We start from the raw sequence: 56,339 nt of genomic DNA on the forward strand, positions 1-56,339 counted from the left end.
GCGAACGGAGCACCGAGCACACTCTGGCGCCTTTGGACTTGAGGCGTGGCGCAGGGATAGCGAGTACGCACATACCCCCGCGGCCCCGCCCCACAGACGAACAGCAGGCGCAGACCCCAGGCGAGCTCGCACAAACCCCGCGGCCCCGCCCCCCAGACGAGCGCTAGGCGCAGACCCCCCGGCGAGCTCGCGCACACCCCGCGGCCCGCCCCACAGACGAAGCAAAGGCGCAGCACCGCCCCACCGGCAGGCGGCGCTCAGCCGTGGAGGCGGCGGCCGCAGTGGGGCCACGGGCTGGCCCCACGCTGGACGTACAGCTTCTTCGCGCGGTACGTCTGCTCCGCCGCCGGCGCGTCCTGCGGCCGCCCCGCCCCGCCCAGCCCCTGCCAGGTCCGCGTGTCGAACTGGTAGAGCCCTCCGTACGTACCGGAGGGATCCACCGCCCCGGGCCGCCCACCCGACTCGCACCGGGCGAGCGCCCCCCAGTCGAGGCCGTCCGCCCCCGCCACCGCCATGGGCCTCTGCTTCGTGCCGACCTTCACGATCCGCTTCTGCGGCTCCCGCACCACCTCGGACCCGACCCGCCGCGGCTTCTGCTTGACGCCGTTGACGCTCCGCACGGTGTACGTGACCCGCCGAACCCCCTGCCGCCCCGCCTGCGCCACGACCTCCGTGCCGCGGAACAGCGACGGGTCCTCCGTCCGCTCCACCTCGAAGGGGATCGCCTCCTCCCGCACCTCTTTCGTCCCCGTGACCCGCATGACGGTCACGGTCTGCCCGTCGCGCGGAAAGCTGTCGGGATGGACCGATGTGGTGTCCTGCCCGCGCAACGTCACCCCGGACTCGGCGACGGCCTCCCGCACGGTCGCCGCGTTCGTGCGGATGGTCCGCTCCCGCCCGTCCGCCATGATCGTGACGGTGCGTTCCGTGCGGACGTCGAGAGCGAGCCCGTCCCGGCCGATGCGGCTGCTGCGCGAGGCCGACAGGTGCGCCCCCTCCGCCCGCACCCCGAGCTGCCGCAGCGCCCCGTCCACGGTCCGCGCCGTGGTCCACACCCGGCGGCGCTGCCCGTCGAGGGTGAGGTGGACGGGCCGGCCGTAGCGGACGGCGACCTCGTCGCCGCTGGCGAGGGCGGTCCCGGAGGCGGGCGCGACGATGTCGTGGGCGCCGACGTCCACGCCCTCGTCGGCGAGGAGTTCACCGACGTCGTCGGCGAAGGTGTGCAGCGTGCGGGGCTTGCCGTCGACGATGAGCCGCACGGCCTTGTCGTTGGCGACGAACGCGGAGGTGCCGCCCGCGAGGAAGGCGACGACGAGGGCCTGCGGCAGCAGCCGCCGGATCACCTCGGGCCGCTCGGCGGCAGGCGCGGACGCGGACGCGGGCGCGGGCCCGGACGCCCTGGGCCCCTTCTTGCCGCGTGCGGCCCGCCGCGCCCCCGCGCGCCCCCCACCGGGCGCGGACGCGAGGGAGGACACAGACACCTGCCGCGGCAGCGTGGCGGCTTCCGCATACGCCACGTCCGACACCTGCGACACCTGCGGCACCTGCGAGACTTGTGAGACCTGTGAGACCTGTGACACGTCGTACGACGCGTCCTGCCACACTTCGCACTGCGGCTCGCCATACGGCTCGTAGGACGCATACGTCTCGTAGGTCTCGTACGGCTCGTACGTCTCGTACTGCGAGTTGCTCACGCCGACGCTCCAGGGGTACGTACCGGGCGCACAGAACCTAGCGGAGCCTTCGTCACTCTCCAAAGCAGCGCGACTACTCAACGTCGCCGCGTTGACTCCCGGAGTGGAGAGCCTCAGTACGCGAACGCGCGCGCGGTGTTCGCGGCGACCGCCGTGGCCATGGCGTCCTCGTCGATGCCGCGCACCTCGGCCATGGCCCGCAGCGTGACGGGGACGAGATACGGCGCGTTGGGCCGTCCGCGGTAGGGGGCGGGCGTCAGGAACGGCGCGTCGGTCTCGACGAGAACCAGGTCGAGGGGGGCGACGGCCAGCGCGTCCCTGAGCCCCTGCGCGTTCTTGAAGGTGACGTTGCCGGCGAAGGACATGAAGTAGCCGTGCTCCGCGCAGACGCGGGCCATCTCGGCGTCGCCGGAGTAGCAGTGGAAGACGGTGCGCTCGGGGGCGCCCTCCTCCTTCAGGACGCGCAGCACGTCGTCGTGGGCCTCGCGATCGTGGATGACGAGCGCCTTGCCGTGCCGCTTGGCGATCTCGATGTGCGCGCGGAAGGAGCGCTCCTGGGCGGCCATGCCCTCGGGCCCGGTGCGGAAATAGTCGAGGCCGGTCTCGCCGACGCCGAGCACGTGCGGCAGCGCGGCGAGGCGGTCGATCTCGGCGAGCGCCTCGTCGAGGGCGGCGTCGCCGCCGGGCTCGCGCGCGCCCTGCCGGGACCAGCCGTCGGGGTCGCCGAGGACGATGCGGGGCGCTTCGTTGGGGTGGAGGGCGACGGCGGCGTGCACGCTGTCGTGCGCGGCGGCGGTGTCGGCCGCCCACTGGGACCCGCGCACGTCGCAGCCGACCTGCACGACCGTCGTGACGCCGACGGACGCGGCCTTGGCGAGGCCCTCCTCCACCGTGCCCGACTGCATGTCGAGGTGGGTGTGGGAGTCGGCGACCGCCACCCGGAGCGGTTCGGGCAGGGGCGGCGGCGCGTCGGCGTTCTTCGAAGGCATGCTCCGATCCTACGAACTGCCCGAGCGAACCGGCCCGGGCCCTCAAGCCGTCAGGCGCACCAGGCACCAGGCACCAGGCACCAGCTACTGCCCCTTGCGGTGCTGGAAGGGATGCAGCAGATCCGCGAGGTGCCAGTGATGCCGCGCCTGCCCGTCCCCGCCGTCCCCGCCGTCCACCGGCCCGACCGGGTCCACCGGCCCGGCCGGCTTGCCCACGCCCCTGGCCGTGTCCTCGCGCTGCCGCCGCATCATGTCCAGCACGGACGACACCTGCCCCGCCCGCATGATCCGCACGACGTGCCCTCCGCAGTTCAGGCACGTGGGCCGGGTCAGCGGCGAGGGCACGCGGGCGCCGTCCGCGAGGTACGTCACGAATTCCTGGCCCGCGGCGTCGACGTGGTGCTCGATCTCGTAGGACTGTTCCCAGCCGTGTCCGCAACGCATGCAGGCGAATGCGTAGGACTCATGCACGACGTTCATCGCCGTGGGCGAGGCATTCATCGCTGTGGTGGGGTGGCCGGTGTCTGCGATCTCACTCATGCCAGCTGCTCCTCTTGCCCGGGGGACAAGCACTGCCGGTGCGTCCCTGCAACCAGTGGACGCCTTTACCGGAGCGAGCGCATCAGACCTGTCGAGCATTGGAGCCGATTTGGCCTCCTCTTAGGAAAGAGGCCCGAAAACAGCCTGGTGCGCGGTCCGCGCTTTGCTTTTCACGATAGTCCTTTGCCTGCCGATGGGCTGCCCCGCTCCGCATTCTTTGCCGCGACGACGGCATCGAACACCTCGCGTTTGGGCAGGCCCACTTCGGCGGCGACCGCGGCGATCGCCTCCTTGCGCCGCTCGCCCGCCTCCTCGCGCACCCGCACCCTGCGCACCAGCTCCTCGGGGCCGAGATCCCCGGCACTCTTCTCCGGGGCGCCCTCCACGACGACGGTGATCTCGCCGCGTACACCGTCCGCCGCCCACTCGGCGAGCTCCTTCAGCGAGCCGCGCTTGACCTCTTCGTACGTCTTGGTCAGCTCGCGGCAGACCGCGGCCCTGCGCTCCTCGCCGAACGCCTCGGCCATCGCGGCGAGCGTGTCGTCGATGCGGTGCGGGGCCTCGAAGTAGACGAGCGTGCGCCGGTCATCGGCCACCTCCCGCAGCCGCGAGAGGCGCTCGCCCGCCTTGCGCGGCAGGAAGCCCTCGAAGCAGAAGCGGTCCACGGGCAGCCCGGACAGGGCGAGGGCGGTGAGCACGGCGGAGGGTCCCGGCACGGCCGTCACCCGCACGTCACGCTCCACGGCCGCGGCGACGAGGCGGTAGCCGGGGTCGGAGACGGACGGCATGCCCGCGTCCGTCACGAGCAGCACCCGCGCGCCGCCCGTCAGCGCCTCGACCAGCTCGGGCGTGCGCGCGGTTTCGTTGCCCTCGAAGTACGAGACGACCCGGCCGCCGACCTGCACGCCGAGCGCCTGGGTGAGCCTGCGGAGGCGCCGGGTGTCCTCGGCGGCGACGACGTCGGCCGCCTCCAGTTCGGCGGCGAGCCGCGGCGGGGCGTCGGCGACATCGCCGATGGGGGTGCCCGCGAGGACCAGGGTTCCGGGGGAATCTGCGCTTCCTGTCACGGATCCATCCTCGCAGGGCCGCCGACGGATCCATCCTCGCAGGGCCCACGGACGGGACTCGCACAGTCTGGTTCCCTACGATGGCGCGGTGACCAGTACCGCGTCTTCCCCGGACACCCGCGGGGGCCAGGCAGCCGAGGAGCAGCAGCCCCCGTGGCAGCGGCGGCTGCGCAGATTCGGCCATGCGGCGCGGCCCAGAGCGGACGTCGGGGCACGCCTCGTGCCGCCGTACACGGAGCCGAGCCCCCGCCTGTGGATGACGCTCGGTCTGTCGAGGACGGCCGCGGGCCAGGTCGTGCGCTGGTCAGGCTGGGTCGGTCCGCTGCTGATCACGCTCGTCGCCGGGGTGACCCGGTTCTGGAACCTCGGCAGTCCGAAGGCCGTGATATTCGACGAGACGTATTACGCGAAGGACGCCTGGGCGCTCGTCCACCGCGGCTTCGAGGTCAACTGGCCGGAGAAGATCAACGACGACGTGCTGCGGCAGGGCGGCTCCATCGCGATCCCGCACGACGCGGCGTACGTGGTGCATCCGCCGGTCGGCAAGTACGTGATCGGGCTCGGCGAATGGCTGTTCGGCTTCGACCCGTTCGGCTGGCGGTTCATGACGGCGGTGCTCGGCACGCTGTCGGTGCTGATGCTCTGCCGGATCGGGCGGCGGCTGTTCCGCTCGACGTTCCTGGGGTGTCTGGCGGGCGCGCTGCTCGCGGTGGACGGCCTGCACTTCGTGATGAGCAGGACCGCGCTGCTCGACCAGGTCCTGATGTTCTTCGTGCTCGCCGCGTTCGGGTGCTTCCTGATCGACCGGGACAGGGCGCGGGCGAGGCTGGCGGCGGCGCTGCCGGCGGACCCCGACAGCGCGGACGGGATCGTACGACCGGACGCGCACGTCGCGGAGACGACCCGCCTGGGGTGGCGGCCGTGGCGGTGGGCGGCCGGGCTCTGTCTCGGCCTCGCCTTCGGCACGAAGTGGAACGGCCTGTACGTGATGGTCTTCCTCTGTCTGATGACCGTGTTCTGGGACGTGGGCGCGCGCCGGGTGGCGGGGGCGGCCCGGCCCTACCGCGCGGTCCTGCGGCGGGACGTGCTCCCTGCGTTCGTGTCGACGGTGCCGGTGGCGCTGTGCACGTACGTCGTGTCGTGGCTCGGCTGGATCCTTTCGCCGACGGACGGCAGCGGCGGCTACTACCGCAACTGGGCGGCCACCGCAGGGAAGGGCGGCAACTGGACCTGGCTGCCGGACTGGCTGCGCAGCCTGTGGCACTACGAGCACGCGGTGTACGAGTTCCACGTGGGGCTTTCGTCGCCGCACACCTACCAGTCCAACCCGTGGAGCTGGATCGTCGACGGCCGCCCCGTCTCGTACTTCTACGAGTCGCCGCTGCCCGGCAAGGACGGCTGTCCGGCCGACACCACGGAGAAGTGCGCCCGCGAGGTCCTCGCGCTCGGCACGCCGATGCTGTGGTGGGTGGCGGCCTTCGCGCTGGTGTACGTCCTGTGGCGGTGGGTGTTCCGCCGCGACTGGCGGGCGGGCGCGATCCTCTGCGGCGTCCTGGCCGGCTATCTGCCCTGGTTCTTCTACCAGGAGCGGACGATCTTCTACTTCTACGCGGTCGTCTTCGTGCCGTTCCTGTGTCTCGCGGTGGCGATGCTGATCGGCGCGATGCTGGGCCCGCCGGGGTCGAGCGAACGGCGCAGGACGGTGGGCGCCGCCGCTTCCGGTGTCGTCGTTCTGCTCATCCTCTGGAATTTCATCTACTTCTGGCCGATCTACACCGGCACCGCGATCCCCATCGATTCCTGGCGTTCCCGAATGTGGCTGGATACCTGGGTGTAATGGACACCCTCGGATACCTTCGGATAACGAGAGTCCCCTTCACCACTCCATTCCCTTAGGGTTCATGGCGAACCTGGGGAGGGGAGCGCACCGTGCGCAAAGGGGCAAAGGTCGCGTTGGTCGGCGGGGTATTCACGGCCATGGTGGGGGGCGCCGGATATGGCGCGTACAGCCTCGTCAACGACGTCACCGGGGACGGCGGCTCGTCGAGATCCGGTCCGGCGGCCGTGAGGACGGGGCCACCGACGAGCGACGAGGTCCGGCAGACCACGCGGAAGTTCCTCGCGGCGTGGTCCGCCGGAGACGCCCGCGAGGCCGCGGCGTACACGAACAACAGGGACGCGGCCGCGAAGGCGCTGACCGGCTACCGCGAGGACGCGCACCTGACGAAGGTGAAGCTGACGCCGAAGCGGGCGTCGGGCGCCCGCGTGCCGTTCTCCGTGTCGGCGACGGTCTCGTACAAGGGGAAGAGCAAGCCCTTCGCGTACGACTCTCAGCTCACCGTCGTCCGCGGCAGGACCACGGGGCGCGCGCTCGTCGACTGGTCGGCGGCTGTCGTCCACCCCTCTCTGGAGAAGGGCGACACGCTCGTGACGGGTGAGGCCACCGCCCCGCCCATCCAGGCCGTGGACCGCGCGGGCACCGTCCTGCGCCCGAAGGACTATCCCTCGCTCGCCCCGCTCCTGGACAAGCTGCGCGCCAAGTACGGCGAGCGGGCAGGCGGCAAGCCGGGCGTGGAGCTGTACGTCCGGCGCGAGGACGAGAGCGCGGGGACCCGCGCTCTGCTCACCCTCGCCAAGGGCAAGCCGGGCAAACTGCCCACGACGCTCAGCGCGGGCGTGCAGAAGGCGGCGGAGCAGGCGGTGCTGCGGAGCGACGAGTCGTCCGTGGTGGCGGTGAAGCCGAGCACCGGCGAGATACTCGCGGTCGCCAACAACCGCAAGGACGCGTTCAACGCGGCGTTCGAGGGCCGGGTGATGCCCGGTTCGACGATGAAGATCCTCACGGCGGCGATGTTCCTCGACAAGGGCGTCACCAAGGCGGACGGTCCCGCGCCGTGCCCGGCCACCGCGACCTGGCAGAGCCAGACCATCAGCAACCTGAAGGGCATGGTCCCGAACGAGTCCGCGACGTTCTCGGAGAGCTTCGCGCGCTCCTGCAACACGGCGTTCGTGAAGCTCATCGACGAGAAGGGCATCACGGACGCGTCCCTCACCGAGGAGGCGCGGAACAACTTCGGCCTGGGCGGCGACGACTGGCAGGTCGGCGTCACCTCCTTCGACGGCTCCGTCCCGGCGTCGGGCGGCCCCAACCGCGCGGCGAACGCCATCGGCCAGGGGGAGGTCCAGATGAACCCCCTGAACATGGCGTCGGTCACGGCGACGGCGATGACCGGCACCTTCCGGCAGCCCGTGATCGTGCCGAAGTCCCTCGACGACCGTGAACTGGCCACCGCCCAGGGGCTGCGCGCCTCCACCGTCCAGCAGCTGCGCCAGATGATGCACCGCACGGCGGTGAGCGGCACCGGCGCGCGGGCCATGGCGGGCCTCGGCAGCGACGTCGGCGCGAAGACCGGGTCGGCCGAGGTCGACGGCCAGGAGAAGTCGGACAGCTGGTTCACCGGCTACCGGGGCGATGTCGCGGCGGCCGCGATGTCGCAGCGGGGCGGGCACGGCGGCGACGCGGCGGGGCCGATCGTGGCGGCGGTGCTGGGCGCAGGGTAATCGGTCGGGTGGCGCGTCGCCCGGCCGGGCGAGGAAGTGGTCGAGGGCTTCTCCGTACGCCTCTAAGGTGGCCTTCCGGTGACGAGCCGGGGGTTCTGGTGAAGAGCCGGGGGTTCTGGGGAACTGCGGAGGGTTTGTGGGCAAGCGAAGGCGCGCCACCGAGCGCAAGAGCGTCGGCGTCGGGAGCGTGCGCATCGGAAACACGCGCAACAGGAACATGCGCATCGGGAACGTCAAGCTGCACCCGGGGGTGCTCGGCGGGGCGGCGGCGGTGATCGTGTGCGGTGTGGGGGCGGCCGCGTTCGCACTGTCCGGCGGCTCCGGTTCCGGTTCCGGCTCCGGTGGGGACGGCTCGACCGTCGACGAGAAGCCGGTCGCCTCGGGACCGCCGACGGCCGCCGAAGTCCGCACCACCGCGCGGGCGTTCCTCGCGGCATGGGCCGAGGGCGACGCGGCGCGTGCGGCCGCGCTCACGGACGACCGCGCGGCGGCGGAGAAGGCCCTGACGTCCTACCGCAAGGACGGCCACCTCACGAAGACCCGTCTGACGCCGGGCAAGCGGTCGGGCGCCGAGGTGCCCTTCAAGGCGGCCACCACCGTCTCGTACAAGGGAAAGAGCAAGCCCCTCGCGTACGAGTCCGAACTCACCGTCGTCCGCAGGAAGAGCGACGGCAGGACGCTGGTCGGCTGGCGCCCCTCGGTGCTGCACCCGGAGCTGAAGCAGCCGGGCGACCGGCTGGTCACCGGCGAGGCGGGCGACCCGCCGATCAAGGCGGTGGACCGGGACGGCGCCGAGCTGACGGCGGCGAAGTACCCGTCGCTGGGCACGGTCCTCGACGGGCTGCGGGAGAAGTACGGGAAGAAGGCGGGCGGCAAGGCGGGCGTGGAGCTGCGGGTGGTCCGGGCGGACGGCGCGAAGTCGTCGAAGTCGTCGGTGTCGTCGAAGAAGGACGACGCCAAGTCGACGCCCGACAAGACGCTGCTCACGCTCTCCCCCGGCACGCCGGGCACACTGAAGACGACGTTCAGCGGCTCGCTCCAGGCCGCCGCCGAGCGGGAGACCGCCAAGCGGAACCGGGCGTCCGTCGTCGTGCTCAAGCCGAGCACCGGCGAGATCCTGGCCGCCGCGAACTCGAACCCCACGGGCTTCAACACGGCCTTCCAGGGCTCGCTCGCCCCCGGCTCCACGATGAAGGTCGTCAGCGCCTCGCTGCTCCTGGAGAAGAAGCTCGCCGAGGTCGACAAGAAGCACCCGTGCCCCAAGTACGAGACGTACGGCGGCTGGAAGTTCCAGAACGACGACAAGTTCCAGATCAAGAACGGCACGTTCAGGGCGAGCTTCGCGCGGTCCTGCAACACGGCCTTCATCAGCCAGGCGAAGAAGCTCGACGACGACTCCCTGACCGAGCAGGCCCAGGAGGTCTTCGGGCTCGGCCGCGACAACTGGTCGATCGGCGTGCCGTCCTTCGACGGCGCGGTGCCGGTACAGAGCGACGCCCAGATGGCGGCCTCGCTGATCGGCCAGGGCGGGGTGCGCATGAACCCCCTCAACATGGCGTCGGTCGCGGCGACGGTGAAGTCGGGCACGTTCAGGCAGCCGTACCTGGTCTCCCCCGACGTCGACGACCGCACGCTCGCGACGGCGCCGCGCAGGATGTCGGGCGCGACGGCGGCGGCGCTGCGGGAACTGATGCACTACACGGCGGTGGCGGGCACGGCGGTGAAGCCCATGCAGGGCCTCGGCTCCGACATGGGCGCGAAGACCGGCTCGGCGGAGGTCGACGGCCAGAAGAAGCCCAACGGCTGGTTCACCGCGTACCGGGGCGACCTCGCGTCGGCGGCGGTGGTCCAGCAGGGCGGACACGGTGGGGACTCGGCGGGGCCGGTGGTACGGGCGATGCTGCGGGCGGGGGCCTGAGCCCCGCGCATCCGGCACGTCCGGCACGTCCGGCACGTCCGGCACGTCCGGCACTCGTTACGGTCTGTCCGCCATCCGGATACGTGGTCGCGTGCCCTGTACACGGGCCGCTAGCGTGCGGGGCATGAGCGCAACAGCACCCGAGCCGTCCGAGTCGTCCGGCGCGTCCGGCGCGTCCGACGCCCACCCGCGATTCGCCGAGGCCCTGCGTGAACTGGGCCTCGGCGAACTGCTGCCCCAGGTCCGCTGCTTCCCGGAGCAGACCCGTACGGCGGTCGAGGCCGCGGCGGCGATCGGCTGTGAGCTGAGCCAGATCTGCAAGTCGCTGATCTTCGCGGCGGACGGCGTGCCGGTCCTGGTCCTCATGGACGGCGCGTCGCGGGTCGACCTGGACCTCGTGCGGCGGGAGCTGGGCGCGGAGAAGGTGACCCGCGCCAAGGCCGACGTCGTCCGGCAGACGACGGGCTACGCGATCGGCGGCGTGCCGCCCTTCGGCCACGCCACGCGCACCCGCGTCCTCGCCGACCGCTCCCTCCTCGACCACGACGTGGTGTGGGCGGCGGCCGGCACGCCCTACGCGGTGTTCCCGATGGCCCCCAAGACGCTGGTGGCCCACGCGGGCGGCACGCTGGTGGACGTGCGCGAGCCCGCGAAGTGACCCCGCTCGTCGCGTCGGCGGTGCTGCTCGCCGCCGTCACGCACGCCAGCTGGAACGCGATAGCCCACCACATCACGGACAAGCTGGTCGGCTTCACGCTCATATCCGGCGGCGGCACGCTGATCGGCCTGCTCCTGGCCCCCTTCGTGGCGCTCCCGGACCCCGAGGCCTGGCCGTACCTGCTCCTCTCCGCCGCGATCCACGTCGGCTACTACGCCCTGCTCATGCAGTCGTTCAAGCTCGGCGACTTCGGCCAGGCGTACCCGATCGCGCGCGGCACGGCGCCGCTGGTGGTCACCGTCCTCGCGGCGGTCTTCGCCGGCGAGGTCCCCGACGGCTGGCAGGCGGCGGGCGTCGCGGTGTCGTGCGCGGGCCTGACGGGCCTCGCGCTGTGGGGCATACGGGGTTCGGGGCGCCGCCCGGACTGGGCGGCGATCGGCGCGGCCCTCGCGACGGGCGTCTCCATCGCGGCGTACACGGTGGTGGACGGCCTGGGCGTCCGCGCCTCCGGCTCCTCCATGGGCTACGTCGCCTGGCTGATGATCCTGGAGGGCATCGCGGTCCCGCTGTACGCCGCGTACCGCTGGCGCGGCGAACTCCTCCCGCGCCTACGCCCCTTCGCCCTCGTCGGCCTCCTCGGCGCGGCCCTCTCGGTCTCGGCGTACGGCCTGGTCCTCTGGGCCCAGACCCGCGCGGAACTGGCGCCCATCTCCGCCCTCCGCGAATCCTCGATCATCGTCGGCGCGGCGATCGGAGCGGTCTTCTTCAAGGAACGGTTCGGGGCGCCGCGGTTGGTGGCGGCGGGGTTGATGGTGGCGGGGATCGGATTGATGCTGCACGCGGGGTAGTTCCGTCGGCGGTACGCGGTTCGGTGAGCCGCCGCCTGCCGCCCGGCCGGGGCGGTGGCGGTGGCGGTGACGCGCCATGAGCCGTTACCGAGCCGCACCACCGCCGAACTCAGGACATCCTGGCTCCGCATCGCAAGAGATGGATGAGATCCCCTGAACCCCGAAATCGTCACCGAGTTCCGTAAGTCGTCACACCGTGACAGCAAGAACCCGGCGGGACCGACCCTAATTTTCCGCCCAGAGACATGGGACGGCTTCGTCGCGGGGATCAAGTCGGTCAACACCAGGTAGACCGAGGCAAGCCCCCGCCGACGCCGTCCGCGTCGCCACTTCGTTCTGGAGCTCCGTGAACCGCCGCGACTTCCTGGCCCGAGCCGGATCCGGCTTCGCTGCCTCCGCCTTCACCACCCCCGTGACCCGCTGGTTGGTCGCCCCGGCCGATGCCACCGCGGAACGCCGTGGCCGCGGGCAGGTCGGCCGGGCAGACCTCGACGAACTGCGCGAGGCCGCCGCCGACGCCCGTCGCTGGGACTCCAGATTCGGTGGAGGCAACTGGAGAGCCGGCTCCATCACCGACTGCCTCGACCGGCGTGCGACTCCGTTGCTCGAAGGGTCGTTCTCCGACAAGATCGGCCGTGAGCTCTTCTCCGTGACCGCCGAGCTGTCCCGGATGGCGGGCTGGACGGCATTCGACGTCGGTCGGCACGAGGCCGCTCAGCGGCACTTCATCCAGGCCCTCCGCCTCGCTCGCGCCGGTGGCGATGTGCCGGTCCGTGGACATCCTGGCGCGCGTCCGGTCGAGCCGGGCCAAAGACTACGTCCGCGAGTTCAACACGGCCCTCGCCCCCTGGCGACGCGAGCCGGCGGTCCGCGACTTCTTCCACCGGACGCGCCAGGAGCTCGGCATCGCCCCTTGAGCCCTCATCAAGTGAGTACGGGGACGGTCGACACGTACGCGGCGTAAACCAAGTCGACGGGACGGCTGGTCACGCGAGGGCGGGCAGGGTCGCGCAGCGGCGGCAGGCTCGGGCCGAGGTGGCCACGACGGCGTGGGAGGCGGCTGCCAGGGCTCCCGCGGCCGTGAGCAGGGGCCAGTTCGTGGTCAGGGCGGCGGCCGTGGCGAGGGCGAGGGTCGCGACGGCCATCGCGGCGCTCGCAGTGGTGCCGGACCAGGCGACGACGAGGGGCAGCCGGTCCGGGGTCCGGTTCGAGGCGGGCAGTCGACGGGCCAGGGGGCCGGTCGCGGCCAGTGTCGCCGCGGCGAGCAGTGCGGCGAGGGTCGCGACGAAGGCGAGGTGGACGGCCAGCAGCTGGGGCGTGTGCGCGAGTTGCCAGGGCGCCGGCCCGCCGCCCGCCGTGCGGGCCAGGTACCAGCAGGCGACCAGGAACGGTGCGGTGAGCGCGACCGTGCGGGCGGTGTGCCTGGCCTGTGCGATGGTCAGCTCGCGCTGACAGGCGGGGACGAGTTCGTCGACCGTGCCGAACTCCCGGATCGCCCGGCGGGCGGCCTCCTCGTCGTCCGCACCCGCGTCCGCGTGGGCGGCGGCCGTGTCGACGAGGCCGGCGCGCATCTCCTCGGCCAGCCGGGACTTGGCCTTGGCGGGGCCGTGCAGGGCGGCGGTCAGCGCCGCGATGTGGTCGTCGATGGGGTCGGCGGCCCGCGAGCGGCCTGCGGCGGGGCTCATGTGGCGAGCCCGGGAGCCGTGCCGGGGTTCAGGACCGCGCCGATCGCCGCCGTGAACTCGCTCCACGCCGCCCGTTCGCCGGCGAGCGTGGCGCGTCCGGCGTCGGTGAGTTCGTACGCCCTGCGGCGGCGCTCACCCGCCGCCGACTCCCAGCTGCTGCTCAGCAGGCCGAGGCGCTCCAGGCGGTTCAGCGCCGGATAGATCGTGCCCGTACGCAGCTCAAGCGCGCCCCCGCTGCGGCGCTGCACCGCCGCGATGATCGCGTACCCGTGCAGCGGGCCCGGTTCCAGCACAGCCAGCAGCAGTCCGTCGAGGTGCCCTCGCACCGCATCCGCCTTCATGAGTAGGCAGCCTACCCAAAGAAGGCGTTGGCAGTGTATATATTGGCAGCCAACATAATTGCGTTGGCAGCCAATACATGGGGTGGCGGCTTGGCGGCGTGCGTGTCCATGCAGCCCCGAGTCAGTAGTCAGTCGTGAGTCCTGGAGGCCCGTCGTGACCAAGTTCCTGCTGTCCGTGCACGTCCTCGTGGCGATCCTGGCCGTCGGGTCGATCACCGTCGCCGCGTCGATGTTCCCGCGCTATGCGCTGCGGGCGCTCGGAGGAACGGGGGACGGTGGGGAGGCGGGCTACGGCGAGGGACGGGCCGGTGGTGGCGAGCGGGGCGGTGGCAGTGGCAGTGGCAGTGGCGGTGGCGGGGAGCAGGGTGACAGCGGTCGGGCCGCAGGGATCGCCGCGCTCCTGCACCGCGTCTGCCGCGCCTACGCCGTCGCCGGTCTCGCCGTCCCGGTCTTCGGCATCGCCACCGCGGCCCAGCTCGGCGTCCTCACCGACGCGTGGCTAATCGCGTCGCTCCTGCTGACGGCGGCCGCCGCGGGGCTTCTGGCGCTGGTCATCCTGCCGGGGCAGCGGAGTCTGCTGGAGCTCGCGGACGGTGCGCCCCGGTCCGCCGCTCCGGAGTCGGCGCGCCCCGCCACGGCCCGGCTCGCGATGCTCACCGGCATCTTCAACGTCCTCTGGGCGACGGTCACCGTCCTGATGATCGTCCGCCCCGGCTCCACGACGGGGGCGTGACCAGCATGCTCACCCTGCGCACGCTCCGCATCGCGGCAGCCGCGGAGGCCGTATCCCTGGCCCTCCTCCTCACCAACCTGTTCACCGTCCACGCCGGGCCGCTCTCGTCGCTCCTCGGTCCGCTGCACGGCACGGCATATCTCGTCGTGATCGCGGCCACGTGGATGCTCCCGGCGGGCGTCGCGCGGGACGCGGGCGCCTCCCGGTGGCGCGCCCTGGTCCCGGGCATCGGCGGTCTGCTCGCCCTGCGTCGGCTGACGGGCCCCCGAACACCTGCGGAGGGCTGATCTGAGGCAAGGGGAGTTGGCGGTGTCGTGCGAGGGACGATGCGGTGGGGCATGGCCGCGCGCGAGCGGTGACGCTGCGGCGCGGTGCGGTGCGGTGCAGCGACGTGAGCCAGCGTGCCGCTGGGTGCCACTGGGCGCTGCGGCAACGCGCCGTCGTCCCGGCCCGGGGCCTGCCCACAGGCTCGGTGGGAGCTGACGGGGCCGGACAGGGGGCGGTGCGGTGGGGCACTGGCGGTGCTCGGTGAGGTTGCGGTGCGCCAAGTGCCGCTGGGTGTTGCGGGACCGCTTCGTCGCCCGGGCGGGAGGGCAGGCGCCGACTGCTGTCGTGGGCCGCGTCGCCCTGGCCCGGGGCCGGCCTGTCCGAAGGCTCGGTGGGGGCGGGCGGGTGGGGAGCTGGCGGGGCCGGACGGGGGCGGTGCGGTGGGCACTGGCAGTGCCCGGCCGGGGGGCGGTGTCACAGGAGCTGGCGGGGCCGGACCGGGGGCGGTGCGAAAGGGAGTCCGTGGCGCCCCGCGCCGAGTGCGGGAACGAGTACGGGGCCAGGGACGAGCACGGCGCCGGGTACGCGAACGCGAACGGCGCCGGGTATGCGTACGCGAACGGCGCCGAATACCCGTACGGGAACCGCGCCGTCCCGGAGGTCACCCCGCTGCACGCAACGCGCGGACCAAGGACTGGGCCCGGGGATCCGCCGTAACCCCCTTGTTCATGCCGTTCGTGACGTAGCCGAAGGCGAGGCCCGACTCCGGGTCGGCGAAGCCGAGGGCGCCGCCCCGGCCGGGGTGCCCGAAGGAGCCGGGGCCGAGGAGCGGCGAGGCCGCGCCGTGCAGCATGTAGCCGAGGCCGAACCGTGTACCGACGACCAGGACCCGGTCGGGCCCCGCCGATGCCTCCCCCCGCGCCAGCGAGACCGTGGAGGGGTCGAACAGCCGCCGCCCACCGTCGACTTCGCCGATCAGCGCGGCGTAGAAGCGGGCAAGCCCGTCCGCCGTCGCGATGCCGTTGGAGGCGGGCAGGGCCGCCGCCCGGTAGGCCGGGTCGTTCTCGTCCGGCAGAGGGTCGATGGCCCCGAACGCGCGACGGGTGAGTGAGTCGGGGTCCGCGTACGCCTCCGCCACATTCCGCTTGGGGCGCACGCGGAGGCCGCCCGCACCGCCCGGCGGCGGTGGCGGCTCGATGGGGCCGAGGCGGCCCGCCCGCCCCACCTCCGCCTCCGGCAGCCCGACCCACAGGTCGGCACCGAGCGGCCGCGCGATCTCGTCCGCGATCCACTCCCCGACGGGCCGGCCCGTCACGCGCCGCACCAGTTCGCCGGTGAGCCAGCTGTACGTCTGCGCGTGGTAGCCGTGGTCCTCGCCGGGCTCCCAGAACGGCGCCTGCGCCGCGACGACGGCGGCGGCGAGGTCCGGGTCGAGCGCCTCGGCGGGGGTCAGCGGACGGTCCAGGGCGGGCACCCCGGCGCGGTGCGCGAGCACGTGCCGGACCAGGACGCGCTCCTTGCCGCGCGCCTTGAACTCCGGCCAGTAGGAGCCGACCGGCGCGTCCAGGTCCAGCTGCCCGCGCTGGTGGAGGAGGAGCAGCGCGGCCGCGGCCACCCCCTTCGTCGCCGAGCGGACGATCTGCGCGGTGCCGGGCTCCCACGGCGCGTCGCCCGCGGCGAGCTCCCCGTCGACGTCCTTCGTCCCGCCCCACAGGTTCACGACCCGACGCCCGTCGCGGTACACGGCCACCGCCGCGCCCCGCTCGCCGCCCTCGCCGAAGTTGCGTGCGAACGCGTCCCGCACCGGCTCGAAACCGGCCGCCACCGTGCCGTGCACTGTGCCGTGCACCGGGACAGGACCAGCCTCGGCCCCGTCTCGCACCGGACCGGCCCCACCTATGACGTCATCACTCATGACAAGGTCAACCGTCGCCCATACCCAACGATTCCCTAGCCGCCCACCCTCACCGTCTTCGGATCGAAGCCGAAAGGCAGCTCCAGGCGGTGTGCGCTCATCAGGTCCTCGTCGCCGAGGAGCTCACCCGTCGGCCCGTCCGCCGCGATGACGCCCTCGCTGAGGATCAGGGCGCGGGGGCAGAGCTCCAGGGCGTACGGCAGGTCGTGCGTGACCATCAGGACCGTCACGTCCAAGGAGCGCAGGATGTCGGCCAGTTCGCGGCGCGACGCGGGGTCGAGGTTCGAGGACGGTTCGTCCAGGACCAGGATCTCCGGCTCCATCGCGAGGACCGTGGCCACCGCCACCCTCCTGCGCTGCCCGAAGGAGAGGTGGTGCGGCGGGCGGTCCGCGAACTCCGCCATGCCCACCTGCGACAGCGCCTTGTGCACCCGGTCCGCCAGCTCCGGCCCCCGCATCCCCGCCGCCGCGGGCCCGAACGCCACGTCCTCCCGGACCGTCGGCATGAACAGCTGGTCGTCCGGGTCCTGGAAGACGATGCCGACCCTGCGCCTGATCTCCGCCATGTGCTCCTTGCCGACGGGCAGCCCGGCCACGGTGACCGTGCCCGCGCCGCCGGTCAGGATGCCGTTCAGGTGCAGGACGAGGGTCGTCTTGCCCGCGCCGTTCGGTCCGAGCAGGGCGACGCGTTCGCCGCGCGCGACGGTGAAGTCGACGCCGAAGAGCGCCTGGTGCCCGTCGGGGTAGGCGTAGGCGAGGCCGGAGACCTCCAGCGAGGCGGCGGCGGCAGTAGTCACAGGGTCCATCCCAGTAGGCATACGGCAAGTGCGGTCAGCGGCAGGGTCAGCGCGTACGTCCACTGCGCCCGCGAGGCGGTCACCTCGTCGATGACCGGCATCGAACCGGCGTAGCCCCGGCTGACCATGGCCAGGTGCACCCGCTCCCCCCTCTCGTACGAGCGGATGAAGAGCGCCCCCGCGGACTTGGCGAGGACGCCCCACTGGCGTACACCCCGCGCCTCGAAACCGCGCGACTCCCGGGCGATCCTCATGCGGCGCATCTCATCCGTGATCACGTCGCCGTAGCGGATCATGAAGGAGGCGATCTGGACCAGCAGCGGGGGCAGCTTCAGGCGCTGGAGGCCGAGGAGCAGGGAGCGCAGCTCGGTCGTGGCGGCGAGGAGTACGGACGCGGCGACGCCCAGCGTTCCCTTCGCGAGGACGTTCCAGGCGCCCCAGAGTCCGTTGACGCTCAGGGAGAGGCCGAGTACGTCGACGCGCTCGCCCTGCGCGACGAACGGAAGCAGCACGGCGAACGCCACGAACGGGACCTCGATCAGCAGCCGCTTCAGCAGGAAGCCGGCCGGGACGCGCGCGGCGTACGCGACCACGCCGAGCAGCACCGCGTAGAGCCCGAAGGCCCACATCGCCTCGCGCGGCGTGGACACCACGACGATCACGAAGCAGAAGACCGCCGCGAGCTTGGTGTGCGGAGGCAGCGCGTGCACCGGCGAGTGACCGCGCCGGTAGAGCCGGTGGGCATGCCCCGCACCCACGTCAGGCCCGCTCGGAGGGCGCGGAGGTCTCGGGTGACGCGGAGATCCCGGGCGACGCGGAGATCCCGGGCGACGCCGAGGCCTCGGGTACGGCCACCGGAGACGCATCCGTCGTACGACGCCTCCGCAGCGCCCAGAACACCCCCGTCCCCGCGACCACCGTGACGCCCACGCCGATCACGCCCGCGAGGCCGCCGGAGAGGCGGGAGTCGGTGATGTCCTTGACGCCGTAGTCGGCGAGCGGGGAGTCCGCGGTGGCGTGCTCCTCCGCCTTCTTGTCGATGCCCTTGTCGTGGGCGACCTTCTCCAGGCCGTCCGGGTCGGCCGAGGCGTAGAAGCTGACGAAGCCCGCGAGGACGAGGGAGGCGACGATGCCCGCGATCCAGACCGGGCGGGTCGAGCGGGAGGCGGTGACCGGCACGGGGGCCGCCGCGGGCGCGGGCGCGTCCACCAGTTCCCCGCCGACCCGCAGCTTCAGTCGCTGCGTCAGGCCCCGCGCCCCGTACACCAGGTCCGGTCGTACGGCGATGACGGCGCCGACCGTGAGCGCGGTGATCGCGGCCTCGCCGATGCCGATGAGGATGTGGACGCCGACCATGGCGGTGGCGACCTTGCCGATGGAGACGTCGGTCGTGCCGCCGATGGCGTAGATGAGGGTGAACGCGACGGCGGCGGCCGGCACGGAGAGCAGCGCGGCGACGAAGGAGGCGACGGTGACGGAGCGGCGCCCGCGGGGCAGCACCTTCACCAGGCCGCGGAAGGCGAGGTAGGCGACGACGGTCGTGACGATCGCCATGTCGGAGATGTTCACGCCGAGCGCGGTGAGACCGCCGTCGGCGAAGAGCACGCCCTGCATGAGCAGGACGACGGAGACGCAGAGGACTCCGGTGAAGGGTCCGACGAGGATCGCGGCGAGCGCGCCGCCGAGGAGGTGTCCGCTGGTCCCGGCCGCGACGGGGAAGTTCAGCATCTGCACGGCGAAGATGAAGGCCGCGACCAGACCGGCGAGCGGGGCGGTCCGCTCGTCCAGCTCGCGCCGGGCGCCCTTGAGGCTGACGGCCACGGCGCCCGCCGCGACGACCCCCGCGGCCGCGGAGACCGGGACATCGATGAACCCGTCGGGGACATGCATGCGCGCGCTCCTGGGCAGGCGCCCTGGACAGGGCGGAAGGCTCGTGGACGTTCAAGGCGTGAACCGTTCAAGGATAGTGCGTTGTTGCAAACGGTTTGCAAGAGCGCGCAGGTCCCGAGTCGGCTACGCGCCCCCGGTACCCCCGCGCGCCCCCACCGCGCACCGCGCCCACCGCGCCCACCGCCACGCCACCCGAGCGCCCGCCCACCCGCGGCGAATTTCCGTACATATGGGACATTGGTGAGGAAGTGCCCGTAGGAATGAGGAGTCCAGCGATGCCCGCAGTCGAGCAGTACGCACGCGCCCACCTCGTCACGGACTCCTCCGAGGGCCACCGCGCCGTGTCCGTCGTCCTCCGCTACGACCCGGACGACGACCCGGACACCGTGCGGATCAGCCTCCCCGGCTCCCCGCACCGCCTCTTCGCCCGGCAGCTCCTGGAGCGGGGGCTGCGGGCCCCCGTCACCGCGGGCGAGGTGCACGTATGGCCGTGCGGCCGGGTCCAGACCGTCGTGGAGTTCCACGAACGCGACGGGGTGACGGTCGTGCAGTTCGACGCGTCGGCGCTGATCCGCTTCCTGCGTCGTACCCGCACGACCGCCACCCCGGTCGCCCGCTAGTCACCCGCCAGGGCGAGCTGTCGGACGAGGTCAGACGCGCACCGGCTCCCGCTCGGCGCCGGCGTCCCGCTCCGCCGCCGTGCGCAGCCCCTCGCCCTCCACGTCGACGTTCGGCAGCGCGCGGTCCAGCCACTTGGGCAGCCACCACGCCTTCTTGCCGAGCAGCGCGAGGACCGCGGGCACCAGCGCCATGCGGACCACGAACGCGTCGAAGAAGACGGCGATCGCGAGGCCGAAGCCGATCATCTTCACCATCTGCTCGCTGGAGCCGATGAAGCCCGCGAAGACCGCGATCATGATGACGGCCGCCGCCGAGACCACCCGCGCCCCGTGCCGGAAGCCGGTCACGACCGCCTGGGCCGGGCGCTCCCCGTGGACGTACGCCTCCCGCATCCGCGTCACGAGGAACACCTCGTAGTCCATCGCGAGGCCGAAGACCACGCCCACCATGAAGATCGGCATCATCGACATGATCGGGCCGGTCTGCTCGACGCCGAAGAGCGAGCCGAGCCAGCCCCACTGGAAGACCGCGACGACCGCGCCGAGGGCCGCGAGGACCGAGAGCAGGAAGCCGAGGGCCGCCTTGAGCGGGACCAGGATCGAGCGGAAGACGACGATCAGGAGCAGGAAGGCGAGACCGACGACGAGTGCCAGGTAGGGCAGCAGCGCGTCGTTGAGCTTCTGGGAGACGTCGATGTTCATGGCCGTGGTGCCGGTGACCATGATCTCGGCGCCGGAGTCGGACGTGATCTGCGCGCCGGTGTCGCGGATCGAGTGGACCAGGTCCTCGGTCTCGATGCCGCTGGGCTTGGAGGACGGCACGACGCTGATGATCGCGGTGTCGCCGGCCTTGTTGAGCATCGGCGGGGCGACGTTCAGGACGTCGTCCAGCTGGGAGATCGTCTTCCGGATCTCACCGGCCGCGGCCTTGGGGTTCTCGGCGCCCTTGAGGTCGCCGACGACCATCAGTGGGCCGTTGAAGCCGGGGCCGAAGCCGTCCGAGACCAGGTCGTACGCCTTGCGCTGGGTCGTGGACGTCGGCTGCGCGCCGTCGTCCGGCAGGCCGAGCTCCAGCTGCGAGACCGGGACGGCCGCGGCGCCGAGGCCCACGATGCCGACGAGCAGCACGGCGACCGGGCGGCGGACCACGAAGCGGGCCCAGCGGGTGCCCATGTTCGGCTTCGCGTCGCCGTCGGCGTCCACGGCCTTCTTCCTGCCGCCGCCGAACAGCCTGCTCTTCTCGCCCATGGGAAGGACGCGCTTGCCCGCGTAGCCGAGCAGCGCGGGGATGAGCGTGAGGGCGATGAGGACGGCGATGACGACCGTGCCGGCCGCGGCGAAGCCCATCTTGGTGAGCATCGGGATGTTGACCACGGCGAGGCCGACCAGCGCGATGACCACGGTCAGTCCGGCGAAGACGACCGCCGAGCCCGCGGTGCCGACGGCCCGGCCCGCCGCCTCCTCGCGGTCGCGTCCTTCGGCGAGTTCGCCGCGGAAGCGCGAGACGATGAAGAGCGCGTAGTCGATGCCGACCGCGAGGCCGATCATCATGGCGAGCGTCGACGTGGTGGTGCCGAGGTCGAGCGCGTCGGCCAGCGCGGTGATCGTCGAGACGCCGATGCCCACGCCGATCAGCGCGGTGAGCAGCGGGAGCCCGGCCGCGATCAGCGAGCCGAAGGTGATGACGAGGACGACCGCCGCGACCGCGATGCCGATGATCTCGGTGGAGCCGGTCTCGGGCATGGCCTGCAGCGCGTCGCCGCCGACCTCGACCGTGAGCCCCGATGCGCGCGCGTCGTCGGTCGTCTTCTCCAGCGCGTCACGGTCGTCGTCGGACAGCTCCATCGAGGTGACCTTGTACGAGACCGCGGAGTACGCCGTGGAGCCGTCCTTGCTCACCGTCTTGGTCGCGAAGGGGCTGTCGGCGCGGGCCACCTGGTCCGAGCCCGCCTTGATGGCCTTGACGGTCTTCTCGATCTCGGCCTTGTTGGCCTTGTCGGTGACCTTCTCGCCGTCCGGCGCCTTGAAGACGACGCGGGCGCTCGCCCCGTCCGCGCTGGCCTCGGGGGCCCGCTTCTCCAGCAGGTCGAAGGCCTTCTGGGCCTCCGTGCCGGGTATGGAGAAGCTGCTGGAGGCGGCCGTGGGCGCCGACGCCGCGCCGACCCCGGCGAGCGTCAGGAGCGCCACCCAGATGAGGGCGACGAAGTGGCGTCGCCGGAAGGCGAGTTTGCCGAGTTTGTAGAGGAAAGTGGCCACGAGGGCGTACTCCCGGTCAGGTCGTGTGTCCGGATGTGGGCAGGGGGGATCAGCCCGACGACGTGAGCGGTGCGTGACGTCAGGTGCGGGGGTGGGGAGGGTCAGATGCCGAGGGCGGGGAGGATCACGGCATCGACGTAGGACGCGAGGAAGGCGCGGTCGACCGGACGGTCCTCGATGAGGTCCCGGGCCACGAAGGCGCCGACCATCATGTGGACGGCGAACTTCAGCGCCGGATTGTCCGCGGCGATCTCACCGCGGTCCACGGCTCTGCGCAACAGGTCGTTGAGGCCGGTGAGCTCCGGCTCGATGAGCAGGTTCCGCAGCGCCTGGTGGAGCTCGGGGTTGTCGTGCACGGCATGGAACAGGCCCCGCATCAGCGCGGCGTCCTTCTCCATCTGGCAGTCGTCCGAGCGGGCCACCATCTCGTACAGGTCGCCGCGCAGCGACCCGGTGTCGATCTCCGCGAGCGACGTCGGCTTGTTGTGCCGCAGCGCCTTGGCGATCAGCTCCGGCTTGCTCCCCCACTGGCGGTAGAGGGTGGCCTTGCTGGAGCGGGTGCGGGCGGCGACGGCGTCCATGGTGAGCGCGTCGTAGCCGACCTCGCGGAGCAGGTCGAGCACGGCCTCGTACAGCTCGGCCTCGCGCTCCGGTGTGATCCTGCTGCGTCGCGCCGGTGTCGCCTCGGTCATGGTCTCCACCTCCTCCGGGTGCCCGGGTCCCTTCGTACGAAACTGTTTCGTACGCCAAGACTGTACGCTCCCCGCCTAACGAAACGAAACCGTTTCGTACGTGCGCTGCATCACGTGCCGCGCGGCAGTCGTATGCGGGCCGCATCACTTGTCCGGCAGAAGTTGCCGCGGCCCCCGGAGCGGAAAAGCATGGACAGGTGACCGACGCGCGCGACGATGCCCAGGACGACCACCCCGACCAGGCCTACCTGCGTTTCCCGCACCTCAGCGGCGACCGCCTCTGCTTCGCCGCCGAGGACGATCTGTGGGTGGCCCCCCTCTCCCCCGCGGGCACCCCCGCCGGCCGGGCCTGGCGGCTCACCGTCGACCGGACCAAGGTGAGCCACCCCCGCTTCTCGCCGGACGGCCGCCACATCGCGTACACGACGTGGCGCAGCCTCGACCCGGAGATCCATCTGGCGCCGGTGGGCGGCGGGCCCTCGCGCCGCCTGACCTACTGGGGCAGCACCGACACCCGGGTCTGCGGCTGGTCCCCCGACGGCGACATCCTCGCCGTGTCCTCGCACGGCGAGCCCTTCTCGCACCTCTGCTGGGCCTACAGCGTGCCCCTCGACGGCTCCCCTGGCGGCAAGCTGCCCTGGGGGCCGGTCTGGGACATCGCGATCACCGACTCCCTCGCCGATCCCCTCGCCGACGGCGAATGCGACCGCAAGACGCTGCTCCTCACCGGCAAGCCGCCGCACGAACCCGCCGCCTGGAAGCGGTACCGGGGCGGTGCGACGGGCCGCCTGTGGGTGCACGGCGAACAGATCCTCGCCGACCTCGACGGGCACCTCGACTCGCCCATGTTCGTCTCCGGGCGCATCGCCTTCCTCTCCGACCACGAGGGCGTCGGCAACCTCTACTCCTGCCTGCCCGACGGCTCCGGCCTGCGGCGCCACACCGACCACGACGCCTTCTACGCCCGGCACGCGGCCAGCGACGGCACGCGCGTCGTCTACCAGTGCGCGGGCGACATCTGGCTGGTCGACGACCTCGCGGCGGACTCCGTGCCGCGCCGCCTCGACGTGCGGCTCGGCGGGCCGCGCGCCGGACGGCGGATCTACCAGGTGCCGGCCGCGCAGCACCTCGACGCGCTCTCCGTGGACGCGACGGGCCGGGCGAGCGCCGTCGTCGTCCGCGGCTCCCTCTACTGGCTCACCCACCGCGACGGCCCGGCCCGCACCATCACCGACACCCCGGGCGTGCGGGTCCGCCTGCCCGAGATGCTCGGCACCGGCGGACAGGTCGCCTACGTCACCGACGCCGAGGGCGAGGACGCCGTCGAGATCGCCTACCTGCCGCGGGCCAGCGGCGCCCGCGAGCCGCGCAGACTGGCGAGCGGGCGGCTCGGCCGCGTCCAGGAACTGGTCGCCGACCGCGACGGGGAGCGCCTCGCCATCGCGTCGAACGACGGCCGGCTGCTCCTCGTCGACACCTCGGAGGACTCCGACGGCGAGGTCACCGAGCTGATCCGGTCCGTCAACGGACCCGTCCGCGACCTCGCCTTCTCCCCCGACGGCTGCTGGCTGACCTGGTCGCACCCCGGCATCGGCCGCTCCCTGCGCCAGATCAAGCTGGCCCGCATCGCCGGTCCTGGCGCCCACACCGTCGTCGACGTCACCAACGGCCGCTTCGAGGACGAGAACCCCGTCTTCACCCGCGACGGCCGCTATCTCGCCTTCCTCTCCTGGCGCGGCTTCGACCCCGTCTACGACGTGCACACCGGCGACCTCTCCTTCCCCCTCGGCTGCCGCCCCTACCTCGTGCCGCTGTCCTCGGCGACCCCGTCCCCCTTCGCGCTGCTGCCCGACGGGCGCCCGGTGGCGGGCGGCCTCGACCCCGCCGACGGCGCCGGGGGCGACGGCACCACGACGGTGGAGGTCGAGGGGCTCGCGGCCCGGGTCACGCCGTTCCCCGTCGCCGCGTCGAAGTACTCGGCGCTGCATCCCGTCAGCGGCGGCGGCCTGGTCTGGCTGCGCTGGCCGATCTCGGGCGCGCTCGGCGAGACCTTCGTCAACCCTGCCGACACCTCGGGCCGCCCCACCCTCGAATACTTCAACATCGCCAAGGCCAAGAAGTCCCAGCTCGTCGACCACCTCGACTGGTTCGCGCTCAGCGGCGACGGCTCACGCCTCGTGGTCGTCGACGACGGCGACCTGAGCGCCGTGCCCTCCACCGAGACGGGCGACGTCGACACCACCGTCTGGATCGACCTGCGCCGCATCCTGCACGAGGTCGACCCGGCCGCCGAGTGGCGCCAGGCCTACGAGGAGGCGGGCCGGATCATCCGCGCCTACTTCTGGGACCCGGGGATGTCCGGCATCGACTGGGACGGAGTACTCGCGCAGTACCGGCCCCTCGTCGAACGCGTCGCCTCCCCCGACGAGTTCGCCGACCTGCTCCGCGAGGTCCTCGGCGAACTGGGCACCTCGCACGCGTACGTCTCCGCCGCCCGCCGCAACGAGGGCCCGCCGCACTACCAGCGCGCCATGGGCCTGCTCGGCGCCAACCTCGTGCACCGCGACGGCGGCTGGATGATCAAGCGGATCCTGCCCGGCGAGTCCTCCGACTCCAAGGCGCGCTCACCGCTCGCCGGGTCCGGCATCAGGGAAGGCGCGATCCTCACCCACATCGACGGCCGCCCGGTCGACCCCGTCACCGGCCCCTTCCCCCTCCTCGCGGCGGCGGGCGGCACGACCGTCGAGCTCACCTTCGAACCCGCGGAGGGCGAGGGCCCGCCCCGCCGGGTCGCGATCGTCCCCCTCATCAACGAACGGCCCCTGCGCTACCAGGACTGGGTCGCCAAACGCCGCGAGGTGGTGCGGGAGCTGAGCGGCGGCAAGTGCGGCTACCTGCACATCCCCGACATGGGCGGCTCCGGCTGGGCCCAGTTCAACCGCGACCTGCGCATGGAGATGTCCCGGCCCGCCCTGATCGTGGACGTGCGCGGCAACGCGGGCGGCCACATCAGCGAACTCGTCGTGGAGAAGCTCACGCGCAAGATCCTCGGCTGGGACCTGACGCGGAACGCCCAGCCGGTGTCGTACGCGTCGAACGCGCCCCGCGGCCCGGTGGTCGCCCTCGCCGACGAGGCGACGTCCTCGGACGGCGACATGATCACCGCGGCGTTCAAGCTGCTCGGGCTCGGCCCGGTCGTCGGGCAGCGCACCTGGGGCGGCGTGGTCGGCATGACCGGACGGCACGCGCTCGGCGACGGCACGGTGATCACGGTGCCGATGAACGCGGGCTGGTTCGACGCGTACGGGTGGGGCGTGGAGAACCACGGCGTGCCCCCGGACCTCGACGTCCTGCGGACACCGCTGGACTGGGCGGAGGGACGGCACGCCCAACTCGACGACGCGGTGCGGCTCGCCCTTGACCTCCTGGAGCAGAACCCGGCGGTCACGCCCCCCGACTACTCGGACGTGCCGGACCGCAGCCGGCCACCCCTGCCGCCCCGGCCGTGACCGCACTCCTGACCCGGCCACATGACCGAAATGCGAAGTATGTCCGCCCGTGTAAATCTGATCGAGGCCCCATCCCCCACCCAACAACGGGAGTGAATCGCATGGGCATCAAGGACCAGTTCCAGGACAAGGCTCAGAACCTCGCCGACAAGGCCAAGGACTCCATGGGCGACAAGAGCGACGAGGCGCGCGACCGCGCTTCGCAGGCCCAGGACGAGGCGAGCGAGCGGTCCTCGCAGGCTCCGGGCCAGGCCCGTGAGGCCGCGCAGGAGCAGCAGGACAAGTTCGACCGGGACTACGACGCCTGACGTCACGCTCGTGCGAAGAGGCCCCCGGTACGCCGGGGGCCTCTTGCGGTGGCGGGGACGTCAACTCCCGGCGCGCGCCGCCTCGTCCGCCGAGCCGCCCGCCCCGACCAGCCCGGTCGACACGCTGCCGAGCCGCGGCTCGAACCGCCGCATCTCGCGCTGGCCGACCGTCCCGATGACCGCGGGCAGATAGCCGCGGACGCCCTGCATGCCCCGCAGCCACCACTGCGCGTACACATGACTGGAGCGCCGCTCGATGCCCGCCACGATCCGGTCCACGGCGGGACCCAGCGGATACGTCTTGTTGGACGGCCACGGCAGCCGCTGCCGCAACTCCCGCATCACGTCGTCCTGGTCGGCGCCCCGCACCATGTCCGTGTCGGTCCAGGACAGATAGCCGACGCCCACCTTGACGCCCTTGTAGCCGACCTCGGCCCGCAGCGCGTGCGCGTACGCCTCGACGCCCGACTTGGACGCGCAGTACGCCGTCATCATCGGCGCCGGCGTGATCGCGGCGAGCGAGGCGATCTGCAGCAGATAGCCGCGGCTCTCCATGAGGACGGGCAGGAAGGCCCGGCCCGTCACCGCGCTGCCGATGAGGTTGACCTCTATGACGCGCCGCCACGAGTCCGGGTCGGACTCCAGAAAGGGCCCGCCGCCGGCCACGCCCGCGTTGGCGACGACGATGTCGACCTTGCCGAAGTGCTCCTTGACCTCCTGCGCGACCCGCGCCATCGCCGCGTGGTCGGTGACGTCCGCGTGCCAGTGCGCGGACTCGGTGTGCAGCCGCTCCGACACCTGCTTCAGCTCGTCCGGCTCCAGGCCGACGAGCGCGACCCGCGCGCCGCGCGCCGACAGCTTGCGCGCGAGCAGCTCACCGACTCCGCGCGCCGCTCCTGTGACGACCGCGACCTGACCCTCCAGGCTGACCCTGCTCATGCGTCCCCCTTGACCGGCTCGCCCTGCTCGACCTGTACGTACGTTTCGACGAGCCCCGCGATCCGCGCGGTGACCGCCTCGGGTGCCTCGATGGGCGTCATGTGTCCGACCCCGGTCAGCTCCGTGAGTCCCAGGCACTGCGGCAGCGCGGCCGCGATCCGCCGCGCGTGCACGACGGGCGTGAGCCGGTCGACCGCACCGGCGATGACGGCCGTGGGCGCCTTCAACTCACCCAGCTCCACGTCCAGGTGCAGCTCGCCCAGGACGTGCGACCAGCCGTAGCGGACGTCACGGGGACACGCGTGCACGATCCGCGCGCAGGCCTCCACCTTGTCCGGTGACGCGCCGGGGCCCATCGTCGCGTACTTGAGCACGCGCTTGCCCAGCGGCGTGACGGGCCCGAGCGGCGCGCGCGAACCGAGCACCGACCGCGTGACGCGGGTCCGCACCCGTCCTGCCCGCAGCAGCGGCACCACCAGCGACTCGGCGACCAGGGCCGAACTCCCCGTACTGCACAGCAGGACCGCGGCCGCGTGCTCGCGGACCTTGTCCCGGCCGCCCGCCGCCATGATGGTCATGCCGCCCATGGAGTGGCCCACGAGCACGGCCTTCTCGCCCGGCGCGAGCGTCGCCGCCAGGACCGCTTCGAGGTCGTCGGCGAGCGCCCGCGTGCTGTATCCGTCGGCGGCCCCGGGCGCGTCGCTGCGCCCGTGCCCCCGCTGGTCGTACGCGATGACGCGGTGACCGGCGCGGAGTTCGCGGATCTGCGCGGCCCAGAAGGCGGTCGAGCAGGTCCAGCCGTGGGCGAGCACCACGGCGGGCGCTCCCTCGGGGCCGTGCACCTCGACGTGGACGCGGGCCCCGTCGGCGGAGACGGCGGTCAGTTCACGCGCGGGGGCGGGCGGCGCGTAGGGCCCGCTCGCCCCATGGGTCAGTCGGCTCATGTCCCGGCCTCGATCCTCTCGGTGCGGGAGTCGGACCCCGTACGGGAGTCGGGCACGGCATTCAGCGCCCTCGGCTCCCGCAGCACCTCGTACTCGGAGAGGTCGACCCGGCGCGTCGCCGCCCGGAACTCGGTGGTGGTGCCGGGCCAGACCGTCGTGTTGACGCCGTTCTCGTCGAGGTACCAGCTGTTGCAGCCGCCGGTGTTCCACACGGTGCGCTTCATCCGCTGCTGCACCCGCTCGTTCCAGGCGGTCACGGCGGCGGGCCGCGCGGCGAGGGCGGCGCGGAAGCCGAGGACGTCCAGCTGCCGCAGATAGTCGGCCATGTAGTTCAGCTGGGACTCGATCATCAGGATCATGGAGGAGTTCCCGAGCCCGGTGTTCGGGCCGATGATCGTCATCCAGTTGGGGAAGCCGGCCGCGGTCGCGCCGCGCAGCGCGTTCATGCCGCCCTTCCAGCTCTCCATGAGGGTCTGGCCCTCGTCGCCCACCACGCGCTCGGCGATCGGCATGTCCGTGACGTGGAAGCCGGTGCCGAAGATGATCGCGTCGACCTCGGCCTCCGTGCCGTCCGCGGCGACGACCGTGTTGCCGCGGATCTCGCTCAGGCCACTGGCGACGACGTCGACATTGGGCTTGGCGAGCGCCGGGTAGTACGTGTTGGAGAGCAGGATGCGCTTGCAGCCGATGCGGTACGTCGGGGTCAGCTTGGCCCGCAGCGCCGGGTCCTTGATGGCCCGGTACATGTTGCGCTTGGCGAGCCGCTCCACCATGCCGAGCTCGTTGGGCCGCTTGGTGAACGCCTGGACCTGCAGTTCCCTGATGCCCCACAGGATGCCGCGCCGCGCCTGGGTGGTGAACGGCAGCTGCTTGTGCAGCCAGCGCTCGGCGCCGGTGATGGCGCGGTCCGCGCGCGGCATCACCCACGGGGGCGTGCGCTGGAACAGCGTGAGTTTGCCGACCTTCTTCTGGATCTCCGGCACGATCTGGATGGCGGAGGCGCCGGTGCCGATCATCGCGACGCGCTTGCCGCGCAGGTCGTAGTCGTGGTCCCAGCGGGCGGAGTGGAAGACCTTGCCGGGGAAGGTGTCGATGCCCGGGATGTCGGGGGTCTTGGGGTCGGAGAGCGGCCCGGTGGCGGAGACGACGACATCGGCGGTGTAGGTGCCGTTGCTGGTCTCGATCACCCAGCGCAGCCGGTCCGCGTCCCAGCTCATCAGCTTCACCTCGGTGTCGAGGCGGATGTGCGGGCGGAGCCGGAACGTGTCGGCGACGTGCTCCAGGTACTCCTGGATGTGCTCCTGCCCGGAGAAGGTGCGCGGCCAGTCCGGGTTGGGCGCGAAGGAGAACGAGTACAGGTGCGAGGGCACGTCGCAGGCGCAGCCGGGGTAGCTGTTGTCGCGCCAGGTGCCGCCCACCGCGCCGGCCCGCTCCAGGACGACGAAGTCGGTGATGCCCTCCCGGCGCAGCCGCACGGCCGCGCCGAGTCCACCGAACCCGGATCCGATCACCGCCACCCGTACGTGCTCGTGCTCGCGCCCCTGCTCAGGGCTCCGCTCGCGCTCGGCCATGCCGCCGCCTCCCGAAGTACACGACTCTGCCAGTAACCACTGGCGCAATTCGGAGAGTAGAACACCCGCGTACTGATGGGTAGGGGTCGGGGGCCGGAAAGTTACCGGCGGTACAACATAGGCTTCCCCCGTGGCAGACGAACGTGAGAGCGGATCCGGGGACGTACGCGAATACCGCATGGCGGAGCTGGCCGAGGCGGCCGGCATCACCGTGCGCACCGTCCGCTTCTACCGCGAGCGCGGCCTCATCCCGCCACCGCGCCGCGAGGGCCGCATCGCCTGGTACGACGAGCACCACCTGGCCAGGCTCCGCACCATCGCCGCCCTCCTGGAGCGCGGCCACACCCTCAACGGCATCGCCGAGCTCGCCGACGCCTTCGAGAAGGGCCGCGACGTCGGCGAACTCATGGGCCTCGGCGGGCCGACCGAGGAACAGCCGGTCCGCCTCACCCCCGAGGAGCTGGCCGACCACTTCGCGGGCGAGGTCACCCCGGAGAACCTCGTCGCCGCCCTGGACCTCGGCTACCTCGGCACCGACGGCGACGAACTGGTCCACATCAGCCGCCGCCTGCTCGACGCCTCGTCCACCCTGGTGCGCAAGGGAGTTCCGCTCGCCGCGGTCCTGGAGGCGGGACAGCGCGTACGCGAACACGCGGACGCGCTCGCGGAGTTGTTCATCACGGTCATGCGCACCCACACGCCCGACACCGCCGAAGTCGACATCGAGCAGCTGCGCCCGCTCGCCAAGAGCGTGGTGGAGGCGGAGCTGTCGATGGCCCTGGACCGGCGTCTCAACAAGACGTGATCCTTCCGGGCTTCAGCGGGGCAGCCACCAACGCGCCTTGTAAATGCCGCCGTTGACGAGCTTGTAGCCGCTCTCGGGCCGGTGCACGCTCACCGTCGTGGTCCACCAGGTCTCGTCGAGCCCGCTCTCCGGCACGGTGGTCACGACCTGCCCGGTGCGCGGATCGTCGCCGACGGCCTTGACGGACTTCCGGGAGATGTCCTCCGCCCCGGCGAAGTCCTGCCGGAAGGCCCCGCTGCTCACCTCGTACTGAAATACGGCCGCGTTGGTCGTCACCCACAGCCGCCCGGGGCGCCCGGCGACCGGGAACAGGTCGTGCCCGCCCGGCGTCCGGCCCGGCGTCCCCACCGGCAGGCCCACCCCGTACGTCCGCGTCAGCGTGGGCCGCCCGGCCGTGCCGCCCACCGCGTACGACACCAACTCGTCGTCGCCGACGGCCCACAGCACCTCGCGCGCCCCGTCCCAGTGCAGCCCGTGCGCGCCCTTGAGCCGCGCCTCCGCGTACCGCGTGGCCCGCGGCCCCAGCGACGCCGCGTACAGCCGCACCAGCGCGCCCGTGCTGCACGCGACGGCCACATTGCCGTCGGGCAGGATCTCGGCGCTGTGCGGGTTGAACAGATCGTCCCCGGGCCCGAGCGCCGCACCCCAGTACCGCCTGCCCGAGGGGTGCTCGACGACGGCCACGAAGCCGAACGACGCAGTCGTCAGGACGTACGTGCGCCGCCGGTGCACCCGCACCTTCGCCTCGCACGGATACACCCAGCTCTCGTCCGGCCGCAGGTCCTTGTAGCGCGGGTCGCCGAGCGGCGAGAACTGCCAGCGCACGACGGACGGATCGGCGGCCGGGTCCCAGACGCGGCGCCGCGGGTCAAGCACGAGGAGGCGCCTGCTCGCCTGCTCGGTCAGCAGGACGGGCGGCGTACCGGCGGGCACCCCGCCACCGCCGCCCGCCGCGTACGCCCCGGTGGCGGGCAGCGCCGCCGCGATCCCGGCACCCGCCGCGCCCAGCACGACGGCACGTCTCGAAGGCATGGCCGAGTTGGGCATGGCCGACATGGGCGTGGCAGACATGAAGTCCCCCCGACGGCTCGGCAGTTGGTCATGTACGCGACCGCAATCTGCCATGCCGGGCGGACCCCGGACAGTCTTCTGCCGGACTTTGTGCCCGTGTCCCGCCGCCGGCCACCCCGATGGCCCTCCCCGGGGCTTCCGGCCCTACAGGTCGTAGACCACCGTCACGGGCGCGTGGTCGCTCCACCGCTCGGCGTGGGTCGCGGCCCGCTCCACGTACGCCTTCACCGCGCGCTCGGCGAGCCCGGCCGTCGCGACGTGGTAGTCGATGCGCCAGCCCGTGTCGTTGTCGAAGGCGCGCCCGCGGTAGGACCACCACGAGTAGGGGCCCTCGACGCCCGGGTGCTGGGCCCGCACGACGTCCTCGTACTCCGCGAAGACCTCGTCCATCCAGGCGCGCTCCTCGGGCAGGAACCCGGAGTTCTTCTTGTTGCCCTTCCAGTTCTTGAGGTCGGCCTCCCGGTGGGCGATGTTCCAGTCGCCGCAGACGACGACGTGCCGCCCCTCGGCGGCGGCCCGCACCTTGAGCTCCTTCAGGTAGTCGAGGAACTCCTTCATGAACCGGACCTTCTCGTCCTGCCGCTCGGTGCCGACCTCACCGGAGGGCAGATACAGGCTGGCCACCGTGACACCCGGCAGATCGGCCTCCACATAGCGGCCGCTGCCGTCGAACTCCGCCGACCCGAACCCGACCCGCACCCGGTCCGGCTCGCGGCGCGTGTACAGCGAGACACCGGCGCGCCCCTTGGCGGCCGCGGGCGCGTGCACGACGTGCCAGCCCTCGGGGGCCCGCACCTCGTCCGGCAGCTGATGCGCCTCGGCGCGCACCTCCTGGAGGCAGAGCACGTCGGCCGAGGTCCCGGCGAGCCACTCCACGAAGCCCTTCTTGGCGGCGGCGCGCAGGCCGTTCACATTCACGCTGGTCACAGTGAGCATCCCGGCACGATACCGGCACACTGGACGACACCACTCCCATCCGTTACGCATAGAAGTACGATGGAGCGCATGTCTATCCAAGCCCGTGACGCCGCCGCCCCCATACCCGCCCAGCCCCGCGCCACCAGCGCCTCGGCCTCCGTCGAGCTGCGCACCGTGACCTTCGCGCACCCCGACGCGGTCCGCCTCAACGACCGCGTCCAGCTCGAATACGCCGAGCGCTACGGCGACGACGGCGACCTCACCCCCCTCGACCCCACCATGTTCGAGCCACCACGCGGCCTCTACCTCATCGCGTACGACGCCAACGGCACCGCGCTGGCCACCGGCGGCTGGCGCGCCATGGACGAGAACGAGGAGAACTACCAGGACGGCGACGCCGAGCTGAAGCGCATGTACGTCACCCCCGAAGCCCGCGGCCTGGGCCTCGCCCGCCGCATCCTCGCGGCCCTGGAGGACGACGCGAAGGCGGCGGGCCGCACCCGCATGGTCCTGGAGACGGGCACCAAGCAGCCGGAGGCGATCACCCTCTACACCTCCAGCGGCTACACGCCCGCCCCGGAGAAGTTCGGCTACTACCGCTTCGACGACCTGAGCCGCTGCTACGCGAAGCTTCTTTAGCCCGCCCGGCGGCGGCCTACTCCCGCACGGCCGACCGGAGATCGAACTCGGCCAGCGCGCCGCCCCCGGCCGGATTGCCGAACCGCAGCCCCGCCCCCAGGACCCGCGCCTGCCCCTGCGCGATCGTCAGCCCGAGACCGAGCCCCACCCCCTTCTCCCCGCCCCCGCTCCGGAACCGCTGCGGCCCGCCGGACAGCAGGGACTCCGGAAAGCCGCTCCCGGAGTCCCGCACCCGCACCAGCCCGCCGTCGACCTCCACCACCACCGGCGCCGCCCCGTGCCGCAGCGCGTTGCTGACGAGGTTGGCGACCACCCGCTCCACCCGCCGCGGATCCGTCACCACCTCCGCGTCCCGCACGACGTCCACCGTCACGCCCGCCTCCCCCGCGGCCCCCGCGGCGGCCGACCTCCGCACCAGCGCCCCCAGTTCACACACCTCGGCGGCGACCTGCTCCCCCGCCCCGTCGAGCCGCGCCACCTCGATGACGTCGTCGACGAGCTCCCGCAGCCGCCCCGCGGACTCCCGCACCAGTTCGGACGGGCGCCCCGGCGGCAGCAGCCCGGCCGCCGTCACCATGCCGGCCACCGGCGTACGCAGCTCGTGCGCGATGTTCGCCGTCACCTCGCGCTCCGCCTGCAACCGCGCGGCGAGCGCGTCGGCCATGGTGTTCACGGCGGCCGCGAGCTGGGTGATCTCGTCCTTGCCGCGCAGCGGCAGCCGCGCCGTCAGATCCCCGTCCGCGATGCGCCGCGCCGCCCCGGCCTTCGCCCTGAGCCGCCGCCCGAGCCGCGTGGCCACGAGCAGCCCCGCCACACACGCGAGCGCCGTCCCGATCCCGCCGGAGATCCACAGCACCCGGTCCAGATCCCGTACGCTCTCCGCCTCCCTGTCGTACGGGCGCTTCAGCGCGACGACCTCCTCGCCGTACTTGCTCGCCGCCCACAGCTGCGGCACGCGCCCGCTCCGGTCCAGATAGACGCCCCACCGCCCGTTCGCCACGGCCCCGGCGAGCGGCCCCGGCAGATCGACGGGGTCGATGAGGGTGCGGTCCCCGTCGATCCCGGCGGCGTGATCCTGCACGGCGGTCCGCAGCCTGTCCCCGATCTGACTGCGCGCGCCCGCGTACTGCGCGTCGACGGTGCGGTGGTGCACGAGAAGCCCCATCACGGCGGCCACCACGGCCGCGGTGGCCGCGATGGCGAGACCGATCTTGGCGCGCAGCCCCATCCCGATCCCCATCCTCATGCCCTCAGAGCTCCGGGGACGACAGCCGGATGCCCTCGAACTGCACGTTCACCGCCGCGGCGGGCAGCTCCTCCGGCTTCTCCGGCTCGACGGCCGCCCGCCGGTAGTACGCCACGCCCTCCGGCCGCTCCAGACCGCTGAGCGTCAGCGTCGCGTCGTACGGCCTGTCCCGGCACCCCGGCCGGCACCACGGGCCGCCGAGCTTGCCGGTGGCCCGCGCGGTCGGCCCGCCCCAGTCCCGCCAGCTCAGCTCCGCGACCACGACGGACTCGGTGAGCTCAAGCACGGCCGGCTGCTGCAGCGGCCGCCCCGACACGTCGGCCACATAGACGGGCCCCGGCATCCTCGTGGGCCGCAGCGCGGGCCCCTCCACCCGCAGCCCCCGGGGCTCGGCACACCCGCCCACGAGCGCGGCGGCCAGAAAAGTGCCGCAGATCACGGCAACCCGCAAAGGCGACAGCATGCATCAAATGTATCCACAGCCGGGCGACCCACACGGCGCCCACGCGCGGGGCGCGGCCTCTCGGAGCGCAACGCAAAGATCCCGCCCAGTTCGATGAACTGGACGGGATCTCATGTGCAGTGGACCTGTGGGGATTTGAACCCCAGACCCCCTCGATGCGAACGAGGTGCGCTACCAGACTGCGCCACAGGCCCTTGCAACGAGTGAAACTCTAGCATCCCGATCGGGGTGCTTGGAAATCCGTTCCTGGCTGGTCAGCCGGTGCGGACCCCGCCGCGTTTCACTCGTTGGCCGCGCGCGGCCGGTCGCCGTCCTCGTACTGGTCGAAGAGCGGGGTGCGGCCGCGCTCGCGAGCGCGCCGCGCGGACGCCGCCCGGCGCTTGTCGCTGCGGCCGCCGCCCGCGTCGGCACCTTCGGCTCCGTCGATGTCCCCGGGGCCCGCGGCCGGTCGCTCCCGCTCCGCCGCGCGCTCGGCGGCCGGCTCCGCCGTGCTCGACCGCACGGAGCTCCAGACGTCGGGCGCGCCCAGGTCGACGCTGCCGGTGGCGCGCGGGGCGACCGGTGCGGTCACGTAGGTCGGCAGCGGTACGGGGACCGGGTCCCAGCTGTCGCCGCGGCCGGGGCCGCGCTGCCGCTCGCGCTGCTGGTCGACCCACTCCGCGTGGTCGGTCTGCTCGACGAGGGCGCGGCGGTCCGCGGCGAGCGCGGAGAGCCCGGTCTCCGTCTCGGGCGCCGGTCCCTCCTCCGCCGTCCCGTCGGCCACGTGCTCCGTGCCCGCGGGCCTGCGCCGTGGCTGCCGCTCGCGCAGCCGCTGCGCCGCGGCCTCGGCCCGGCGCCGGTCCATCGTGTAGGTGAAGCGGCGCCGCTCCTGGCCGCGCAGATAGACGATGTACGCGCTGAGCAGCACGGCGGGCCCGGCGGGCGCCCACAGGAAGGCGAGCCCGCCGACCGCGGCGACGACCGTGCCGGCCGTGAAGGCGAGGAAGAGGAGCACCGTCGTGCGGCGGCGCCGGGCGAGCACCTTGACGCGCCGGGCGCGCGCGGCGGCCTCCGCCGACGCGGCGCGCTGGGCGGGCGTGGGCGTGGGCCTGGCGGCCGGGTCCTTGTCCGGGGCCTGGGCGCGGGGTGCGGGGGCGCGTTCGGGCTCGCGCTCCCGCTCGCGTTCGGGTTCGCGCTCCGCCCGGTCGGGCCGGTCGGCCCGGTCGGATCGGGATGCCGCCGTGTCGGACGGGGGCGCGACGAAGGACCGGACGTCCACCGAGCCGGTGATCGCGTCCGGGTCGTCGAGCGGCTCCCCTTCCTCGGGCGAGCGCGCTTGCAGGTCCCTGGCGTACCGACGCTCCATCCCCGCCCGTCCGGACAGCAGCCGGATGGCGGTGCTGAAGCGTTCCGTCGGACGGGCTTCGTTCAGCTCGTCCTGCCTACGGAGCCACATCGGCACCAAGTAGGCGGCCCAGGCCCCGACGATGACTGCGTAGATGAGGCCGCTGCTGCTCACGCTCACACGGTAGAGGGGTTTGCGTGAGGCCATCTGCCAATTGCGCCGGTGTGTCGCACGATCTGGCTGATATCTCGAACTTTTTTTGTGACTGATGCGATCAACGAGGCGTCAGCAGGGGGAAATTAATGGCATGAGACAAGTCTCATACGCGTCTCGGACGGACCATCGGCGATCAATTTCGAACACATATTTCATTTACGGAGGTGGCGGCCCGCTAGGCCGTGTTCCGAGGTCGCGCCTGGTGCCAGCGGCGCAACAACCCTTCCGGTACCTCTTCGGTCGTGAGCGCGAAGACGAGGTGATCCCGCCACGCGCCGTCGATGTGCAGATACCGCGGGCGGAGTCCCTCCTCGCGGAATCCGAGTTTCTCCACGACCCGTCGACTCGGCGTGTTCTCGGGGCGAATACAGACCTCGATACGGTGCAGCCCCACCGAGCGGAAGCAGTGGTCGACGGCGAGCGCCACGGCGGTCGGCATGACGCCGCGGCCCGCGACGGACTCGTCGACCCAGTAGCCGACGTGCCCCGAGCACATCGATCCCCAGGTGATCCCCGCGACCGTCAACTGTCCGACGAGGCGGCCCCGGTACTCGATGACGAACGGCAGCATCCGGCCCGCGTTGGCCTCCGCGCGCAGGTGGCGCACCATCTGACGGTACGTCGGGCGGTGCACGATCGGGCCGCTGGGCGTGGGCGGCGGGATCGTGGCCTCCCAGGGGCGCAGCCAGTCGCGGTTGCGCCGGTTGACGTCGCGCCAGGCCCGCTGGTCACGCATCTTTATGGGACGGAGGACGATGTCACCGTCCGTCAGCTCAACGGGCCAGGAGGAGCCGTTCAGCTCACACCCCCGGGCGGGCCGGGATGGTCGCCGCCCCGCAGCTGGTCGACGGCGTGCCTCAGCAGCGGCTCCAGGACGGCAAGTCCGTCGCGTACGCCTCCGGTGGAGCCCGGCAGGTTCACGATCAGCGTCCGGCCCGCGACCCCGGCGAGCCCGCGCGACAGCACGGCGGTGGGGACCTTGTCCCTGCCGTACGCGCGGATCGCCTCGCCGATGCCCGGCACCTCGTGGTCGATGACGCGGCGGGTGGCCTCGGGGGTGCGGTCGGTGGGCGAGATGCCGGTGCCGCCGGTGGTGAGGATGACGTCGTAACCGGCCTCGGCGCCCGCACGCAGGGCCTCTTCGACGGGGTCGCCGTCGGGGACGACCTGGGGCCCGTCGGCGGCGAATCCGAGCGCGGTGAGCCCTTCGACGAGGATCGGTCCGCCCCGGTCGGCGTAGACACCCGCGGCGGCACGGTTCGACGCGGTCACGACGAGCGCGCTGTACGGCGCGAGAAGGGCGCCGCCCGCCGAGGCGTCCCGTGCTGCCTGCCGCGGCGTCCCACCCGGCTCCCGGCCCGCCTGCGGGGCCGCGTCGCGCTCCACGCGTGCGTGCCCGTCACCCGCGCTCACGCCCCGGCTCCTTCCCGGCTCCACGTCCCCGACTTGCCGCCGGTCTTCTCCTCCACCCGTACGTCCGTGATGACGGCGCCCTTGTCGACGGCCTTCACCATGTCGACCACCGTGAGGGCGGCGACGCTCACCGCGGTGAGGGCCTCCATCTCGACGCCCGTGCGGTCCGTCGTCTTCACCGTGGCGAGGATCTCGACGGCGTCGTCCGCCACGGAGAGGTCGAGCTTCACTCCGGAGACGGCCAGCGGATGGCAGAGCGGGATCAGGTCCGGCGTGCGTTTGGCGCCCATGATCCCGGCGATCCGCGCGGTGGCCAGGGCGTCGCCCTTCGGCACGCCCTCGCCGCGCAGCAGCTCGATCACGCGCGGCGAGACCAGGACGCGGCCGCTGGCGCGGGCGGTGCGCGCGGTCACGTCCTTGGCGGACACATCGACCATGCGGGCCGCGCCCGCCTCGTCGATGTGGGTCAGTCGCTGCTGGTCAGGGGCTCCGGGGGTGTCCCCCCGGGAAATCGCGGTCATGTGCTTGGCGCTCCCGGTCCGGGCTCCGCGCGGTGCGGCGCGCGGGCCTGTTGTGCGCGACACGGTACCGCGCGGGCGGCCTTCTCAGCCGAGCAGGACCACCTCGACGTCCGTGCCCGGCTCCACCGAGGTGGTGTCCTCGGGGACGACGATCAGCACGTCCGCGTGGGCGAGGGCGGCGATCAGATGCGAGCCGGACCCGCCGACGGGGGCGACTTCGCCGGCCGCCGCGTCGTACCGCCCCCGGAGGAACTGGCGGCGTCCCTCCGGCGAGTGCAGCGCCTTGTCCGACACCAGCTTCGCGCGCGTGGCGGGTCTGCGGACCTCCGGGAGGCCCATGAGGGTGCGGATCGCGGGGCGCACGAACAGCTCGAAGGAGACGTACGAGGAGACGGGGTTGCCCGGCAGCGCGAGGAGCGGGGTGTGGTCGGGGCCGATGGAGCCGAAGCCCTGCGGCTTGCCGGGCTGCATGGCGATCTTGCGGAACTCGACGCCGCTGCCCGCCCCGATGCCGTCCTCGGCGTCCGGGTCGCCGATGGAGGTCAGTGCCTCCTTCACGACGTCGTAGGCGCCCACGCTGACGCCGCCGGTGGTGACGACGAGGTCGGCGCGGATCAGCTGGTCCTCGATGGTGGAGCGCAGCGTCTCGGCGTCGTCGGCGACGGCGCCCACGCGGTAGGCGATGGCTCCGGCGTCGCGGGCGGCGGCGGTGAGGGCGAAGCTGTTGGAGTCGAAGATCTGGCCGGCGGCCAACTCCTCGCCGGGCTGGACCAGTTCGCTGCCGGTGGACATGACGACCACGCGCGGGCGGGGGCGGACCCGCACCGTGCCGCGGCCGATGGCGGCGAGCAGGGCGATCTGCGGGGGGCCGAGGACGGTGCCCGCGGACAGGGCCCGGTCGCCCGCCCGGACGTCGCTGCCCCGCTCGCGCACGTGCGCGCGTGCCTCGGCGGGGCGGTGCACGCGGACCTCTCCGGAGGCGCCCTCGGGGGCGGCGCTGTGGGCGCGCATCCCGGAGACGGGGCCCTCGCCCAGGCCGCCGTCGGTCCACTCCACGGGGACGACGGCCTCGGCGCCGGGCGGCAGCGGGGCGCCGGTCATGATGCGGGCGGCCTGGCCCGCGCGGACGGTGGGCTGCTCGCCCGCGCCCGCGGCCACGTCGCCGATGACGGTCAGGACGGCGGGGAACTCCTCGCTCGCGCCCGCGAGATCGGCGACGCGCACCGCGTAACCGTCCATGGAGCTGTTGTCGAAGGGCGGCAGCGAGACAGGCACCGTGACGTCCTCGACCAGGACGCAGCCCTGGGCGTCGAGGAGTTGGAGCTCGATCGGTTCGAGCGGGCGGACGGTCGCGAGGATGTCGTCCAGATGCTCTTCCACCGACCAGAACTCGCTCCGGCCGGTGGTCGGTGTCGTCGTGCTGCTCAAAGTGCTACATCTCCTCGGTGACGTAACTGCGAAGCCAGGCCTGGAAGTCCGGGCCCAGATCTTCACGTTCGCACGCGAGTCTGACAATGGCACGCAGATAGTCGCCGCGGTCACCGGTGTCATAGCGGCGGCCCTTGAAGACCACGCCGTGCACCGGGCCGCCGATCTTCTCGTCGGCCGCGAGCTGCTGGAGGGCGTCGGTGAGCTGGATCTCGCCGCCGCGGCCCGGCTCCGTCGTGCGCAGGATCCCGAAGATGTTGGGATCGAGCACATAGCGGCCGATGATCGCGTAGTTCGACGGGGCGTCCACGGCGTCGGGCTTCTCGACCAGGCCGGTGACCTTGACGACGTCGCCGTCCTCGGTGGCCTCGACCGCCGCGCAGCCGTAGAGGTGGATCTGCTCGGGGGACACCTCCATGAGGGCGATGACGCTGCCGCCGTGCCGCTCCTGGATCTCGACCATGCGGGCGAGGAGCGGGTCGCGCGGGTCGATGAGGTCGTCGCCGAGGAGTACGGCGAACGGCTCCTGGCCGACGTGCGGTGCGGCGCACAGGACGGCGTGACCGAGCCCCTTGGGGTCGCCCTGGCGCACATAGTGCATCGTCGCGAGGTCGCTGGACTCCTGGACCTTGGCGAGGCGTGCCTCGTCGCCCTTCTTCAGGAGGGCGGATTCCAGTTCGTAGTTCCGGTCGAAGTGGTCCTCCAGGGGGCGCTTGTTGCGGCCCGTGATCATGAGGACGTCGTCGAGACCCGCGGACGCGGCCTCCTCGACCACGTACTGGATCGCCGGCTTGTCGACGACCGGCAGCATCTCCTTGGGAGTCGCCTTGGTGGCCGGCAGGAAGCGAGTGCCGAGGCCCGCCGCGGGGATGACCGCCTTGGTGATCCTGGCGTGGGGGGGGTGAGACTCAGTCATGGCGCCCACCCTATCCGGTGCCTATGTGCGGAATCTGTGGGTCCAGATAATTTCTCGGCATATGCGCCGACCAGGAAGGATTTGTGAAATCCCTATGAGCCGAACCGGCGGAACCGAAGCGGGCGGCGACCGGCCGACCAGCGGCCAGCCAACCAAGCGAACCTTGCGGCGAGACTTCCTCGCGGTGAGAAGCGGGTTGACTGAGGATGACGTGCGGAAGGCGGCCGCGGTTCTCGCCGACCGCGCGCTGGAGCTGCCGGAGCTGGCCGGCGCGCGGACCGTCGCGGCGTACGTCTCCGTGGGGAGCGAACCGGGCACCCGCGCACTGCTCGACGCCCTGCACGCGCGCGGGACCCGCGTCCTGCTCCCGGCGCTGCTCCCGGACAACGACCTGGACTGGGGCGGGTACGACGGGGCCGGCTCGCTCGTCCGCGTGCAACACCTGGGGAAGATCGAGCTCTTGGAGCCCTCGGGGGCGCGGCTCGGACCCGATGCCGTCCTGGAGGCGGACGCCGTGCTGCTGCCGGGGCTCGCCGTGGACGCGCGCGGGATGCGGCTCGGGCGGGGCGGCGGATCGTACGACCGGGTCCTCGCCCGCCTGGAGCGCGCGGCCGCCGACCCCGCGCTCGTGGTGCTCCTGTACGACTCCGAAGTGGTCGACCGCCTCCCCGAAGAGGCGCATGACCGGCCGGTGCACGCGGTCGTGACGCCGTCGGGGGCGCGCCGCTTCCGCTGAGGCCCGGGGCCCGGGTACTGCGGCCTTCGGAACGACCGAAAGGGCCCTCCACGCGTGCGTGGAGGGCCCTTTCAGGGCGTGCCGTGCGGGGCTGTCAGGGGCGCAGCACCAGCTTGTCGCTCGTGCTGCCCTCGACCGCCTTGTCCGTGTAGGCCCACGGCAGGAGTTCGCCCTTGGCCCACTTGTCGGTCTGGTCGGTGTAGTGGGCGTTGTACGCGTGGCCCGAAGCGCCGGTGAGGTTGATCCACTTGGACTTGTCGAGGTCCTTGAGGTTCACCACCATCCGCATCGACGGCACCCAGAGCACTCCGTAGCCGCCCGCCGCGTTCCAGCCGGTCGCGTTGACCGCGGCCTCGCCGCCGCCGAGCTTCCACGGGCCGCGGTTGAGCACGTACTGCAGCCAGCCGGGGCCTTCGGTGCCGAGCGTCTGGTTCTTCAGCGTGAGCCGGTGCAGGCGGCCCCAGCTCCAGGTGTCGATGTCCTTGCCGAGCTTGGCCGTCAGGTCCCAGCGCGCGTCCTCCAGGGCCCGCGCGAACAGCTGGTCGCGGGTCTTGGTGGCCTTGTCGGTGCGGGTCCCCGGCGACTTCCACCAGGCGTTGGTCTCGTCGTCGATGATCCTGCGGATCACTTCGTAGTAGCGGTCGCCGCCGTCCGGCTGGGCCGTGTCCGCGTCGCGCTCACCGCACTCGCGCACCTTCTTGCCCTCGTCGGCGGGGCCGGTGTTGCCGGCCGGCTCGACGCTCAGGCACTGTCCCTTGACGCGCAGCTCCTTGGGGAGCTTGTTGCCGAAGGCCAGCTTGAGGATGTTGCGCCAGACCGAGTTGAAGTACGCAGCGGCCGCCGAGTCGGCGTCCTGGGTGTAGTCCCAGCCTTCGAGGAGCTTCTGCGCCTCGCGGACGTACTTGTCCTTGATGTCGATCTTCAGCAGCTTGGGCACGAGCAGCTTGGCGATCTCGCTGCTGTTGTCCATCTGCATGAGGCGCATGTCCTCGGTGGAGATCTTTCCGCCGTTCTTGATCTTCGACTGGATGAGGTCGTCGATCCGCTGGCTGCGCGCTCCGTAGCCCCAGTCCGAGGTGAGCTTGTACGGGTACTTGTCGCTGACCACGGCCTGGTTGGCGGTGACGATGTAGCCGCGCTTGGGGTTGTACTCGTAGGGCAGCGCGTCCTGCGGGATGTAACCGTTCCAGCGGTAGTCGCGGTCCCAGCCGGGCGCCGGGAGCGAGCCGTCGCCCTTGCCGCGGGTGGGGATCTTGCCGGGCGCCTGGTAGCCGATGTTGCCCTCGGTGTCGGCGTAGATCAGGTTCTGGGACGGCACTTCAAAGGAAGCGGCCGCCTTGCGGAACTCCGTGAAGTTCTTCGCCTTGTTGAGGTCGAAGACGGCGTCCATGGACTTGCCGGGGGTCAGCGCGGTCCAGCGCAGCGCCACTCCGTAGCCGTCGCCCCGGTCGGGGGCCGCGGTGTCGACGTGGGCCTTCTTGCCGACCTTGACCAGTTCGTCGTTGCGGTCGGAGATCAGCGGGCCGTTGTTGGTCTCGCGGACGGTGATCTTCTTCTCCTTGCCGCCGGCGACCTTGATGGTCTCCTCGCGGGAGGTGAAGGGCAGCACCTTGCCGTCGTACTGGTAGCCGTCCCCGGTGAACTTCTCCAGGTACAGGTCCGTGACGTCGGCGCCGAGGTTCGTCATGCCCCAGGCGATGTCCTTGTTGTGGCCGATGACCACGCCCGGCATGCCGGAGAAGGTGTAGCCGGAGACGTCGTACCCGCACTTCTCGGAGACCGACCGGCAGTGCAGGCCCATCTGGTACCAGACGGAGGGCAGCTGCGGTGCCAGGTGCGGGTCGTTGGCGAGGAGCGGCTTGCCGGTGATGGTGTGGTCGCCGGATACGACCCAGGAGTTCGAGCCGATGCCGTTGCCGTTCGGGCCGAGGATGGCCGGGACCTCGTCCAGGGCTCCGGAGAGGCCGTTGAGCTGCGACTGCAGCCCGTCGGGGGCCTGGGTGCCGCCTGCGAGGCCGGTTCCTGCCGTACCGCCGGCCCCGCCCGTGCCCGTGCCCGTGCCGGTACCAGTGCCTGCGCCTGTACCGGTGCCGGTACCAGCGCCTGCGCCTGTGCCGGTCCCAGTGCCGGTACCCGTACCGGTGCCGCCGGTGCCGGTCTGCGTGTCGGTGGCCGTGGCGTCGGGGTCGTACTCCTCGGTGACGCTGTTGTAGGCGCCCTCGCGGACGATCGGCTTGTTCCGCTTGAACGGGTACTTCGGGTACAGGTCCTTGATCTGCGACGGGCCGAGGCGGCTCGTCATCAGGGAGCGGTCGATCTCTTCCTGCATGTTGCCGCGCAGGTCCCAGGCCATGGCCTTGAGCCAGGCCACGGAGTCGACCGGGGTCCACTCCTGCGGCTTGTAGTCGTTCTTGAAGCCGAGCGCCGCGTACTCGACGGAGATGTCCTTGCCGTCCTTGCCGGCGAGGTAGGCGTTGACTCCCTTGGCGTACGCCTGGAGGTACTTCTTCGTCTCCGGCGAGAGCTTGGAGTCGTACTCCTTCTTCGCCACCCGGTGCCAGCCGAGCGTGCGCAGGAATTCATCGGTCTTGACCTGGCTCTTGCCGAACATCTCGGAGAGCCGCCCGGAGGTCATATGACGACGGACGTCCATCTCGTAGAAGCGGTCCTGCGCCTGGACGAACCCCTGGGCCATGAAGAGGTCGGCGTCGGAGTCGGCGTAGATCTGCGGGATTCCGTTCCCGTCACGCTTCACCTCGACGTTGCCCGAGAGGCCGTCGAGCTTGATCGATCCCTTGGTCTGCGGGAAGGAGGCGCGCACGGTGCTGATGCTCCAGTACGCGCCGAAGCCGATGCCTCCGACGATGGCCAGGACCAGGACGATCACGACGAGTCGGGCTCGGCGCCCCTTCTTCTTGCCGGACTTATGACCGGAAGAGGCGGTGGTGTTGGAGGGCATCGCTGTCCTTGCTGTCCTTACGCGAGCGGCAGGGCGGGCTGTGCTGTCGACTGGGCGGCTCTGGGAGCGCAGGAGCAACCATAGGCGCAGGGCGTTCCGGCTCCGGACGCGGAGTCAGGAACCTGGGCCTCAAAAGATCGAATAGCCATTCGACGGCGTCAAGAAAGCGTTAACGATTAGGTAAGGTAACGAAGTACTCCTACGTAGTGCGCGGCGCCCCGGCGGTGCACTCGGCTTCGCGGCGGAAGGAACGGCCCCTGACTGTCCACCACCTCAACCAGCTCCTGCTCGTCTGCTCGCTCGTCCTGCTCGTCGCCGTCGCGGCGGTCCGCATCTCATCGCGCAGCGGGCTCCCCAGCCTGCTGCTCTACCTGGGCATCGGCGTCGCCATGGGCCAGGACGGCGTCGGCGACGTCCACTTCAACAATGCCGAACTGACGCAGGTCATCGGCTATGCCGCCCTGGTCGTGATCCTCGCCGAGGGCGGCCTCGGGACGAAGTGGAAAGAGATCAGACCGGCCCTGCCTGCGGCGGCCGTCCTCTCCACCGTCGGCGTCGCGGTGAGCGTCGGCATCACGGCCGCGGGAGCCCACTACCTCGTCGGCCTGGAGTGGCGGCAGGCGCTGATCATCGGCGCGGTGGTCTCGTCCACGGACGCGGCCGCGGTCTTCTCGGTGCTGCGGAAGGTGCCGCTCCCCTCCCGTGTGACGGGAATCCTGGAAGCGGAGTCGGGTTTCAACGACGCCCCTGTGGTGATCCTCGTCGTGGCGTTCTCCACGGCGGGGCCGGTGGACGACTGGTACGTACTGATCGGCGAGATCGCCCTGGAGCTGGCGATCGGAGCCGCGATCGGCATCGCGGTCGGCTGGCTCGGCGCCTACGGCCTGCGGCACGTGGCGCTGCCGGCCTCCGGCCTCTACCCCATCGCCGTCATGGCGATCGCCGTCACCGCGTACGCCGCGGGTGCCATGGCGCACGGCAGCGGCTTCCTGGCCGTCTACCTCGCCTCGATGGTGCTCGGCAACGCCAGGCTGCCGCACTGGCCCGCCACCCGCGGCTTCGCCGAGGGGCTCGGCTGGCTCGCCCAGATCGGCATGTTCGTCCTGCTGGGCCTCCTCGTCACACCGCACGACCTGCTGGACGACACCTGGCCCGCGATCCTCATCGGCCTCGTCCTGACCGTGGTGGCGCGCCCCCTGGAGGTCGTACTCAGCCTGCTGCCGTTCCGCACGCCGTGGCAGGAGAAGGCGCTGCTGTCCTGGGCGGGCCTGCGCGGCGCCGTGCCCATCATCCTGGCCACCATCCCGATGGTGAGCGGCGTCGAGGACAGCCAGCGGATCTTCAACATCGTCTTCGTCCTGGTCGTCGTCTACACCCTCGTCCAGGGCCCCACGCTGCCCTGGCTGGCCAGGAAGCTGCGGCTCGGCGACGGCTCGGAGGCCGCCGACCTCGGCATCGAGTCCGCGCCCCTGGAGCGCCTCCAGGGACACCTGCTGTCGGTGGACATCCCCCAGGGCTCACGCATGCACGGCGTCGAGGTGGGTGAACTGCGGCTGCCCCAGGGCTCGGCGGTGACGCTGGTCGTCCGCGACGGAGAATCGTTCGTGCCGCTGCCGACGACGGTGCTGCGGCGCGGCGACGAGCTCCTGGTGGTGGCGACGGACCCGGTGCGGGACGCGGCCGAGCGGCGGCTGCGCGCGGTCGGTCACGGCGGAAAGCTGGCCGGTTGGCTGGGAAACGACGGAGAAAAGCACCAATCATAGGTGGCGGGGGTCTCATCGGCTGCGAATACAGGGGCTGATGGGACGTTCCCCTGTACGATAAAGGCACCAGATCGAACCAACTCTGCCTGAAGCAGAGCTGGCGCGACCGTATGGCGGCCGCGGCACCCCCGCAGTGGGGCCCGGCATCTACCGCAGTTCCGCGCAAGAGGACAGCTCTCGGCGCCCCCGCACGGGCGCTACCAGGCGGCAGAAAGGCACGGGCCGTGGCATCCACGGTCACCGAATCCCGCCCGGGTTACGGACAGCTCCTGCGCACCCCTCGCGCCTGGACGTTCCTGCTCCCCGGCTTCGCGGCGCGACAGCCGTTCGCGATGCTGACCATCTCCATCGTCCTGCTGGTGCAGCACACCACCGGCTCGTACGGTGCCGCGGGCGCCGTCTCGGCCGTCACCGGCGTCTCCATGGCGCTCTTCGCCCCCTTCACCGGCAAGCTCGCCGACCGGTTCGGCCAGCGCGCCGTCCTGCTGCCCGGCGTGCTCGTCCACTCCGCGTCCGTCGTCACGCTGACGGTGCTCGCGCTCGCCGACGCCCCCTTGTGGGCGCTCTTCGTGGCCGCCGTGCCCGCGGGCGCGTCGACGCCGCAGATCGGCCCCATGGTGCGGGCCCGCTGGGGCGTCAAGCTCCAGGGCTCCCCCCTGGCCACCACCGCGGCCGCCTTCGAGTCGGTCACCGACGAGCTGACCTTCGTCCTCGGCCCGCTGCTCGCCACCGCCCTGTGCACCGGAATCTCGCCCTCCGCGGGACTCCTCACCGAGGCCGGGCTCACCCTGGTGGGCGGTCTGCTCTTCGCCGCACAGAAGGGCACCCAGCCGAAGCCGTCCGCACACGACGACGCCCACGCGCGCGTGGAGCACGTCTCGGCGCTCCGCATCCCCGGAGTGCGGGTCCTGATCGTCACGTTCCTCGGGATCGGCGCCGTCTTCGGCGGCATGCAGGTCTCGCTGGCCGCCTTCACCGAGTCGATCGGCGAGCCCGGCCTGAACGGCGTCCTGTACGGCACGTTCGCGGCGGGCAACATGCTCTCCGGTGTCGCCTGCGGCGCCATCGCCTGGAAGATCTCGCCGCAGCGCCGGCTCCTCGTCGGCTACGCGGCACTCACCCTGATGGCCTCCGGCCTGTGGGCCGCGCACTCCGTGCCGCTGCTCGCCGGTCTCGGCCTGCTGGTCGGCGTCTGCATCGCGCCCGCGCTGATCACCGGCTACACCCTGGTCGACAAGCTGGTCGCGCCGACCGGCCGCACGGAGGCCTTCACCTGGCTGACCGGCGCGGTCGCGCTCGGGCAGGCGGCGGCCGTCACGGTCGCCGGACAGCTGGAGGACCGCTTCTGGGACGGGGCCGGATTCCTGGTCCCGCTGGGCGGCACGGCACTGGCCCTCGTGGTCCTCGTGACGCTGCGTTCGCGGCTCGCTCCCAAGGCCCCGGGCCGCACCGTGGCACGTGGCGTCGGTCACCGCGTGCCGGTGTCAGTGGACTGATCCCGCGGAATACGTCACTATGGATCGTCGTTAGCACTCATCGAGTGAGAGTGCCAGGAGGAAGCAAGTGCCGACGTACCAGTACCAGTGCACCGAGTGCGGCGAGGGCCTTGAGGCGGTGCAGAAGTTCACCGATGACGCCCTGACCGTATGCCCCAACTGCGACGGACGCCTCAAGAAGGTGTTCTCGGCGGTCGGCATCGTCTTCAAGGGCTCCGGCTTCTACCGCAACGACAGCCGCGGCTCGTCGTCGAGCAGCACCCCGGCGAACGCGTCGTCGAAGTCGTCGGCCTCGTCCGACTCCTCGGCCTCGAAGGCTGCGTCTTCGTCGTCCTCGTCGTCCTCCTCGTCCTCGGACTCCAAGTCGTCCGGCTCCTCCTCGACGTCCACGTCGAGCTCGGCCGCGTAGGACTTCCCGCGGGTTCTTCCGTGTGACCCCGCCGTCCTGGGACGGCGGGGTCGTCGGCATGTGCCCACCCGGCTACTGTGCGGGCCATGGTGAACACGGCGAAGGCGAGTGCCGCGCGGGCCGAGATCGGCGTGATCGGCGGCTCCGGCTTCTACTCCTTTCTCGACGACGTGACCGAGACGCGGGTCGACACCCCCTACGGAGCCCCGAGCGACTCCCTCTTCCTCGGTGAGATCGCCGGGCGGCGGGTCGCCTTCCTGCCCCGGCACGGCCGCGGCCACCACCTGCCGCCGCACCGCATCAACTACCGCGCCAACCTATGGGCACTGCGCTCCGTCGGCGTACGCCAGGTGCTCGGACCGTGCGCGGTCGGCGGGCTGCGCCCCGAGTACGGGCCGGGCACCCTGCTGGTGCCCGATCAGTTCGTGGACCGCACCCTGACGCGCGCGCAGACGTACTTCGACGGCGTACCGCTGCCCGACGGCACCGTGCCGAACGTCGTGCACGTCTCGCTCGCCGACCCGTACTGCGCCGCGGGCCGTGGGGCCGCGCTGAAGGCCGCCCGCGGCCGCGACTGGGAGCCGGTGGACGGCGGGACGCTCGTGGTGGTCGAGGGGCCGCGCTTCTCGACCCGGGCGGAATCACGCTGGTACGCCGAGCAGGGCTGGTCGGTGGTGGGCATGACCGGCCACCCCGAGGCGGCGCTCGCCCGGGAACTGGAGCTCTGCTATACGTCGCTGACGCTGGTCACGGACCTGGACGCGGGCGCGGAGACCGGCGAGGGCGTCTCGCACGACGAGGTCCTTCGGGTGTTCGCGGCCAATGTCGACCGGCTGCGGGGCGTGCTGTTCGACGCGGTGGCGGTGCTGCCGCGGGGCGATCGGGGGCGGGAGTGCGGGTGCGCGGGGGCGTTGGGCGGGATGGATCCGGGGATCCGGTTGCCCTGACCCGAAACGCCGACGACCTGCCGGAATTCCCCCTTCGGGTGAGGGAGTTGTCCACAACCGGCGAGTAGTCCACGGGGCTCGGCGGGAATCGGCGCGGGCCTGCATCGTGGGAGCGGAAGCCCAGCTCCTCGCACCGCAGGCGGTGGTTGTCGTGACGCACGTACCCCCTCAGACCCGACCGGCAGACGGACGCCCGGTCCCCCACTTCCCGCCCGTGCGGGTGCGCGGCGGCCATCCGCGGCTGCGCCGGCTGCTGCGGCACAGACGTCGGGCGATGGCCGTGGGCCTCGCGATGACCGCCGCCGCCCTCGCGGCCACGGCCCCGGGCGACGCGGCCAGGCCGCAGGAGACCGCGTCCGCCGCAGAGCCGGCGGGAGCGGTGGAAGCGGCGGGGGCGACCGTGGCGGCGCCCGTGCGGATCGCGGACGCGGACGCGGCGCGGCTGTTGCGTCCCGGCGACCGGGTGGATGTGGTCGCCGCCGAGGGATCGCCCGGTGGCGGCGGGAAACCGCGTGTGGTGGCCGCGGGAGCGCGGGTGACCGAGGTGCCGGATCCGGGAAGTCCGGAGGAAGGCGCTGCCGAGGGCGGCGCGTTGGTGGTGTTCTCCGTTCCGAGGGACACCGCGGCCCGGCTGGCCGGGGCCGGGGCGAGCACGCGTCTCGCGGTGACCCTGCGATGAAGCGGAACGTTCACGATCGCACTGACAGCCTGTCAAGTAGCTCGTTCGTGCGGGACGATTGGACAGGCCCGCCATGGCCTCACGTAGGTTGCGAAGTTGTTTGTTCAGCAACCCGCACATGCAACGAAAGGCCTCGTGGTGAGCGAGAAGAAGGAACCGGGCGTCTGGGAGGGCTTCAAGGCTTTCCTGATGCGCGGCAATGTCGTCGACCTGGCGGTCGCGGTGGTCATCGGCGCCGCGTTCACGAACATCGTGAACTCGGTGGTCAAGGGTGTCATCAACCCGCTCGTCGGCGCCTTCGGGACGAAGGACCTCGATCACTACAGCTCGTGCCTGAAAGCGCCGTGCGAGATGAACGGCGCGGGCGAGGTCACCAAGGGAATCCCGATCATGTGGGGTTCGGTGCTCAGCGCGGTCCTCAGCTTTGTGATCACCGCGGCCGTCGTGTACTTCCTGATGGTGCTGCCCATGGCCAAGTACCTCGCGCGGGTCGCGGCCCGGCGGGCCGCGAAGGAGGGCACCAAGGAGGTCATGGAGATCACCGAGCTGGAGGTGCTCAAGGAGATCCGCGACGCCCTCGTGGCACAGCGCGGCTCGGGGCACCGCGAGGAGTAGCGCGGGCTCAGAGGTGGTGGGCTCAGAGGCGGCGGGCTCAGAGGTGGTGGGGCGGCTTCTCGTCGAGGAACCGCGCCAGGTCGGCGGCGCTGTCGCCGCCGGTCTCGGCCCGCTCGCCCCACCCTCGGTCCGTGTCGTCCGAAGACTGCTGCGACAGCGGATCGTCGAAGACCAGCTTGTTCTTCGCCTTGGGCGCCTTGGGCTTCGGCTTATCCGGATCTCGCGGTTCGGGGGCGGGGGCGGTACTCATGCTTCCAGAGTACGTCGGCCGGGCCAGGCCACTTGGTTCTGCCGGCCTTGCGGCCCTGAGCTGCGAAGATCCGTATCGCTTCGTCACCGCGGACTCCCTGCACGTGTCAGCTCGGCGCCTCCGCACCCTTGCGGGCGTAGAACCACCAGGCCACCGCGGTACAGCTGACGTAGAAGGCCACGAAGCCCCACATCGCGCCGGTGACCGAGAAGTTGGCGAACATCGCCGGGATGAAGAAGAAGCCGTACGCGGCGATGGCGGAGGTGAAGCCGGTGACGGCGCCCGCCTCCCTCTCCGACTGCTGCAGCGCCTTCGTGTACTCGGGCGTGCCTTCGGTCAGGCCCTTCAGGTGCTGACTGCGGAAGATCACCGGAATCTGGCGGAACGTCGAGCCGTTGCCGATGCCCGAGAAGAGGAACGCGAGCAGGAAGCAGCCGAAGAAGCCCCAGAAGTTGCCGTTGCCGCCGCCGGAGGGCAGGAAGCCGATGACGCCGACGATCGACAGCGCCATGCCGACGAACGAGATGATGGTGACCCTCGCGCCGCCCATCTTGTCGGCGATCCAGCCGCCGGCCCACCGGGCGAGCGCTCCCACGGCCGGTCCCATCCAGGCGTAGGTGGCGGCGGAGTAGGCGGCGTCGATCGGGGTGAACGTGGTGTTGATGAGCATCGGCAGGGCGGCGGCGAAGCCGATGAAGGAGCCGAACGTACCGACGTAGAGCCAGGTCATCAGCCAGGTGTGCTTCCGCCGGAAGATGATCTTCTGCTGGCTGAAGGGGGTGGAGGCGACCTTGAGGTCGTTCTGGCCGAACCACGCGACGACGGCCAGGACCACCAGGACCGGCACCCACAGGAACGCGGCGTTCTGCAGCCAGACCGGCGTGCCGTCGGCCTTGTGCTGGGCGGAGCCGACCGCGACGACCGAGCTGGTGATGACGATCGGGGTGAGCAGCTGGACGGCGGAGACACCGAGGTTGCCGAGGCCGCCGTTGATGCCGGTCGCGTTCCCCTTGTCCTTCTTGGGGAAGAAGAAGCCGATGTTGGCGAGGGACGAGGCGAAGTTGGCGCCGCCGATGCCGCAGAGCGCCGCGATGGCGATCATCACGCCGTACGAAGTGTCGGGATTCTGGACCGCGATGCCCAGCCAGATCAGCGGGACGACCAGGACGACCGTGGAGAGCGCGGTGAAGCGGCGCTGGCCGATCATCGGGCCGAGGAAGGTGTAGAGGATCCGGGCCGTGCCGCCCGTCAGGCCGGGGACCGCCGTCAGCCAGAACAGCTGAGAGGTGGAGAAGCCGAAGCCGACGTCCTTGAGGTTGGTCGCGGTGACCGACCACACCTGCCAGACGACGAAGGCGACGAGCAGGGCGGGGACCGCGATCCACAGGTTGCGGACGGCGACCTTCCTGCCTGTGGACTGCCAGAAGAGTTCGTTCTCCGGCTCCCAGTCGGTGATGGCCCTGCCGGGCCGGTACTGCACGGGGTCGTACGACCTGGCGGGGTCATGCGGTGCGGCGGCGGGGTCGTACGACGTGCCCGTGGGCTCGGTCCGCGTGGCGTGGGCGACAGGCGGTCTCATGTTGGTTCCCGGTTCGCTCAGGGTCCCGACCTTGCTACGGGGCCTGACATCTCCACGGTCCGTCGCGCGCCCCCGCGTGGGCAGAGGCGTAGGGCACCGGTCGGCCGGGCGAAAGGCCGGGGCCAAGGACAGGGAACGTGGCAGGGCTTCGGACCTCGCGCGCTGCGGCGCCCGGGTGGCGCCGCCGTGCCGCTCGGCGCCGCGGCCCGGTCCGGCGTACCCGCTCTGCTGTTGTGGAGGAATGACCTCCACTTCTTCCTCTCCCCCGCCGCGCGGCGGGCCGCCCGCCACCTCCCCGAAGCCGCTGCGGCCGCTCCTCTCCCGCGGACGCGACGAGGAGCACCGCGCCGCGACACCGCTGGAGCTCTTCTTCGACCTGTGCTTCGTCGTGGCGGTGGCGCAGGCCGGTGCGGAGCTGGTGCACGCCGTCGCCGAGGGACACGCGGGCGAGGGCGTCCTCAACTACGCGATGGTCTTCTTCGCCATGTTCTGGGCGTGGGTCAACTTCTCGTGGTTCGCCTCGGCGTACGACAACGACGACGTGCTGTACCGCGTGGTCACGCTGGTCCAGATCGCCGGTGTGCTCGTCTTCGCCGCCGGGGTCTCCAAGGCCTTCGAGGAGCACGACTTCCTCCTGGTCTGGCTGGGCTACCTGATCATGCGGATGGCGCTCACCTCGCAGTGGCTGCGCGTGGCCAGGGCGGCGACGGGCGCCGAGCGCGGCACGGCCCTGCGGTACGCGTGCGGTGTGCTGCTCTGCCAGGTCGGCTGGTCGGGGCTGCTGTTCCTGCCGGAGGGCGCCCGGCCCTGGCTGTTCCTCGTGATGGCGGTCGCGGAGCTGTGCGTGCCGGTGATCGCGGAGCGCGCGTACACGACGGCCTGGCACCCGCACCACATCTCCGAGCGGTACGGCCTGTTCACCATCATCGTGCTCGGCGAGACCATCGCGGCGGCGACCGTCGCCGTGAAGTCGGGGATCGAGGAGAACGACGCGCTCGACGAGCTGCTGCCCATCGCCGCGGGTGGCCTCCTCATCGTCTTCGCCGCGTGGTGGATCTACTTCGTGGTGCCCATTCACGGGCGGCTGGCCGGCAACCGGCAGGCGTTCCTGTGGGGTTACGGCCACTACGTGATCCTCGGCTCGGCCGCGGCGATCGGTGCCGGGATCGAGGTGGCGGTCGAGCAGGCCGTCGGCGAGGCGCACATCTCGACGCTTGCGGCGTCCGCCGCGGTGACCGTGCCGACGGCGCTCTATCTGTTCACCGTGTGGGCGCTGCACTCGCGTTACTACAAGGTGGGGACGGCGCAGCAACTGGTGCTGCCGGTCAGTACGTTGGCGGTGCTCGCGAGCACGTTCGCGGGCCGCTGGGCGGTGCTGGTGGCCGGGCTCGTGACGGCGGCGACGGTCGCGACGGGGGTGACACTCACGGCACGCACGGCCCGGCGGGGGTGACGCTCACCACGCGGTCGGGGCGGCGCCCATGAGAGGCGGTGCGTGGTACGCATCGGGGCATGACTACTGACTCCCTGACCGATGTCGCGGGGCTCCGCGTCGGCCATGCCACGCGGGTGGGCGACGGGTGGCTGACCGGCACCACCGTGGTCCTCGCTCCCGAGGGCGGGGCGGTCGCCGCCGTGGACGTGCGCGGTGGCGGGCCCGGCACCCGGGAGACGGACGCTCTCGATCCGCGCAATGTGGTGCAGCGCGTCGAGGCCGTCGTCCTCACCGGCGGCAGCGCGTACGGCCTGGACTCCGCGTCCGGGGTGGTGGCGTGGCTTGAGGAGCGGGGCCGGGGCGTGCGGGTGGGCCCGGATCCCGCCCACGTCGTCCCCGTCGTACCGGCCGCCTGCGTCTTCGACCTGGGCCGGGGCGGCGACTTCAAGGCCCGCCCGGACGCGGCGACCGGCCGGGCCGCCGTCGAGGACGCCGCGCGCACCGAGCCGTTCACCCCGGTCGTGGAGGGGAACGTGGGGGCGGGCACCGGCGCGGTGGTCGGGAGTTTCAAGGGCGGTGTCGGCAGCGCGAGCGTCCGCCTCGACTCGGGGATCACGGTCGCCGCGCTGGTCGTGGCGAACGCCGCGGGGTCGGGGGTCGATCCGGGGACGGGGGTGCTGTACGGGCGGTACTTCGAGGGGCGGCCAGTGCGTTACCCCGCGCCCGAGGTGCACGAGGAGGCGCTGCGACGTCTCGCCGAGGCCGCCGCGGAGAACGGGCCGCCGCCGCTGAACACCACGCTCGCCGTGGTCGCCACCGACGCCGAACTCACCAAGGCACAGGCGCAGAAGCTGGCCGGCACCTCGCACGACGGAATGGCGCGCGCGGTGCGGCCCGTCCATCTCCTCAACGACGGTGACACGGTCTTCGCCCTCGCCACCGGGGAACGCGCCCTGGCCGCCGAGAAGCCGCTCGCCCTCAACGAAATCCTCGCCGCGGGCGCGGACATGGTGACCGCGTCGATCACACGGGCGATGCTCACGGCCCGTTCCGTAAAGACGCCGGGCGGCACCTTCCCCGCGTACCTCGACGTCTACGAACCCTCGGGGAACTAGTCCAAAGACTCCCAAATAGCCCCATAGAACCGCCTGTTGGGGTCACCGAGTGTGCTCACTCTCACACCGCCCGGGGGGAACCTATCCGCGCACAGGAACGCTCTTAACCCGTACTGGAACAGAACACCGAACTGGATCAGAACACGTACTTGGAGCAGCCCGTGACAAGGTCGGTCATAGTCAACCCCCGGCGCCGTGCCCTGCTGGCCGCCACCGCGCTCGCCGCTGTGGGCGCGCTGACCCTGACGGCCTGCGGCGGCGACGCCGACGCCAAGGACGACAAGAAGGGCGGCGCCTCCGCCGCCAAGGGTGCGGACATCACCATCTCCTCGAAGGACGGCGCCACCGACGCCTCGATCAACGCCACCGGCGTCAAGGTCAAGGGCGGCAAGCTGACGAGCGTGAAGATGACGTCGGTGACGTCCGGCGCCGCGGTCGAGGGCACCATCTCGGGCGACGGCACCACCTGGAAGCCCAAGGGGCAGCTGGAGCGCGGCACGAAGTACAAGGTGACCGCCAACGCCAAGGACCCCAAGGGCAACGCGGCGACGGAGAACGCGACGTTCACCACCGTCTCCACGGCCAACAGCTTCATCGGCAGCTACACGCCCGACGGCGGCACCACGGTCGGCGTCGGCATGCCGGTCTCCTTCAACTTCGACAAGCCGATCACGGAGAAGAAGGACGTCCAGTCCAACATCACGGTGACGTCGAGCAGCGGCCAGAAGGTCGTCGGCCACTGGTTCGGCAACCAGCGCCTGGACTTCCGGCCCCAGGAGTACTGGAAGGCCGGCTCCAAGGTCACCATGAAGATCAACCTGGACGGCGTGAAGGGCGGGAACGGCATCACCGGCGTGCAGCACAAGACGGTCACCTTCACCGTCGGCCGCGCGCAGGTCTCCACCGTCGACGTCAAGGCCAAGAAGATGACGGTCGAGCGGGACGGCAAGGTCATCAAGACCATCCCGATCTCCGCGGGCAGCCCGTCGAACCCGACGTACAACGGCAAGATGGTGATCTCCGAAAAGTTCACCCAGACCCGGATGAACGGCGACACGGTCGGCTTCGGCGGGGAGTACGACATCAAGGACGTGCCGCACGCCATGCGGCTGTCCACGTCGGGCACCTTCATCCACGGCAACTACTGGGGCTCGCCGTCCATCTTCGGCAGCGCCAACACCAGCCACGGCTGCGTCGGCCTCCAGGACGCGCGCGGCGCGGGCGACCCGAACACCATGGGCGCCTGGTTCTACAACAACTCCCTGATCGGCGACGTCGTGTCGGTCACGGGCTCCCCCGACAAGACGATCGCCCCGGACAACGGCCTGAACGGCTGGAACATGTCCTGGAGCGAGTGGACGGCCGGCAGCGCGAGCTGACGCACCCATAGCACCATCCAGCACCATCAACTGGGCGGGCCGCGCGGGAACTTCCCGGGCGGCCCGCCCGTTTTCCTGGTCCCGGGCATCTTGCTCGCGCGTTTTCCCGTTCCCGGGCATGATGTCGGACCCAGGGGCTACGGTATGCACTCACCAGGTGACATGTAGCAACGCCGGGAGCAAGCCTTGAGCGTTCCGTACGACACTGCGTACGAGCCACCCGAGTCGCCCGAGCCACACTCTCCGGAGGAGCACCTCGCGCGACTCCTCGGCCG

General features: G+C 71.8%; 53 protein-coding genes and 1 tRNA gene (1 of these 54 running past the window's edge). 25 read left to right on the forward strand and 29 right to left on the reverse strand.

Annotation, left to right across the window (positions count from 1 at the left end; all coding sequences use genetic code 11):
• Nucleotides 1-257: 257 nt before the first annotated feature.
• From AB0H82_RS31075 to rsmI, 4 genes are all read right to left on the reverse strand, one after another.
• Nucleotides 258-1,694, reverse strand: coding sequence for a ubiquitin-like domain-containing protein (locus tag AB0H82_RS31075; protein ID WP_362998625.1), 1,437 nt, complete (start codon nucleotides 1,692-1,694; stop codon nucleotides 258-260).
• Between the two features lie 113 nt (nucleotides 1,695-1,807).
• Entirely contained in the window at nucleotides 1,808-2,683 is an 876-nt protein-coding gene (locus tag AB0H82_RS31080; protein WP_362998627.1) for a TatD family hydrolase, read from the reverse strand.
• An 84-nt stretch (nucleotides 2,684-2,767) separates the two neighbouring features.
• Nucleotides 2,768-3,223 (reverse strand): hypothetical protein, encoded by a 456-nt coding sequence (locus AB0H82_RS31085; RefSeq protein ID WP_362998629.1) that lies wholly within the window; start codon nucleotides 3,221-3,223, stop codon nucleotides 2,768-2,770.
• 170 nt (nucleotides 3,224-3,393) lie between these two features.
• A complete protein-coding gene (gene rsmI / locus AB0H82_RS31090; protein ID WP_362998631.1) occupies nucleotides 3,394-4,290 on the reverse strand; it encodes a 16S rRNA (cytidine(1402)-2'-O)-methyltransferase in 897 nt (298 codons plus the stop codon).
• A gap of 88 nt (nucleotides 4,291-4,378) precedes the next feature.
• On the opposite strand from rsmI, the gene AB0H82_RS31095 reads away from it, so the two are divergent.
• The 7 genes from AB0H82_RS31095 to AB0H82_RS31125 all read left to right on the forward strand — a co-directional run bounded on the left by AB0H82_RS31095 (nucleotide 4,379) and on the right by AB0H82_RS31125 (nucleotide 12,192).
• Entirely contained in the window at nucleotides 4,379-6,127 is a 1,749-nt protein-coding gene (locus AB0H82_RS31095) for a phospholipid carrier-dependent glycosyltransferase (protein ID WP_362998633.1), read from the forward strand.
• A gap of 92 nt (nucleotides 6,128-6,219) precedes the next feature.
• On the forward strand, nucleotides 6,220-7,851 hold the full coding sequence (locus AB0H82_RS31100; RefSeq protein WP_362998635.1) for a penicillin-binding transpeptidase domain-containing protein: 1,632 nt from the start codon (nucleotides 6,220-6,222) through the stop codon (nucleotides 7,849-7,851).
• Nucleotides 7,852-8,068: 217 nt separating this feature from the next.
• Nucleotides 8,069-9,769: a penicillin-binding transpeptidase domain-containing protein gene (locus tag AB0H82_RS31105; RefSeq protein WP_362998752.1), complete on the forward strand. Its 1,701-nt coding sequence runs from the start codon at nucleotides 8,069-8,071 to the stop codon at nucleotides 9,767-9,769.
• Between the two features lie 124 nt (nucleotides 9,770-9,893).
• A complete protein-coding gene (locus AB0H82_RS31110; protein WP_362998637.1) occupies nucleotides 9,894-10,427 on the forward strand; it encodes a YbaK/EbsC family protein in 534 nt (177 codons plus the stop codon).
• Nucleotides 10,424-11,275, forward strand: coding sequence for a DMT family transporter (locus AB0H82_RS31115; protein ID WP_362998639.1), 852 nt, complete (start codon nucleotides 10,424-10,426; stop codon nucleotides 11,273-11,275). The genes AB0H82_RS31110 and AB0H82_RS31115 overlap by 4 nt, the downstream gene beginning before the upstream one ends.
• A 165-nt stretch (nucleotides 11,276-11,440) precedes the next feature.
• Complete coding sequence (locus tag AB0H82_RS31120; RefSeq protein WP_362998754.1) at nucleotides 11,441-11,566, forward strand: DUF397 domain-containing protein; 126 nt, start codon at nucleotides 11,441-11,443, stop codon at nucleotides 11,564-11,566.
• Between the two features lie 482 nt (nucleotides 11,567-12,048).
• Entirely contained in the window at nucleotides 12,049-12,192 is a 144-nt protein-coding gene (locus AB0H82_RS31125) for a hypothetical protein (RefSeq protein ID WP_362998641.1), read from the forward strand.
• 69 nt (nucleotides 12,193-12,261) lie between these two features.
• Here the strand turns inward: AB0H82_RS31125 and AB0H82_RS31130 are convergent, their stop codons facing one another.
• Both AB0H82_RS31130 and AB0H82_RS31135 read right to left on the reverse strand, forming a co-directional pair.
• Nucleotides 12,262-12,960 carry a permease prefix domain 1-containing protein gene (locus tag AB0H82_RS31130; protein WP_362998643.1) on the reverse strand — a complete coding sequence of 233 codons (699 nt, stop codon included), beginning with the start codon at nucleotides 12,958-12,960 and terminating at the stop codon, nucleotides 12,262-12,264.
• Nucleotides 12,957-13,301, reverse strand: a complete 345-nt coding sequence (locus AB0H82_RS31135; protein ID WP_362998645.1) for a helix-turn-helix transcriptional regulator — start codon at nucleotides 13,299-13,301, stop codon at nucleotides 12,957-12,959. The genes AB0H82_RS31130 and AB0H82_RS31135 overlap by 4 nt, the downstream gene beginning before the upstream one ends.
• Before the next feature lie 154 nt (nucleotides 13,302-13,455).
• On the opposite strand from AB0H82_RS31135, the gene AB0H82_RS31140 reads away from it, so the two are divergent.
• Both AB0H82_RS31140 and AB0H82_RS31145 read left to right on the forward strand, forming a co-directional pair.
• The gene (locus AB0H82_RS31140; RefSeq protein WP_362998647.1) at nucleotides 13,456-14,034 is read left to right on the forward strand and encodes a hypothetical protein; all 579 of its coding nucleotides are present in this window, start codon (nucleotides 13,456-13,458) and stop codon (nucleotides 14,032-14,034) included.
• A 5-nt stretch (nucleotides 14,035-14,039) separates the two neighbouring features.
• Nucleotides 14,040-14,321, forward strand: a complete 282-nt coding sequence (locus tag AB0H82_RS31145; protein ID WP_362998756.1) for a DUF3817 domain-containing protein — start codon at nucleotides 14,040-14,042, stop codon at nucleotides 14,319-14,321.
• A 641-nt stretch (nucleotides 14,322-14,962) separates the two neighbouring features.
• Here the strand turns inward: AB0H82_RS31145 and AB0H82_RS31150 are convergent.
• The 4 genes from AB0H82_RS31150 to AB0H82_RS31165 form a co-directional block, all read right to left on the reverse strand.
• Nucleotides 14,963-16,150, reverse strand: coding sequence for a serine hydrolase domain-containing protein (locus AB0H82_RS31150; protein WP_362998649.1), 1,188 nt, complete (start codon nucleotides 16,148-16,150; stop codon nucleotides 14,963-14,965).
• A 101-nt stretch (nucleotides 16,151-16,251) separates the two neighbouring features.
• A complete protein-coding gene (locus AB0H82_RS31155; RefSeq protein ID WP_362998651.1) occupies nucleotides 16,252-17,022 on the reverse strand; it encodes an ABC transporter ATP-binding protein in 771 nt (256 codons plus the stop codon).
• A complete protein-coding gene (cbiQ, locus tag AB0H82_RS31160; protein WP_362998653.1) occupies nucleotides 17,010-17,771 on the reverse strand; it encodes a cobalt ECF transporter T component CbiQ in 762 nt (253 codons plus the stop codon). Before cbiQ ends, AB0H82_RS31155 begins: the two co-directional genes overlap by 13 nt.
• A gap of 1 nt (nucleotide 17,772) precedes the next feature.
• Complete coding sequence (locus tag AB0H82_RS31165; RefSeq protein ID WP_362998655.1) at nucleotides 17,773-18,903, reverse strand: energy-coupling factor ABC transporter permease; 1,131 nt, start codon at nucleotides 18,901-18,903, stop codon at nucleotides 17,773-17,775.
• 275 nt (nucleotides 18,904-19,178) lie between these two features.
• Between AB0H82_RS31165 and AB0H82_RS31170 the strand changes: the two genes are divergently transcribed.
• Nucleotides 19,179-19,523 carry an SsgA family sporulation/cell division regulator gene (locus AB0H82_RS31170; protein WP_362998657.1) on the forward strand — a complete coding sequence of 115 codons (345 nt, stop codon included), beginning with the start codon at nucleotides 19,179-19,181 and terminating at the stop codon, nucleotides 19,521-19,523.
• A 30-nt stretch (nucleotides 19,524-19,553) separates the two neighbouring features.
• On the opposite strand, the gene AB0H82_RS31175 is transcribed toward AB0H82_RS31170, so the two are convergent.
• Nucleotides 19,554-21,779 carry an MMPL family transporter gene (locus AB0H82_RS31175; protein WP_362998659.1) on the reverse strand — a complete coding sequence of 742 codons (2,226 nt, stop codon included), beginning with the start codon at nucleotides 21,777-21,779 and terminating at the stop codon, nucleotides 19,554-19,556.
• A gap of 101 nt (nucleotides 21,780-21,880) precedes the next feature.
• Complete coding sequence (locus tag AB0H82_RS31180) at nucleotides 21,881-22,471, reverse strand: TetR/AcrR family transcriptional regulator (RefSeq protein WP_362998662.1); 591 nt, start codon at nucleotides 22,469-22,471, stop codon at nucleotides 21,881-21,883.
• A 197-nt stretch (nucleotides 22,472-22,668) separates the two neighbouring features.
• On the opposite strand from AB0H82_RS31180, the gene AB0H82_RS31185 reads away from it, so the two are divergent.
• Together AB0H82_RS31185 and AB0H82_RS31190 are read left to right on the forward strand one after the other, a co-directional pair.
• On the forward strand, nucleotides 22,669-25,980 hold the full coding sequence (locus AB0H82_RS31185) for a S41 family peptidase (protein WP_362998664.1): 3,312 nt from the start codon (nucleotides 22,669-22,671) through the stop codon (nucleotides 25,978-25,980).
• Between the two features lie 101 nt (nucleotides 25,981-26,081).
• The gene (locus AB0H82_RS31190) at nucleotides 26,082-26,288 is read left to right on the forward strand and encodes a hypothetical protein (RefSeq protein ID WP_362998666.1); all 207 of its coding nucleotides are present in this window, start codon (nucleotides 26,082-26,084) and stop codon (nucleotides 26,286-26,288) included.
• 60 nt (nucleotides 26,289-26,348) lie between these two features.
• Here AB0H82_RS31190 and AB0H82_RS31195 read toward each other — a convergent pair whose 3' ends face one another.
• From AB0H82_RS31195 to AB0H82_RS31205, 3 genes are read right to left on the reverse strand one after another with little or no spacing between them, the layout of a single operon-like run.
• Nucleotides 26,349-27,227, reverse strand: coding sequence for an SDR family oxidoreductase (locus tag AB0H82_RS31195; protein WP_362998668.1), 879 nt, complete (start codon nucleotides 27,225-27,227; stop codon nucleotides 26,349-26,351).
• The gene (locus AB0H82_RS31200) at nucleotides 27,224-28,171 is read right to left on the reverse strand and encodes an alpha/beta hydrolase (RefSeq protein WP_362998670.1); all 948 of its coding nucleotides are present in this window, start codon (nucleotides 28,169-28,171) and stop codon (nucleotides 27,224-27,226) included. Before AB0H82_RS31200 ends, AB0H82_RS31195 begins: the two co-directional genes overlap by 4 nt.
• Nucleotides 28,168-29,742, reverse strand: coding sequence for an NAD(P)/FAD-dependent oxidoreductase (locus AB0H82_RS31205; protein WP_362998672.1), 1,575 nt, complete (start codon nucleotides 29,740-29,742; stop codon nucleotides 28,168-28,170). The genes AB0H82_RS31200 and AB0H82_RS31205 overlap by 4 nt, the downstream gene beginning before the upstream one ends.
• Nucleotides 29,743-29,920: 178 nt before the next feature.
• Between AB0H82_RS31205 and AB0H82_RS31210 the strand changes: the two genes are divergently transcribed.
• A complete protein-coding gene (locus AB0H82_RS31210; protein ID WP_362998758.1) occupies nucleotides 29,921-30,547 on the forward strand; it encodes a MerR family transcriptional regulator in 627 nt (208 codons plus the stop codon).
• Nucleotides 30,548-30,559: 12 nt separating this feature from the next.
• Here the strand turns inward: AB0H82_RS31210 and AB0H82_RS31215 are convergent, their stop codons facing one another.
• Nucleotides 30,560-31,618, reverse strand: coding sequence for a DUF6528 family protein (locus tag AB0H82_RS31215; RefSeq protein WP_362998674.1), 1,059 nt, complete (start codon nucleotides 31,616-31,618; stop codon nucleotides 30,560-30,562).
• Nucleotides 31,619-31,762: 144 nt separating this feature from the next.
• Complete coding sequence (locus tag AB0H82_RS31220; protein WP_362998676.1) at nucleotides 31,763-32,554, reverse strand: exodeoxyribonuclease III; 792 nt, start codon at nucleotides 32,552-32,554, stop codon at nucleotides 31,763-31,765.
• A 69-nt stretch (nucleotides 32,555-32,623) separates the two neighbouring features.
• On the opposite strand from AB0H82_RS31220, the gene AB0H82_RS31225 reads away from it, so the two are divergent.
• Nucleotides 32,624-33,175 (forward strand): GNAT family N-acetyltransferase, encoded by a 552-nt coding sequence (locus AB0H82_RS31225; protein WP_362998678.1) that lies wholly within the window; start codon nucleotides 32,624-32,626, stop codon nucleotides 33,173-33,175.
• A 16-nt stretch (nucleotides 33,176-33,191) separates the two neighbouring features.
• On the opposite strand, the gene AB0H82_RS31230 is transcribed toward AB0H82_RS31225, so the two are convergent.
• The 9 genes from AB0H82_RS31230 to galU form a co-directional block, all read right to left on the reverse strand.
• The gene (locus tag AB0H82_RS31230; protein WP_362998680.1) at nucleotides 33,192-34,421 is read right to left on the reverse strand and encodes an ATP-binding protein; all 1,230 of its coding nucleotides are present in this window, start codon (nucleotides 34,419-34,421) and stop codon (nucleotides 33,192-33,194) included.
• A 4-nt stretch (nucleotides 34,422-34,425) separates the two neighbouring features.
• On the reverse strand, nucleotides 34,426-34,884 hold the full coding sequence (locus AB0H82_RS31235) for a hypothetical protein (RefSeq protein ID WP_362998682.1): 459 nt from the start codon (nucleotides 34,882-34,884) through the stop codon (nucleotides 34,426-34,428).
• A 120-nt stretch (nucleotides 34,885-35,004) separates the two neighbouring features.
• Nucleotides 35,005-35,078 (reverse strand) — tRNA-Ala (locus tag AB0H82_RS31240).
• An 86-nt stretch (nucleotides 35,079-35,164) separates the two neighbouring features.
• Entirely contained in the window at nucleotides 35,165-36,382 is a 1,218-nt protein-coding gene (glpR, locus tag AB0H82_RS31245) for a gephyrin-like molybdotransferase receptor GlpR (protein ID WP_362998684.1), read from the reverse strand.
• A 217-nt stretch (nucleotides 36,383-36,599) separates the two neighbouring features.
• Nucleotides 36,600-37,223, reverse strand: a complete 624-nt coding sequence (locus AB0H82_RS31250) for a GNAT family protein (RefSeq protein WP_362998760.1) — start codon at nucleotides 37,221-37,223, stop codon at nucleotides 36,600-36,602.
• Entirely contained in the window at nucleotides 37,220-37,696 is a 477-nt protein-coding gene (locus AB0H82_RS31255) for a MogA/MoaB family molybdenum cofactor biosynthesis protein (RefSeq protein ID WP_362998762.1), read from the reverse strand. The genes AB0H82_RS31250 and AB0H82_RS31255 overlap by 4 nt, the downstream gene beginning before the upstream one ends.
• 137 nt (nucleotides 37,697-37,833) lie before the next feature.
• Nucleotides 37,834-38,358 (reverse strand): cyclic pyranopterin monophosphate synthase MoaC, encoded by a 525-nt coding sequence (gene moaC, locus AB0H82_RS31260; protein ID WP_362998686.1) that lies wholly within the window; start codon nucleotides 38,356-38,358, stop codon nucleotides 37,834-37,836.
• Nucleotides 38,359-38,442: 84 nt separating this feature from the next.
• Nucleotides 38,443-39,786 carry a gephyrin-like molybdotransferase Glp gene (gene glp, locus AB0H82_RS31265; protein ID WP_362998688.1) on the reverse strand — a complete coding sequence of 448 codons (1,344 nt, stop codon included), beginning with the start codon at nucleotides 39,784-39,786 and terminating at the stop codon, nucleotides 38,443-38,445.
• Between the two features lie 4 nt (nucleotides 39,787-39,790).
• Nucleotides 39,791-40,702: a UTP--glucose-1-phosphate uridylyltransferase GalU gene (gene galU / locus AB0H82_RS31270; RefSeq protein WP_362998690.1), complete on the reverse strand. Its 912-nt coding sequence runs from the start codon at nucleotides 40,700-40,702 to the stop codon at nucleotides 39,791-39,793.
• Between the two features lie 94 nt (nucleotides 40,703-40,796).
• On the opposite strand from galU, the gene AB0H82_RS31275 reads away from it, so the two are divergent.
• Entirely contained in the window at nucleotides 40,797-41,438 is a 642-nt protein-coding gene (locus tag AB0H82_RS31275; protein WP_362998692.1) for a 5-formyltetrahydrofolate cyclo-ligase, read from the forward strand.
• A 94-nt stretch (nucleotides 41,439-41,532) separates the two neighbouring features.
• On the opposite strand, the gene AB0H82_RS31280 is transcribed toward AB0H82_RS31275, so the two are convergent.
• Nucleotides 41,533-44,397 (reverse strand): penicillin acylase family protein, encoded by a 2,865-nt coding sequence (locus tag AB0H82_RS31280; protein ID WP_362998694.1) that lies wholly within the window; start codon nucleotides 44,395-44,397, stop codon nucleotides 41,533-41,535.
• Between the two features lie 206 nt (nucleotides 44,398-44,603).
• Here AB0H82_RS31280 and AB0H82_RS31285 point away from each other — a divergent pair, with 206 nt between their 5' ends.
• The 6 genes from AB0H82_RS31285 (at nucleotide 44,604) to mscL (ending at nucleotide 50,306) form a co-directional block, all read left to right on the forward strand.
• Entirely contained in the window at nucleotides 44,604-46,160 is a 1,557-nt protein-coding gene (locus AB0H82_RS31285) for a potassium/proton antiporter (RefSeq protein WP_362998696.1), read from the forward strand.
• Nucleotides 46,161-46,384: 224 nt separating this feature from the next.
• Nucleotides 46,385-47,656, forward strand: coding sequence for an MFS transporter (locus AB0H82_RS31290; protein WP_362998698.1), 1,272 nt, complete (start codon nucleotides 46,385-46,387; stop codon nucleotides 47,654-47,656).
• 67 nt (nucleotides 47,657-47,723) lie between these two features.
• Nucleotides 47,724-48,065 (forward strand): FmdB family zinc ribbon protein, encoded by a 342-nt coding sequence (locus tag AB0H82_RS31295; RefSeq protein ID WP_362998700.1) that lies wholly within the window; start codon nucleotides 47,724-47,726, stop codon nucleotides 48,063-48,065.
• A gap of 86 nt (nucleotides 48,066-48,151) precedes the next feature.
• Complete coding sequence (locus AB0H82_RS31300) at nucleotides 48,152-49,012, forward strand: S-methyl-5'-thioadenosine phosphorylase (protein WP_362998702.1); 861 nt, start codon at nucleotides 48,152-48,154, stop codon at nucleotides 49,010-49,012.
• 151 nt (nucleotides 49,013-49,163) lie between these two features.
• Nucleotides 49,164-49,691 (forward strand): RcpC/CpaB family pilus assembly protein, encoded by a 528-nt coding sequence (locus tag AB0H82_RS31305; RefSeq protein ID WP_362998704.1) that lies wholly within the window; start codon nucleotides 49,164-49,166, stop codon nucleotides 49,689-49,691.
• Nucleotides 49,692-49,829: 138 nt separating this feature from the next.
• Nucleotides 49,830-50,306 carry a large conductance mechanosensitive channel protein MscL gene (mscL, locus tag AB0H82_RS31310; RefSeq protein WP_362998706.1) on the forward strand — a complete coding sequence of 159 codons (477 nt, stop codon included), beginning with the start codon at nucleotides 49,830-49,832 and terminating at the stop codon, nucleotides 50,304-50,306.
• Between the two features lie 37 nt (nucleotides 50,307-50,343).
• Here the strand turns inward: mscL and AB0H82_RS31315 are convergent, their stop codons facing one another.
• Entirely contained in the window at nucleotides 50,344-50,556 is a 213-nt protein-coding gene (locus tag AB0H82_RS31315) for a hypothetical protein (RefSeq protein ID WP_362998708.1), read from the reverse strand.
• A gap of 106 nt (nucleotides 50,557-50,662) precedes the next feature.
• Entirely contained in the window at nucleotides 50,663-52,135 is a 1,473-nt protein-coding gene (locus tag AB0H82_RS31320) for a NarK family nitrate/nitrite MFS transporter (RefSeq protein WP_362998710.1), read from the reverse strand.
• A 241-nt stretch (nucleotides 52,136-52,376) separates the two neighbouring features.
• On the opposite strand from AB0H82_RS31320, the gene AB0H82_RS31325 reads away from it, so the two are divergent.
• From AB0H82_RS31325 to AB0H82_RS31340, 4 genes are all read left to right on the forward strand, one after another.
• Nucleotides 52,377-53,588 (forward strand): low temperature requirement protein A, encoded by a 1,212-nt coding sequence (locus AB0H82_RS31325; RefSeq protein ID WP_362998712.1) that lies wholly within the window; start codon nucleotides 52,377-52,379, stop codon nucleotides 53,586-53,588.
• A 59-nt stretch (nucleotides 53,589-53,647) separates the two neighbouring features.
• Nucleotides 53,648-54,685 (forward strand): P1 family peptidase, encoded by a 1,038-nt coding sequence (locus AB0H82_RS31330; RefSeq protein WP_362998714.1) that lies wholly within the window; start codon nucleotides 53,648-53,650, stop codon nucleotides 54,683-54,685.
• 161 nt (nucleotides 54,686-54,846) lie between these two features.
• A complete protein-coding gene (locus AB0H82_RS31335; RefSeq protein ID WP_362998716.1) occupies nucleotides 54,847-56,064 on the forward strand; it encodes an Ig-like domain-containing protein in 1,218 nt (405 codons plus the stop codon).
• Between the two features lie 186 nt (nucleotides 56,065-56,250).
• Nucleotides 56,251-56,339: the 5' end (the start) of a DUF6227 family protein gene (locus AB0H82_RS31340; protein WP_362998718.1), read on the forward strand. Its footprint extends 694 nt past the window's final position; the window shows 89 of its 783 coding nt (coding positions 1-89); the start codon lies at nucleotides 56,251-56,253; its stop codon lies beyond the right edge, outside the window.

This window comes from Streptomyces sp. NPDC050732 (assembly GCF_040654255.1).
Taxonomy (GTDB): domain Bacteria; phylum Actinomycetota; class Actinomycetes; order Streptomycetales; family Streptomycetaceae; genus Streptomyces.

What these genes read in the sequence shown, in the direction of transcription:
- AB0H82_RS31280 (WP_362998694.1), bottom strand. Translation starts at nt 44,397, where the DNA reads ATGCCCTCCAACACCACCGCCTCTTCCGGTCATAAGTCCGGCAAGAAG.
- AB0H82_RS31105 (WP_362998752.1), top strand. Translation starts at nt 8,069, where the DNA reads ATGCGCATCGGGAACGTCAAGCTGCACCCGGGGGTGCTCGGCGGGGCG.
- AB0H82_RS31110 (WP_362998637.1), top strand. Translation starts at nt 9,894, where the DNA reads ATGAGCGCAACAGCACCCGAGCCGTCCGAGTCGTCCGGCGCGTCCGGC.
- AB0H82_RS31320 (WP_362998710.1), bottom strand. Translation starts at nt 52,135, where the DNA reads ATGAGACCGCCTGTCGCCCACGCCACGCGGACCGAGCCCACGGGCACG.
- AB0H82_RS31315 (WP_362998708.1), bottom strand. Translation starts at nt 50,556, where the DNA reads ATGAGTACCGCCCCCGCCCCCGAACCGCGAGATCCGGATAAGCCGAAG.
- AB0H82_RS31155 (WP_362998651.1), bottom strand. Translation starts at nt 17,022, where the DNA reads ATGGACCCTGTGACTACTGCCGCCGCCGCCTCGCTGGAGGTCTCCGGC.
- AB0H82_RS31190 (WP_362998666.1), top strand. Translation starts at nt 26,082, where the DNA reads ATGGGCATCAAGGACCAGTTCCAGGACAAGGCTCAGAACCTCGCCGAC.
- AB0H82_RS31135 (WP_362998645.1), bottom strand. Translation starts at nt 13,301, where the DNA reads ATGAAGGCGGATGCGGTGCGAGGGCACCTCGACGGACTGCTGCTGGCT.
- AB0H82_RS31330 (WP_362998714.1), top strand. Translation starts at nt 53,648, where the DNA reads ATGACTACTGACTCCCTGACCGATGTCGCGGGGCTCCGCGTCGGCCAT.
- AB0H82_RS31145 (WP_362998756.1), top strand. Translation starts at nt 14,040, where the DNA reads ATGCTCACCCTGCGCACGCTCCGCATCGCGGCAGCCGCGGAGGCCGTA.
- AB0H82_RS31210 (WP_362998758.1), top strand. Translation starts at nt 29,921, where the DNA reads ATGGCGGAGCTGGCCGAGGCGGCCGGCATCACCGTGCGCACCGTCCGC.
- AB0H82_RS31170 (WP_362998657.1), top strand. Translation starts at nt 19,179, where the DNA reads ATGCCCGCAGTCGAGCAGTACGCACGCGCCCACCTCGTCACGGACTCC.
- AB0H82_RS31230 (WP_362998680.1), bottom strand. Translation starts at nt 34,421, where the DNA reads ATGAGGATGGGGATCGGGATGGGGCTGCGCGCCAAGATCGGTCTCGCC.
- AB0H82_RS31130 (WP_362998643.1), bottom strand. Translation starts at nt 12,960, where the DNA reads ATGAGCCCCGCCGCAGGCCGCTCGCGGGCCGCCGACCCCATCGACGAC.
- moaC (WP_362998686.1), bottom strand. Translation starts at nt 38,358, where the DNA reads ATGACCGCGATTTCCCGGGGGGACACCCCCGGAGCCCCTGACCAGCAG.
- AB0H82_RS31215 (WP_362998674.1), bottom strand. Translation starts at nt 31,618, where the DNA reads ATGTCTGCCACGCCCATGTCGGCCATGCCCAACTCGGCCATGCCTTCG.
- galU (WP_362998690.1), bottom strand. Translation starts at nt 40,702, where the DNA reads ATGACTGAGTCTCACCCCCCCCACGCCAGGATCACCAAGGCGGTCATC.
- AB0H82_RS31325 (WP_362998712.1), top strand. Translation starts at nt 52,377, where the DNA reads ATGACCTCCACTTCTTCCTCTCCCCCGCCGCGCGGCGGGCCGCCCGCC.
- AB0H82_RS31080 (WP_362998627.1), bottom strand. Translation starts at nt 2,683, where the DNA reads ATGCCTTCGAAGAACGCCGACGCGCCGCCGCCCCTGCCCGAACCGCTC.
- AB0H82_RS31235 (WP_362998682.1), bottom strand. Translation starts at nt 34,884, where the DNA reads ATGCTGTCGCCTTTGCGGGTTGCCGTGATCTGCGGCACTTTTCTGGCC.
- AB0H82_RS31180 (WP_362998662.1), bottom strand. Translation starts at nt 22,471, where the DNA reads ATGACCGAGGCGACACCGGCGCGACGCAGCAGGATCACACCGGAGCGC.
- AB0H82_RS31195 (WP_362998668.1), bottom strand. Translation starts at nt 27,227, where the DNA reads ATGAGCAGGGTCAGCCTGGAGGGTCAGGTCGCGGTCGTCACAGGAGCG.
- AB0H82_RS31225 (WP_362998678.1), top strand. Translation starts at nt 32,624, where the DNA reads ATGTCTATCCAAGCCCGTGACGCCGCCGCCCCCATACCCGCCCAGCCC.
- AB0H82_RS31220 (WP_362998676.1), bottom strand. Translation starts at nt 32,554, where the DNA reads ATGCTCACTGTGACCAGCGTGAATGTGAACGGCCTGCGCGCCGCCGCC.
- AB0H82_RS31300 (WP_362998702.1), top strand. Translation starts at nt 48,152, where the DNA reads ATGGTGAACACGGCGAAGGCGAGTGCCGCGCGGGCCGAGATCGGCGTG.
- AB0H82_RS31200 (WP_362998670.1), bottom strand. Translation starts at nt 28,171, where the DNA reads ATGAGCCGACTGACCCATGGGGCGAGCGGGCCCTACGCGCCGCCCGCC.
- AB0H82_RS31205 (WP_362998672.1), bottom strand. Translation starts at nt 29,742, where the DNA reads ATGGCCGAGCGCGAGCGGAGCCCTGAGCAGGGGCGCGAGCACGAGCAC.
- AB0H82_RS31275 (WP_362998692.1), top strand. Translation starts at nt 40,797, where the DNA reads ATGAGCCGAACCGGCGGAACCGAAGCGGGCGGCGACCGGCCGACCAGC.
- AB0H82_RS31085 (WP_362998629.1), bottom strand. Translation starts at nt 3,223, where the DNA reads ATGAGTGAGATCGCAGACACCGGCCACCCCACCACAGCGATGAATGCC.
- AB0H82_RS31165 (WP_362998655.1), bottom strand. Translation starts at nt 18,903, where the DNA reads ATGCATGTCCCCGACGGGTTCATCGATGTCCCGGTCTCCGCGGCCGCG.